Below are 57,671 nucleotides of genomic sequence, written 5' to 3' on the forward strand. Positions count from 1 at the left end.
GGAGGTGGCGGGACGGGTGGAGGCGGTGGCCGCTGTCGGCGCAGCGATCACCGTGAGCGCTGCGACGGCGAGCGACACGATCAGCGCCCAGACGCGTCCGACCGCCGTGGCCGACGCCACCGGATGGGACCTGCGGCGTGACAGCCGCGCAGAGGGGGAATGAGACATGTACACCTCTCCTACGGGGTGCATGCAAAACCAGACCGTGAACTCTTCATCAGGCAGATCTCGGCTCAGCCGTACTTCTTCAGCCGCTACTCGTTTCCGCGGCCCAGCCTGCTGCAGTACCGACCGACAGAGATCACAGGAGCTTGAGGCCCTACTTGGTCCCTTTCAGGGCTGGTTGATGGAACCGCACGTCCTCACGAATCGCATCCCGGGGCATCGACCAGACGGGGTCAACGACGGGGACTCTACGGCCGGTGGCACGGCTTGGTCATCGGATGAATGTCGGTACGATCCCAGCGCGAGCCCGACGATTGTCGAATCCTGGTCGTCTTCACGCCAGACGGCGCCGCGGCGGCAGTTGTCAACGCGCGCGTGCTGCTTCTGGGGCGTGGTGGGCGCGGACTGCGGTCAAGCGGCGAGTGGGGCCGGCCGCTTTCCGATGCGGTCGATCAGGCGGGCCCTGGTCGGCTGCCGCACCCGAGGACGCGGCGCGGGGGAGGTAAGTGTGCGGGGGGCCTGCGGCGTGTAGGGGGTGTGGAGCAGATGGAGTTCAAGGAGTTCTACCGGGCCGGGCGGGACGTCTGCCTGCGGGCTGTGCTGGTGAGTGTCGGGGATCGGCAGCTCGCCGAGGATCTGGTGGCCGAGGCGTTCACCCGGGCCTGGGCATCCTGGCCGAAGGTCAGCCGGCATCCGGCGCCGCGTGCGTGGATCGTGCGTACGGCGCTGAACACCCGGGTGTCGTGGTGGAGACGCAGACGCAAGGAGGTCGGGCTGGAGGACGGCCCGCCCGATGTGCCTGATCCGCGGGAAGCCGAGCCCGGCCTGGACCCCGCTCTGCTCGCCGTGTTGCGTCAACTGCCGCAGCGGCAGCGGGAAGTGATCGCGCTACGGGTCTTCCTCGATCTGGACACCAGGGCCACGGCCAAGGTGCTGGGGATCGCGGAGGGCACCGTGACCGCTCATCTGTCGCGAGCCGTGTCGGCGTTGCGCGCGCAGCTCGTCACCGTCGATGACGGCACCACCCACGACGGCACCCCTCACGACGGTGCCACCCACGACCAGGAGGTCCGACCATGAGCGAGCACGAGGTGCTCGACGCACTGAGGGATTCCCTCGACGACATCACCATGTCCACGCCGGTGGAGCGGATCGAAGCGGCGGGCAGGGCCCGTCGCCACCGGCGCCGCCTGGTGGGCACGGCCACCGCAGCGTCCGCCGTGGCCCTCGCGATCGCGGTGCCCACGCTGAGCAACCCCTCGACGGCACCGCCGTCGAGCGGCGACAGCACGGGCGCGGGCGCGGTGCACGTCCAGACCGCCGCCTACACCATCGACACCAAGACGGACGGCACCCTGGTCGTCACCTGGGACAAGGCCGCCTACTTCAGCGACCACGCGGGCCTGGAGCAGGCGCTGCGCAGGGCGGGATTCCCGGTCCTGATCAAGGAGGGCGTGTTCTGCAAGGGCCCGCACGACGACGGGACGCTCAGTCCCAGCGGGTCCGGCCCCGGCGTCACGAACGTCGTGAAGAGCAGGAGGGACAGCGACGGCAAGGTGACGTTCATCTTCACCCCGGCCGCTATGCCGGCCGGGAAGCAGCTGTTCATCGGCTACCTCAACGCCGCGCAGCTGGCCTCGGTCCATATGAACCCCGGCTCCGTGGAACGGATCGTACCGGCGCACGGACCGCTGACCTGCACGAGCACCCCGCCGCCTGAGCACCACTACAACTGAGCCGGCCGGAGGGCGGTGGGCTGGACTTCAGCGGTGTCACCGGCGGGTAGCCGCGCATCGTGAGGAAGGCGGTCCCCCCACGTTTTGGGTGATGGTGGGACCCGTGGTGTCGTCGCCGCTGACCAGGGGTACGGCAGCCTGACGAGGCCGTCGTAGGTCGCATCGGTGCGCCTGCCCCGAGCGTCTATCGCCCTCTTGCGGACCCTCGTTCTTGCCCAGTCACCGTGACGGCTGCCTTCCATCTCGATAACTGCCTGGGCTGACCGGTTGTGAGGGGCAATGACAACCTGTGGAGCCGCAGCGGCTTCCGTCCGAAGCAAGCAGTCCGATGCCGGGTGACCGGCCACCGAGGACGCTTCGGCGTCGAAGTCTCTTTAGTCGCTCCCGACCCCGAAGTCCCTGCTTTCATCGACTTCGTGAACCTCACAGGCAGCTCAGAGCACCCGCTCCCCAAGGACTTCCCAGCACTCGGGAGCGTCCTGGACGCCGTTGTGCTCGACCTCATGCCCTCGGGGGAGCTACGGCTGGCGGCACGCAGCAGCCGGTGACCGTCACGAATTTCCGCCACAGCCTTGATTTTCCCCACCCTGGTTGCTCAGGGGTTCGCGAGGCCTGTTCACCCCCGCTCCCCCACATGACGCTCGGCTCCAGGGCCCGTATTCAAGGGATACCGACCCGAACCCGGTGCCAAAGTTCGGCGATGACCTCGGTGACGGTAGAGCCCCTTGCCGCTCCGAGACCCGTGGCAAGGGGCTCGCCGGCTGGCCCACCCGGCGAGCCCTTTGCCGCGGATCTCTGAGCGGCCGTGTCCGGTTACCCGGGTGTGTCCTTGGAGCGGGATGCCCTCGCAGCGCACCGGGCTCGGATCATGAACTGCCCGGGGCCTCACCGAAGTCCGGGATCTCCAGCCGGGCCCCGCCTTGCAGGGTGGACTTGTGGGCGACGATCCCGGGGAGGGTGTAGCGGGCCGCGGTCCAGGCGTTGACCGGGGGAAGCGTCCGATTGTTGACGGCTGTCACGAAGTCGTCGGCCAGGAAGTGGTGGCTGCCTTCGTGACCGTTGTGGGCATGGGCGAACTCGCGCGGGAGCCGGGACGTGTCATGCACCGGCGCCGTGCCCGAGGTGAAGGCTCCTCGAAGGGCCGGAGCGACGTGGGCGAGCGCGGGGTCTTCCGAGGAGAGCGTCGGCCTCGGCAGCAGCAGGTCCGTGATCTCTTCGATCCCCTCCCTGTCCTGCCAGAAGCTGACCGTTGCCAGCTGTTCCATGCACCCCTCGGTCCCGAAGAACCGGAGCCGCGTCTCCCGACCGCTGACGTATCCGACCCTGCGGAACTCGTTGGTGCGGAACGAGCCGCCGCCGGCCACCTCGAACAGCGCGGTGGCGTTGGAGACGTCGTTATCGAACTGGCTGACCTCGCGGTCGAAGACGCCGTCACCGCGGTCGTCGCGGACACCGATCGCGCTGACACTCGTGGCGTGCGTCTGCCAGGCGCCGAGGACCCCGCCGATGGCATGAGTCGGGTAGAGGAGCGGAGGGTAGCTGGCTGTGGCCTTCCAGTTCTCGCCGCCGCTGAACTTGTAGGCGTCGTAGAAACCGTGGTCCATGTCGTGGACGTAGTCACCCTCGGCGTAGAAGAGCCGGCCGAAGGAGCCCTCTGCGATCCTCTGACGGGCGTAGACGGTGGCCGGGTGATACTGGCTGGTCTCGCCCATCATGTACGTCAGCCCCGTCTGCCGTACCGCCTCGATGATGGCCGCGATCTCCTCCTCGGTCACCCCCATCGGCACCGCCGAATAGACGTGCTTCTGCGCACGGAGTGCCTGGACGACGAGCGGGCCGTGCGTCCAGCGTTGGGTGAAGATCGCTACGGCGTCGAGGTCGGAGTCGAGCATCGCCTCGAACGACGGCAGCGTCCCTGCGAGGTCGTACTCTGCGACGAGCCTCTCGGAGCGCTCAGGCACCAGGTCGGTGACCAGGATGTCACCCACACCCGGGTGCAGCTGCCAGAGCTTGGCGAAGGAGCCGGCGAACTGCCCCGCCCCGACAATTCCCAGAGAAAACATGTAAGACTCCATTTTTCAGGTTCATAGTCACGCTCGTCGATGTGGGTCGCGGACTGCGGGCAGCCGACGCGCCGCTACCTGCGACGATATGAGTCCAGGATCACGAGGTCTTCATCGATGACTAGCGAGAACTTCCTGAATTCTCAGAAACATCCTGAGGCGATGTCGTCAAGCCTCCTCGGCTGGACGGGCCGGCCGACCTTGATGCGAGCCGCGCATCAGCACGACGACCTGGAACTCAACCTCGTCGTCGAGGGCGGGACGATGCTCTACCAGTTCGGTGGGATGCCGGTAGCGGTCGGCCAGGGAAGCGTGGCTGCCTTCTGGGCCGCCGTGCCGCACCAGCTCGTGGCGAGCTCGGCGACCCGCGTCCACTGGGTCCACGTACCCTTCTCGGAGTTCCTGCGCTGGCGGCTGCCCGATGCGGTGACGGGCCGGGTGCTGTCGGGCGTGCCCCTGCTCTCCACGCCGTCCACTGCCCTGGCGACCGACGCCGCGAACTTCGCCCAGTGGGCCGAGGATCTGGCCAGCGGTACGGCCGAGCGCCACCGCATCGCCATCCTCGAAGTCGAGGCGCGGGTGCGTCGGCTGGCCCTGACCGCCACCGGCGAACCGATACACCACTACGCCGGGGGCGACCTCGCGCTCCGCCAGGTCGTCGTCATGGCGCGCCATATCGCCGAGCGCTTCCGCGAGCCGCTCAGCGTCGCCGACATTGCTGCCGCGGCGCAACTGCACCCCAACTACGCCATGGGCCAGTTCCGCAAAGTACTGCGCACCACGGTCGGTGACTACCTGACCCGCTGCCGCTTGGCCGAGGCTCGCCGCCTGCTGATCACGACCGACCTGCCGATCGCCCGTGTGGCGTCGGCGGCCGGCTTCGGCTCCGGTAGTCGCTTCTACACCGCCTTCACCTCTGCGTGCGGCGTACCTCCGGCCAGGTTCCGGCGCGAGTACACCGAGACGGCCGGCGCGTAAGCAGGCTAACCTGCTCGTTTCACTTGCCGCGGTGTCCGGCCTGCGCCAAGGAGTACGCACAGGCGAAGATCTCCCAGCTCGCGTACGACCGGAAGACCGACTCGGTCATTCACCTGATCCAGGACTACGACAGCCCCGCCGCGCCGCCCGGCATCGGACCGATCATCAACAAGATCACCGACCCCACGGGGATCCGCGACGCGGCCGTCGATCGAGCCTGGCCCCCGGCCCACGCCCCGCCCGAGTCCGCGCCCCGGCCCCGGCCGCGGCCCGCAGGGCAGCCGCCCGCCGCTCGCCCCGCGGCTTCCCGGATGGCCCCCAGCCACAACGCCGGCAGTCAACAGGCCCACTCCCCCAACAACCCCACCCGCCCCGGTGATTGCACCCCGAGCCCGGCAGGTCACCGTCGTGTGAGCCGTCATTGCGTGCCGGTCGCCGGAATCTTCAGGATGTCGAGGAATGCGGCCGCAGCAGGCGAGGTGCTGTCGCGGCTCCAGATGATGTATTCGATGCGGGTCGGTGCGTCGGTGACCTCGATGGTGGTGAGGCCGGTGAGCTGGGGGACGTAGGTGGAGGGGAGCATGGCGATGCACAGGCCCTGCGCGATCAAGCGGGCCATGAAGTCCGAAGTGGTCACCTCGAAGGCGACGTCACGGCTGAGGCCGGCGGCCGAGAAGGCCAGGTCGGACTGGACGCGCCCGGCCGTCTTGGCCGGCAGGTCCACGAACACCTCGGAGGAGAGCCTGCGCAGGTCGACTGCCGGCTCCTCGGCGAGGGGATGGTCCGGCGGGATCACGGCGACGAGCCGGTCCCGCGCCAATTCACGGGCGTTGACGCCGTGCAGCCGCGCGGTGGTCGGCAGTCCGAGGAAGGCCACCTCGATGATCCCTTCCTTGACCTGCTCGACCAGTTCGTCGCTCGCGCCCACCCGCAGGTTGATGCGCACGTGCGGGTACTGCTGGCGGAAGTCACGCAGGACGGCGGGGATGTCGACTGCAGCGACGGTGGGGATGAGGCCCACGGCAAGCCGTCCGCGGATCTCGCCGACAGCCGCGGCGACCTCGCTGGCCGCGCGCTCGGCGGCCTCCAGGCACTGACGGGCCACCGGGACGAACGCCTCGCCGGCCGGCGTCAGCCGGACCCGCCTGCTGGTCCGGTCGAACAGCCGGGCGCCGAGCTCCCGTTCCAGGCGCGCGATCTGGTGGCTGAGTGCCGACTGGACCACCAGGCACCGTTCGGCGGCCCGGGTGAAGTTGCTCGTCTCGGCGACGGCGACCACGTAGCGCATCTGCTGAAGCTCCATCCATCCATCGTGAACCGAGATCGATGGTGTGACAACCATGTGTTGGACTCATTGATGGACATGAGCCGAGACTGAGCGATGTGCCTGCTGGCATCAGCGGCACGGAAAGTCCGGACCCGAGTAATCGGGTAACGGCCGGACCTCATCGGATCCACCGGATCCCAGCCGAGAGGGCGTCCAACCATGAGCACCAGTCCACCCGGGCAGCAGTCGACGACCGTCGCCGACATGTGGGTCGATCCGCGCTGTCCCTGGGCGTGGATCACGTCCCGCTGGCTGCTGGAGGTCGAACGGGTACGGCCCGTTCGAGCGCGGTTCCACGTGATGAGCCTGTCGGTGCTCAACGAGGGGCGGGAGGTGCCGGAGAAGTACCAGGAGGCCATGGTCGAGGGGTGGGGACCGGTGCGCGTCTGCATCGCGGCCGAGCAGCGGTTCGGCACCGATGTGCTGCTACCGCTCTACAACGCCATGGGTACTCGGATTCACCACGACAAGGCCGGGCTGGGCCGGGAGATGATGCTCGCCGCCCTCGCCGACGCCGATCTGCCGGCGGAACTCATCGAGGCGGCGGACACGGCCGACTACGACAATGCGCTCCGTGCCAGCCACCAGGCCGGTATGGAGCCGGTGGGCACCGAGGTCGGCACTCCGGTTATCCACGTTCCCGGCCCCGGTGGTGGGACCGTCGCGTTCTTCGGCCCGGTCATCTCCCCCAGCCCCCGCGGCGAAGCCGCCGGCCGCCTGTGGGACGGCGTCCTCGCGGTGGCGGGCACCGACGGCTTCTTCGAGGTCAAACGAGCCCGCACCCGCGAGCCCATCTTCGGTCAGCACACGTGAGCGGCCTGTCGCGTCCGGGTCTGTCGAACGTGAATGCACCTGAGTTGCTCGGTGTCGGCGACACCGACGACCGGCACGTCAGTGCGGACGGTGGTGCGGCATGAAGAGCGACCGGCAACTCCTCACCTCAGGTGTGACAGCGCTGGCGCCGGCGGTCTGGGGAAGCACGTACCTGGTGACCACCGAGTGGCTGCCGCCGAGCCGCCCGCTGCTGGACACCACCCTGCGGGCACTTCCGGCGGGCCTGATCCTGCTGACCTTCGCCCGCACACTGCCGACCAGGACATGGCTGTGGCGTGTCCTGGTGCTCGGAACGCTCAACATCGGCGCGTTCAATTACCTGCTGTTCGTTGCCGCCTACCGCCTTCCGGGCGGTGTCGCGGCGATGATCATGGCCGTGCAGCCGATGATCGTCCTGGTCCTGGCGGCTTTGCTCATGGGCGACCGGATCCGGCGCCCGAACGTCGTGGCCTGCCTGTTCGGCGCGGGTGGTGTCGCCCTGCTCGTGTTCAAGGGATCTGCCACCATCAACCTCGTCGGTGTGGCGGCGGCACTGGCCGCGGCGACCTGCATGGCCACCGGCATCACCTTCACCAAGTTCTGGGGACGCCCTGAGGGCGTGGGCCTGCTGCCCTTCACCGGCTGGCAGTTGACCGCGGGCGGGCTGGTGTCCGTGCCGTTCGCGCTGTTCGTCGAGGGGCTGCCGGAAAGGATCACCTGGACCAATACCCTCGGCTTCACCTATCTGATGCTCGTGGGCGCTGTTCTGAGCTATGTCGTCTGGTTCCGCGGCATCGAGCGACTGCCGGCACTGGCGGTCTCCTTTCTCGCCCTGGGCAGTCCGATCGTCGCAACCCTCCTCGGATACGTGTTCAAAGGCCAGAGGCTGTCACTTCTGCAACTGGTCGGAATCCTGGTGATCATCGCCGCCGTGATACTCGCGCAGCCCAGGCAGGCCAGGACGCGAGGGGCCCACCCCGAGGAACACCGCACCGATCCCGCTGACGGCGACGACCTCGCGGCTGCCGAGCCGGCATCGCCGGTATCGCGCCCGGAGTGACCGACGCGACCACCGAGCGCTTCAAGTGACATCCGACTCTGCCGCCGTGAGGCGCAGAGGAACAAGAGAGTTGAAATGTCCACACTCGATGAGCCCCAGCCCTCGGCCTTCCGCTCGTGGTTGGGTGTTTGTGTCATCACGGCAAGTCTGTTCACCTTCGTCACCACCGAGTTGATGCCTGTCGGTCTGCTCACACCAGTGAGCAAGAGCCTGAACATCGCGGAGGGCGTCGCCGGCCTGATGGTCACGCTGTACGGCGTCTCCGCCGGGTTGGGTGTGCCGTTCATCGTGGCATGGACCCGGCGCGTCAACCGGCGCGTACTGCTGTCGACGCTCCTGGCGATCCTGGCTGTGGGAAACCTGATCACCGGCCTCGCGCCGAACTTCCCCCTGATCCTGGGCACACGGCTCATCATGGGCTTCGCCAACGGCGTGTTCTGGGCCATCGGCATCAGCATGGCCATGCGCCTGGTCCCCGAGCGCCAGGCGAACAAGGCGGCCGCTGTCGCACTGTCCGGCATCTCGATCGCCACGGTCCTGGGCATTCCACTCGGAACGTACCTCGTCAGCCTTACCAGTTGGCGGACCACGTTCCTCATCTGGAGCTGCCTGAGCGCGGTGGTCTTCGCCGCTGTCGCCATGGTGGTGCCCTCGCTGCCGTCGGAGAACGCGGTCTCGGTCCGCGAGGTCTTCAACCTCCCGCTGAAGAACCCCCGGCTACGGTTGGTGACCTACGCGGTGGTCCTTTACGTCCTCGGCCACTTCGGGGCGTACACCTTCATCCGGCCCTACGCGGAGCACCACTCGTCCGCCTCGGCCGGCTTCATCACCGTCGTGCTGGTGGTCTACGGCATGGGAGGGATGGTCGGCAACTTCGCCGCTGGATACGCCGTCAACAGGAACCTGAGGGCCACCTTCATCGCCGCCTGCACCGGCATCCTGGCCTCGTTGCTGCTGCTCCTCACCATCGGCAATACGAAGGCCGGTCTGCTGATCACGGTGGTCCTGTGGGGACTCTCGTTCGGGGCGGCGAACCTGTGCCAGATCAACCTCATGCTGTCCGCCGCTCCCGACACCTTCGAGGCCGCCATGTCGATCAACACGCTGGGGTACAACACCTCGATCGCGCTCGGGGCGTTGCTCGGCGGACTCTTCGTCGACGGCTTCGGCTTGAAGAGCGCCGTCTGGCTCGGCGTGGCGCTGACGGCCGCCTCCCTGCTGGTCACGCTCAGCACGCGCCGCAGGACCGCGCAGCCCACCTCCGAGGAGGCGCCGGCCATCAGCGATGCCGAACCCATCACATCGTCCTGACGGCCGCGGAGGGGCCACGCACGCGTGCGGGCCTTTCTGCCGACACCCCCGCCACCGGCAGAAGGGCCCCCACGGGACTGCACAGTTCGGTTATGCCCGCGACGTGGCGGCGTTCGCGACATTGCTGTGGGTGGTTCGGTGTCAGAAGGGCTGGCGGGACGCGGTTGAGGATGATCACCTCGCCTACCTGGCTTGGCGGCGCCGGGACGACGACGGGCCGCGGGTGGCCGGATCGACCTGGAATCGTGAGGTCGCCGGGTGGTCGCCTGCTACCAGTGAGCGGGGCGAGCGGGGCACGTTCCAACCAGCGCGATCCCGCAGGTGCCGCTGCGCGCCCAGGCGGGTTCCTGGCTGGCGCGCCGGACGGGCCGACGAGCAGCGGCCGAGGACGTACGCGCGTGATACCGGCGGGGAGCGCGCAAGCCCGACCGCCTCGAAGCGTTCGGTTGGCTGCACCACTGCAACACCCGTCACCGTCAACCCTGCCTCGGGCAACGCAGCCCGATGCCCTATGTCCACCAGGGTGAGGGCCCGCCGTCCTCATCCTGCCTGCCGTCACCCGATCGGTGGCCACATTGAAAGGGTTCCGCCGAGACATCGGGCGGGTGGACGCCCCGGCACCGGCAATGAAGCCGGGCACACTACCGGGGCGGCCGTCAAACGGTCACACATCGTCCTTGGCAGGTGCCACGAGGGGCACCCCGGCGAGGAGTCCGCCGTCGACGCGCAACTCGACGCCGTTGACGTAGCTGGCCTGGTCACTGGCGAGGAAGGCGATGACCTCGGCGATCTCCTCCGGTTGGGCGACCCTGCCCGGCGGGTGCATTTCTCCCCATGCACGGACCACCTGCTCCGCCTCGGCCGGTGTGCCGGCGACCTGGGCTGCGGACGCCCGGAGCATGGGCGTGTCCACCGAAGCCGGCAGGATCGCGTTGGCCCTGATCCGGTCAGCGGCGTAGTCGATGGCCAGGCTTCGCATGAGGCCGAGCATCCCCGCCTTGCTCGCCGTGTACGCGGTCACGTTCTTCTGGGTGGCGCTCGCCTGGACCGACGACACCAGGACGATCGATCCGGACCCGCCGTCCAGCATGTGCTGGATGACCGAGTGCACGGCCAGGTAGGCGCCCTTGAGATTGACGTCGAATACTTCATCCCAGACTTGTTCGCTGGTCGTCAGCGCCGTTCCGTACCGCTGGATTCCCGCGGAGTAGACCATGATGCCCGGGTGGCCGAATCTCAGCGCCGCTTGGGCGGTGAAGTCGGCGATCTCAGTCGGGCTCCGGACGTCAACGGCAGCGCCCCACGCCTCGAAGCCCTGCTCGCCCAGTTCCCGTTCCAGGGCGTGGGCTTCTTCGGATCCCAGCCCCGCGAATGCGACCTTGGCACCGTCGCGGCACAGGCGCCGCACGGTGGCTTCTCCGATTCCTCGGGTTCCACCGTAGACGAGAGCGACCTTGCCTCGAAGCCGCCCGACTGATGGTGTGTCGGGCGTGGGCGTGCCTTGCTCGTTCAGTGATCGGGGCATGCGTCATCTCCCATAGAAAATAGTTTGAGGCTCCCTCGGGCCCCGCGACCTCCTCGGTCACAGCACTCCGTACTCGGCGAAGGCCGTGGTCGCGCTCATGCCGTTCTCGATGGCACGGCGGACAAGGTTCTCCGTGGACGCCTTCTGCAGTGCCCGCTCGATGACTTCCGCCTCGAGTTCGCGCGGGATGACGACCACGCCGTCGACGTCCCCGAAGACCAGATCACCCGGACGCACCGCAACGCCGCCGATCTCGACGGGCACACGATAGGCGGTGACCTGTGTCCGCACCGCCGCATCCTGGGCGTAGGCCCCGCGGCTGAACACCGGCCAGTTCTGGGAAAGCACCTTGGGAGTATCCCGGTGGAAACCGTCGACCACCGCTCCCACACTGCCGCGCATCCTTGCCGTCGCGGTGAGGATCTCCCCCCACGCGGAAGTGGGCAGGCTCGATCCGCGAGCGACATAGACCTCACCCGGGCGCAGGTCGTCCAGGGCCTGGGTGAGGAGTCCGAACGGTTTGTTCTGCGGGCCGAAGCAGTCGGCGATGAGGACCGGCATCGCTCGGCCGACCACCACGGTATCTGCGGTGAGGCCTCGGATTTCCGGGGGAAGGAACTGGTGGCAGCGTCCCATCTGGTCCAGGATGTCCCCGACGACCGGCGTGCTCAGGCGGGTCCGGACGGTCTGCAGCAACCAGTCGTCGGCGCCATCGGCCGACGTGCCGGCGGAAAGGCGCGCATCTTCGTCGATCGATCGGGGCTGGCTCATGGAACGGTCCTCTCAGTCTCACTGACAGTGGTCTTCACCCAGCCGGTGATCCCTTCTCCGGCTGGAACGCGCAGTTGTGTACCCGACTTCTCGGCGACCTTCGTGAGTCCCTGGCTGGGCCAGGAGGTGAAGGGCTCGACGCCGATCGCACGCGCCTTCCCGAACCAGGGTGGGCCCTGCTCGCCGCCGAGTTCCGTCCAGAGCCACACATAGGGGAAGGTGGACGACCAGCGCATGGCGACGGCCACTCCCAGACCCGGGGCGGTCACGGTGATGGGCTGCTCGACGTTCGAGAGGTACGCCAGCGAGCTGGAACCCGGGCGGGGCCGGCGTAGGTCGACCGGACCGTCCGGGCCGTCGGCGTGGGGCCACCTCGACCGCGCACCCGCGGTGAGCGGGTTGGAAGCCGCGTGGTACTCGTCATCCGCAGTGATGTCGGCGCTGGAGCAACTCAGCTCCAGATGCGGATCGTCGAGCAGGTCGCCCCCGAACCCGATGTGTTCGCCCCACATGAACTCGACCGGATCCGCGCCGGTGTTGAGCACGGTGGTGTCCGTCCGAAGCACGCCAGGGGCCGCCAGTGTCACGGTGCGGGTCAGCGACAGGGGAAGGGTCGACAGTTCCGTGGAGAGTGCGAGCCGGCGGACCCCGGCCCGCGCCCTCCAGGACTGCAGGCCGGCCTCGCCGTGGAAGCCGTGGCTGACGCCCTGGTACGTACATTCGGTACCTCCGTTGGGAAGCACCAGCTGCCAGCCGCCCGCACCCGCCCGCAGCCACAGGTCGACGCCGCTCTCCGCCTGGCTCGCAGGCAGGTTGAAGCGAGGGTTGCGCCACAACAGCTCGGCCCCGCTGGGACGATGCCTGATCGAAGTGATCGTCGCCCCGAGGGCCGGGGCGATCTCCACGCGAAGCAGTTCGTCCTCCAGCACGTGCCGCGGGGCGTGCGCTGCCTCGACGGTCATGGCTTCCCTCCACTGCCATGCTGGAGGCCGCGGATGTACCCGAGGGCGAACAACCGGCCGAGCGTGGTGTAGCCGGGTCGCTCGTCGGACTCTCCGTACATCGTCGGGACATGGTCCGGCCGCATGGGGCCGTCGAAACCGCCCTCAACGTAGATGCGCATGCACTCGGCAAGGTCGGTGGGTCCGGCGTCGTGGAACGTCTCGACGAAGTCCTCTGCCGAGCCCCGCACGTCGCGCAGGTGAACGAACGCGATGTGCGGCAGGAACTCCCTGATGGTCTGCGGCAGATCCGGGGTCATCAGCCGGAAGTTGCCCTGGCAGAAGGTGATGCAGTTCGAAGGCGACGGGTGGTCGGCCAGGATCCTGCGATAGCTGTCGAGCGACGAGACGATGCGGGGGATCCCGCGCACGGAGGGCAGCGGCGGGTCGTCGGGGTGCAGCGAGAGCTTGACACCCGCCTCTTCCGCCACGGGCAGCGTCGCTTCCAGGAAGGCGTGCAGACCGTCCCACAACTGCTCGGCCGTGACCTCGCCCGGTGCGACGAGCGGCGGCTCCTGCTCGGCATCGGCCAGCCGGAAGCCGGTGACGAGAGCCCCTCCCCTGTCGGGAACACGGACATCGGTACGAGCCCAGCCGCTGAGAGCCATCCAGTTGTAGCAGAGCACTCCCACGCCGAGTTCGCCCATCGCGCGGATCTGCTCGTGGATCCGTCGCAACTGCTCCTTGCCCTGGGGAAGGCCGAGCCGGACCCCGTCCATCGGCGGGGTGTCCTCGAAGGCGATGACACGCAGCTCGTGCTCTGCGAACTGCGCGATCACCCTCTGCAAGCCCGCTGAGCTCCACGGCTCGGGCCCGGTGGACGCCGCACGCTGCGGCCAGCTCCGCTGTTGTTCGCCGCCGTCGAGAAGCGCGACGACATCGTCGACTCCGCACTGCTTGACGAGCTTCCACAGGTCACTCGGCAGCCCGGGGTCCAACAGTTCGCTGAGGTGAATCACGGCAACTTCCCTTCCTTCGCCCCGTACGGGCTCACGATCCGTTCTGCAACGGCCCGGTTCCTGATCATGCGGTCTGCCCGGCAGGAGCGCCCGGTCACGGTCCTACCCAGACGGCCTGCCGTGTCGCTCACTTCTTCTTGGCCGAGCGCTCGCCACGCACGACGTTGATGAGGACGGCACCCAGCACCACGGCTCCCCGCACGACGTTCTGCGCGTACGGATCCACGCCGAGCAGCACCATGCCGTTCGAGAGCATGGCCACGAAGAGCACTCCGATGAAGGTCCCGACAACGGTGCCGCGTCCTCCGGAGAGGCTGGTTCCACCGATGATGGCGGCCGAGATGGCGTCGAACTCGAGCCCGACCGCGATCGTGGGAGTTCCGGACGAGAGCTGCGCCGACTGGAGCAGACCTGTCACCGCGGCGGTCAAGCCGGTCAGCGCCAGTACGATGATCCGAACGCGATGCACCTTGATTCCGGACAACTGCGCGGCCTTCGGGTTCCCACCGGCCGCGTATACGGACCGGCCGAAGACGGTGAACCGTGCGATCAGAGCGAACACGGCGAACGCCAGCAGCATGTAGAGCGCGGCGACGGGGAACTGTCCGAATATCTTCCCGGAGCCCCAGTAGAAGAACTTCCCGGAGTCGACCGGGATGGCGTACGCGTTGGTCAAACTCATGGCCAGGCCGCGCAGTGCCATGTAGAGCGCCAGAGTGACGATGAAACTGGGCACTTGAAACCGCGCCCTGATCCAGCCGGCGATTCCGCCCACCAGCACGGCTTGCAGGATGATCACGAGGCAGGCGAGCCACATCGGCCATCCGTGGTGGGCGACCAGCACGCCGAGCAGGGCGGAGGACAGCGCGGCCTGGGAGCCGACCGAGATGTCTATCTCGCCCGCCACGATCACGAGGGTCATGGCGTAGGCGATGATTCCGAAGAAGGCGGCCTGCTGGAGAACGTTCAGCAGGTTCGAGACTTCCAGGAAGTGCGGGGCGGTGAAGCTGAAGCAGAGGAACATGATGGCAGCCGCCACCAGGAGACCGAGATTGTCCCAGCTGCCGATCCGGATCCAGGACAGGGCATGCGGACCGCGGCGGGTGTCCGCCGCCGTATGGGCGACTTCAGAGCTCACTGTTTTCTCCAGATATTGCGAGGGTGAGGAGGTGGTCCGGAGTCGCGTTCTCCCCCGGCACTTCATCGACGATTCGCCCGTCACGCAGGACGAGGACCCGATCGCACACCTCGATGAGCTCCTCCAGTTCCGAGGAGACGAACACGACCGAGACATCGGTTCCGGCGAGTTCCCGGATCAACCGGTACAGCTGCTGCTTCGCGTGAAGGTCCACACCGCGCGTCGGTTCGTCCAGCAGCAGGACCTTCAAGTTCGCGGCCAGCAACCGGCCGATGACCACCTTCTGCTGGTTCCCGCCCGACAGATCGGCGATCGCCTTCCACGGAGAGGAGGTGGCCACCGCCAGTGACTCGCATAGCTCCGCGACGATGCGCCGCTCCCGTGCCGCACTCAGCCAGACCTTCGGCAGGACACGGCCGCGGGCTGACAGCAGCATGTTCTCGAACACGCTGAGCATGGGGACGATGCCGGCGCTGCGGCGGTCCTCGGAGGTCATCCCGACCCCGAGGGAGAGCATGCGGCTGGGACTGCGCCGCTTGACCTCCCGGCCGGCGACGCTCACCTGCCCCGACACGTCGTGGCGGGCCCCGAAGACGGCTTCGAGGATCTCGCTGCGCCCGGAGCCGAGCAGCCCGGCGATCCCGACGACCTCGCCGGGGTAGACGTCGAATGACACGTCGTCCAGCAGATGGGGTTTGGCGAGTCCCCGGACACTCAGCAGCGGTCGCGTCGAGCGGGACTGGGGCACGGTGGCGCGCGGTTCCCGGGCCATGTCGACGTCGCCCATGATCAGCTCGGCCACCCGGGACGGTGACGCCTCCCCGATCGGCAGGGTCGCCACCTCGGCACCGTCGCGCAGCACGGTGACCGAATCCGCGATCAGGGGGATCTCCCGCATCCGATGCGAGACATAGATGATCGACACGCCGCTGGCGGCGAGCCGCCGGACCAGGGCGAGCAATGTGTCCGCCTCACGCGCGTTCAGTGAACTGGTCGGCTCGTCAAGGATCAGGATGCGCGGCTCGTGCACGACCGCCTTGGCGATCTCGACGAGTTGCTGCTCCGCAAGGCTGAGCCGGCCGGCCTCCCGCCAGAGCGGGATCGGTTCACCCACCAGCTCGAGCGCCCGCCGAGCCATCCGCTCCACGGCTTTGGTGTCGATGAACGCGCCGGACGTACCCCGCCTCGGCCATCTGCCCAGGCAGATGTTCTCCGCCACGGACAGTCCTGGCACAAGCGACAGCTCCTGGTGCACCACGCTGATGCCGCCCGCCTGCGCGGCCGCGGGGCTGCTCCACCGGACCTGCTCGCCTCCGGTGCGGATGGTGCCGGAGTCCGGCTGCTCCGCACCCGAGATGACCTTGACCAGCGTCGACTTGCCGGCGCCGTTCTTGCCGAGCAGCGCGCGGATCTCGCCGCGTCTGAGCTGCAGGCTCACGTCGTTCAGCGCACGCACCGGCCCGTACTGCTTGACCAGCCCCGCCACATCGAGTGCCGGAGGTGCGGTGTCCCCGTCAGGCATCGGCTTGCTCCTCAGCTCGACTTCGCGAACCGGCCGCGGACGAACGGCGGACGGCATCACGAGGGATCGTCGCCACCGTCACTGGCCCAGGTATGCGTGAACCTCGCTGGGGTTGGCCCGCGAGTAGGTCACGCCAGGAATGTTCGCCGTGAAGGGGGCGTTGGGCTGGCCCGCGATGGACCGGATCGCATAGGCGTAGGCCTTCGCGGCCGTAGCGCTCGCGTCCTGGCCCGTGGTGACGTTCAGGACCTCGTCGTTGTTGAGCAGGGCCTGGGCGAGTTGGTCGCTGATGTCCGTGCCGAAGACGGGGACCTGGTGCCCCCGGCTCTTCACTGCGGCGATCTCGCCCAGGGTGCCGCCCTCGTTCGCGGACCACAGAAGGTTGATCGAGGGGTTCGCCGAGAGCATGTTCGTGGCGATCGGTGTCGCCTTGTCGGCGAGGTACCCCTCCTGGTCGGCCGCATAGGTCGCCTGCACGCCCGCCGACGCCAAGGCCTGCTTGAATCCCGCCTTGCGCAGTTTGCAGACTTCGAAGGAGTCGCAGTTGAGCATCCCGATCACGGCCTTGCCGCCCAGCTTCTCCTTGATGTACTTGGCGGCTTCCTGACCGGTCGCGGTGCCCAGCGCGGTGTTGTCCGACTGCACGACGCCCTTCACCACGCTCGGGTTCGCAGCGTCCCCCGTGCAGTTGCCGAAGCAGATCAGCGGGATCTTGGCAGCGCCGACAGACCTCATGGTCGCGATCGAACCGGCCGACGAGGTCGCCGGCTGCATGATGATGGCGTCGACGCGACGCTGGATCAGGTTCTGAACCTGGGTGGCCTCCGCACCCGCATCGTTGTTCGTGTTCACCACGACGACGGTGTTACCGTCCTTCTTGGCAGCGGCTTCGATCCCCTGCTGGATGCCCTGGAAGTACTTGTCGCCCTGCGGCAGCACGAGCCCGATCGTGGCGTGCTTCGACCCACCGGCGGCACCGTCACCACTACTCGAAGTCGTGCCGTTGCATGCTGTCACGGTTGCTGCGAGGCCAACCGCGCCAACCAGCGCAATCACTGCTCCATGTCTCATAGCCACTCCCTGTCGGTTTACCCGCTTAGCAGATAAGTGGGAAGGTAGGAGCGGCGCGTCGGGGCTGTCAATAGTGTGTTACCGCAACGTGACTGCGAGGTTTCCTGCGGCGTGCACGAGCGCGAGGGACGGCCGCTGACCACGCACGAGGCGGCAGGAGGCTGGAGCCGCCCGGGCGGTGGGAAGCTACAACTAAGCTGATATCTACATGTATGCTAGCTGCCTGATTGATTGCAGGGGCCGAGTCCCCCGCCTGAGTGGGGGAGGCCGCGTGCCCAAGCCGATCCAACGGCAGTCCCTGACCGACATGGCCGTTGACGCCCTCATCGGCCTGATCGAGGAGCGAAACCTGTCCGCGGGTGACGCCCTGCCCGCGACGGCCGACCTCGCGGCGGAACTCTCCGTCTCCCGGCCGGTGATCCGCGAGGCGATCGCCGAGCTTGCCGGCCAAGGCCTGCTGGAGCGGCGCCAGGGGCGAGAGACCGTGATCACCATGCCTGGGCCCCGCCAGCTGGAACGGCTCCTGCGGCTGCGTTTCGCGATCACCGGAACACAGCTGGAAGACATACAGGACTACCGCCAGGTCGCGGAGGTCGGCTCCGCGAAGCTCGCGGCCATCAGAGCCACGGAGTCGGACATCGAAGCCATCCGCAGGCGGCTGGAGGTTCTTCGCTCGGTCGAGAGCGAGGAGGACTTGCACGAGGCCGACCAGGCATTCCACCGGGAAGTGGCGCGCGCGGCAGGCAACCAGCTGGTGCTGCTCACCATAGATGCCATCACCCCCCTCCTGCACCAACTGCGCGTCGAGGCGTGGCGCGGCTGGAAGGAGTCAGGGATGGGAATCGAGCCGATCATCGAGGCCCACGCCGTGATTCTCGACCGGATCATCGAACGTGATCCTGATGCAGCAGCACAGGCGATGCAGGACCACCTGCTCCAGGCCGGCGAAGGTCTGGCCCACGGCCGGGGACGGCGGGAGGGCCGTTCGGCTGAGTGATCCACCCGCTGGACGCGGGGCGTGAGTATCGGTGCGGACGGTGTCGCCGTAGCCGGAGCGGCGTCGCACCAGGGTTTCGCCGTTCTCGCGCTCGCCTTTGAACGTTCACATCAGTCCGAGGGTCGCCCGTAGCCGGCTACGACCGCCTGTCCCGGGGTTGCACTCCCGGTCCACACGCACGAGGCAACCTCCCCGAACGCCACGTCTCTGACATGGCGTTCACGATTCTCGATCGCCCGGCGCCGGCGAACGCCCTCCGCCGGGTGAGCAGTTCACCTGGTGCACCGTCAGGCCGATGACCGGGGCCACGTCTGCGCTGTCTCCCTCACCCGCGCTGCGCCAGTCTTCGCAGCCCACGGCATCCGTCGCGTCAAGCAGGTCATCTCCGGCAACGCCTGGACCTACCGCGCACCTGCGGCTTCATACGCACGTGGCGTGAACTAGACGGCCGGCGGCGAGTCCGCTGGATCCCATGACAGGGGCATTGACACTCCACATGCCGCCTCCTAGCATCCACCTGGCTGCTTATCGTACAGGCAGCCTAGCGGATGCTAGCTGTAGGGGGTCGGCTTGAACAGCGGCCGCAGGGCTTGCGGTTGGCCTGAACCTCGCTCACGGGAACGGCACGTCGACGATCAACGCCCGCACCAACACCGCGGTGCCGGCGGCAGTGCGATCACGCCGTCGAGCAACGACGCCGACCAGGCTTCCCGGGCTGCCCAGATCTGATCCAGGGTCAGGTCAGCACCAACTCTTCTGGATCAGCGAATTCCTGCACGGCTGGCTCGAACCTCGACCGGCACCCAACGTCTGGGAGAAAAGTCTTGACGAACATCGACCGTCGTACATTCCTCTCGTGGTCCGCGGTGGTGGGCACTGCCGCGTTCGCCACTCCTCTGTTCGGAGCGGGGATGGCCGCTGCCGCGCCTGGTAGGGCGCCGGCGCTGGACTCGCTTGCCAGCGATTGGCTGCCGCAGCAGGAATTGCAGCATTTGCCCGCCACTAGCAATTTCTGGGGAGCCGTGGGAGTCGCCGGCAACGTACTGGCGATTCGCAATTTCACGCTTGCGCCCTATCTGGACGGGGGCGGTGACTCCTGTGCGTTGAGCGTGGACGGCGTGCCCGTCACGACCAGCGAATCGCGATGGTCGGCGTACGAGGTCACGCGTAAGGCGACGACCGGTTCCGGGGTGACGATCGAATCGTCGACCCGCCTTGCCTTCGAGCGCAACGAACTGCTGCTGCGCGTCACCGTGTCCAACCCCACGACGGCACAGATCACGGTCTCGGTCAACGCCAATCCCCGTATCGCCAAGGCGCCGGCCGGCGCCGTCTGGTCATGGGGGTCCCCGCGACCGGGTGGCAACCACACCTTCACCGCTTACCAGACCTCCGACTCCAGCCTGTTGATCTCCGACAGCGGCTCCTCGGCCGTGACGGCGTTCGCATTTGCTCCAACACCCGTGCTGAGTACGGCCTCGGCCGGCGGAACGGCTCAGTGGCCGGTCGCAGCGGAAGGATCGGCGACGATCGACATCGTCATGAGCGTGGGCCAGACCTCGACGGCGGCGCCGCTGAAGGACATCCAGGACGGCAACGGCGTCGCGGACGCCTGCAACGCCACCGCCAGGGCTTTCCGAGCGGTCTTCAACGACGCCGCCGCGAGCTGGGAGCAGCGGTGGCAGGACGCCTTCACCCCCAAGAACCGGCAGTATTCGGGCTGCCTGCCGATTCTCCGCACCGACGACGAAGCGATCGCCCGCCTGTACTACATGAGCATTCTCTCGGTGCTCGCCTGCCAGCGGACAAATCTGTCTTCCGCCTTCTCCGGCGTTCTGGGTAGGCCTACCGGATCCGGCGCCTTCAACGGATTCGACCGCGTCTACGTGACCGGCGCGCCCGAATGGGCAAACAACGTCACCTACTTCTGGGACACTTGCTACATCTCAGTCATTCTGTCTCTGCTCGATCCGGCGATGGTCAAGGCCTGGACCACCCACTGGCTCGCGAAGGACGTCCATAAGGGATACGCCGTCGACTGCGTGTCCGGCAATCTCGTCGGCCCGTGGTACAGCGCGAACGACTTCTCCGTCTTCCTCACGATCCTCAACTACGTCCACTACAGTGGCGACGTCGCCTTCCTCGACACCACGGTCCCCGGCACCGGAAAGACTGTCCGTGAGCACATGAAGGGCCTGGCCACGTACTGGCAGAGCCTGGTGCCACAGGGGCAGTCACTGGCCGACTACGGCGAAAACGGCAACCTCCTGGAAGTCCTGCCGAAATACGTTCACCAGGTGGCGTCCTTCAACGCGGCCAACGTGTGGATGATGCAGCAGGCAGCACTACTGTTCGCACGCGCGGGTGACTCCGCAACCGCCACCGACCTCACCACGAGAGCCGACGCCCTGCTCGGTGAAGTCCTCAAGCTGTACGACAGCGCCAACAACGGCGTATGGAACTGCCGCCACAATGACGGCACCACCGTCGCGGTACGCACCGTCGTCGATTTCGTGACCGCGGGGAACATGCTCGCCCCGGCGCTGACCAGCGAGCAGAAGACCGCCATGAAGAACTTCGTCACCACCGAGTTGCTGGCGGGCGACGACTGGATGCGCGCCTTGTCCCTGTCCGACTCCCAGGCGCCGGTCTCACGCACCGACCACGGAAGCGCGGGCTGCTACGACACCTGGCCCTCACTCACTGCCCAGACCTTCGCCCGATTCGGCGACTATCCGGGCTGCTTGTCGCTGCTGAGAAGGTTCTCGGGAGTGACACGCCAGGGCCCGTACGGCCAGTCCCACCAGCTCGTACCGGCCGCGGGCGTGTCGTTCACCGACCGGGCGGCGTTGAACCCCGCGAACGCCATCACGGTATCGGCGTGGATCAATCCTCAGAGCTGGCCCACACAGTACTGGCAAGGCAGCATCATCGCCAAGGACTCCTGGGGCTCCCAGGATTCCGGCTATGTCCTCCGGGGCGGCGCCGGCGGCCGGATCGACTTCACCCTCGCGCTCGGCGGTCACTTCGTCGGGGCGACGACCGCCAGCACGGTGCCGACCTCGGAATGGCACCATGTCGCCGGTGTCTACGACGGCCACCAGATCCAGGTCTTCATCGACGGCACCCTGCAGGCAACCCAGTCGGCCAGCGGGACGCTGACGGCATCCACCGGCACTCCAGTGGTGGTGGGCGACTGCCCCAAGGACCCCAGCCGTCTCTTCCGCGGCGGCATCGACGAGGCCCGCGTCTACGCCCGCGCGCTCTCCGCCGACGAGATCAAGGCCCAGTACACCGACACCACCCCCGCCACCACCGACGACTCCCTCGTGCTCCGCCTGCCCTTCGACGAAGGCAACGGCACCACCACCACCGAGTCGATCACCCACGAGACCGCACGGATCTACGCGGCAACCTGGAGTGCGAGCAGGACCGGTTTCGGCACGGCGCTCACCTTCTCCGGCATACCCGGCTACAAGGCGACCGTCATCGCCTCACCCGGCAGTGCCCAGTGCTTCAACGCGTTGGCCGGAGGCTTCTCCGACGTGATCATCAGCGACCTGTTCGGCTACACCCCCGACGGCGTCACAGCCCATCTGAAGGACGCCAAGATCCCCCGAGGGCTCACCGCCACACTCTCCGGGGTGCTCCTCAACGGCAAGCACCACAAGATCACCAGCGGCCGCAAGGGCCTGTCCATGAACTGAGGTTCAGGCCGAGTTCGAAGCCGAGTTGGTCGATCTGGCCGACGGGGTCGACAACTCCGTCGGCCAGATCACCAAAGACGTCGACCTGCCCGAGACCGCGGAGGACGGATCGACAGGATGTGGACCTGCAATCCCGCGGCCCCCGGTGGATGGATCGGCACGCCAGATTTCCCCGGCAAGCGCATGGTGAGCGGACCACCGATCCTCGCGGCGCCCCTGTTGTCCGGCCTCGGTGTGGGAAGTCGTGCGGCCAGCGCGGCCGGCGGCGACCCCGCCAGCGTTCGGCGGCACGTTCCGCGGCATCGCCGTGCACTGTGAGCACCGGAGCTTGCCCCTCACCGCCGCCAGCCGATGCACGAGCACCCATATCGGCCGCAGGCCGCGCATGAGCACCACATCAGAGATCGGTATCCCAGCAGACACATGGAGGTTCGGTGAGCATAGGAGCAAAATCATCTGTTCCCCGTCGAAGAGGAAGATTCCTAGGGAGCAGTGCACTGGGTGTTGCGCTCGCCCTGATCGGCGGGCTCTTCAGCGCGACGCAGGGTCACACCGCCGAAGCGGGAGCCGCGTCGCCGGCCGTTACTCCGGTCTTCCAGATCGGGACCCCGAACCAGTCGGCGACCGAGTTCGCGGGGTCCCCCCGTGGCTGGTCGACCTACGCGGCGAAGTTCCCGAACGACGTCACGTACACGGTCGGCAAAAGCACCCCGGCTGCAGACTGGTCCTTCATTCAGCCTGGCCCGACGGACAATTGGGCGGGTAGCAAGCCGCACACCTTCACCATCGACTACACCCTGACCGCGGACCAGGCCGCCGGGGGCAAGCTGCTGCAACTCGCCGCCACCGACACCTACACCACGCGGCCGACGCTGCGGATCACGTCCAACGGCACCGTCGTGGACACGGTGACCCTGCCCGCCGGTGGCGGTGGCGGAGCCGTCGGCCGCGGAGAACTGAACAGCGCGGACACGGCCCTGAACATGCCCAGCCAGACCGGTTTCCTGATCCCGGCGTCGGCTCTGACGGCGGGTGACAACACGCTGCAGATCACGACCACCGCGGGGGCGTGGGTGGTCTACGACGCGGTGACAATGCTACCCGCGCCCGCCACCCTCGGTCCGGTCCAGGTGCTGTCGCTCAATCCCACGGTGTTCCTGAAGAAGGACGCCCAGGGTGCGGAGGGTCATCTCGTCGACGTCGGGGTGAACAACACCTCCGGTGCCGCCGGGCAGGTGACCTTCACCGGGACTCTGGGGTCGAGCACCGAGACGACCAGCCTGTCTGTTCCGGCGGGCCGTTCCACGCAGCGGATCATGGTGCCGCCAGCACCGCCGGGTGCTCCTTCCGAGGTGGACATCACGGCTTCGCTGAACGGCCAGTCGGGTACGTATGCGCTGAACCTGCCCTACCAGCGCCGGTGGCAGGTCGACCTGCTCAACGGTACGCACCTGGACAACGGATACCATTACGACCAGTCGGTCACCCGGCAGGTTGAGGACGACCACCTCGACCAGGCGGTGGACCAGTGCAAGAAGACTGCCGATCCGGCCAACGGCTACACCGACGGTGAGAAGTACCGGTGGGTCAGCGAGGGGTCGTGGCTGGTCAACAACTATCTCCAGGACCGTTCCGCGGGGCAGGTCGCGGCGCTGGAGGCGTGTATTCGCAGCGGTCAGATCGATGTGGCCGGGGCCTACAACAACAACTACCAGGACCTCGCCAGTACCGAGCAGTTGATCCGCAGTGTCGAGAAGGGCACGCGGGACATGGCGGGGCAGTTCGGGGTTCCGATCACGACCGCCATGCAGGACGACGTCAAGGGGGTGTCGGCGCAGGACATCCAGATTCTGGCGCGGTCCGGCGTCAAGCTCCTCATGAACGGGACCAACCCCGCTCACACCGGAGCGGCCGTCAACGTGGCCTCCAACGAGGGCCAGGACGCACCGGCGCTGGTCAACTGGCAGGCCCCGGACGGCAGCAAGGTGCTGTATTTCTACGGCCAATTCGGCTATTACCACGCATACCACGCCGTCAACGGCCTGCTCTGCACGGCTGCCCTGATGGAGATGTGCGGCCGGAATTCGCCGCCGCTGCCCTTTACGCCCGCCTCGCAGCCGGCCGACCTCACCCCGATCGTCAACAGCATGACCTCCGTCCTCGGCTCACTTCTGCCGGGGCTGCAGGTCGGCCAGTACCCGCAGTCGGTGTATCCGATGGCGGCTTTCTGGGACTCGCTTGGGCCGATGAACGGGATCTCCGACGTGCTGCGGCAGTTCGACAGCCAAGGGTACGACTACCCCAAGCTGGTGATGTCGACCACGTCGCGGTTCTACGCCGACGCAACCACGCCGCAGGGCGGAACGTCGGTCTCCGGCTACACGCCGGACCCAACCTCGAAGTCGGTGAACCAGCTGCCGATCGTCACCGGTGACTACACCGGTTGGTGGGCGGACGGCGCGGGCTCGTCCCCGGTGGAGACCGGCAACAACGCAGTGGCCCAGGCTCGAACCACCGACGCCGAGACCCTCGGATCACTGGCCGCCCTGAACACCCTGGACCCGACCAACTCCTGCATGGTCGACGCGGCGTATCAACAGGAGAACATGTTCACCGAGCACACCTGGAACGCATCAAACGAGCCCTATCCGTCGGTGGTGCAATGGCCGCAGAAGAAGCTCTACTCCGACCGGGCCGTTCAGGACAGTACGAACGCAATGACCTCGGCAACGACGGAGCTGGCGCAGCAGATCGCCAACCCCAGTGCCCACCCGGCGATCAGCGTGTTCAACTCCCTGTCGTGGGCGCGTACGGCTATGGTCACGGCGACCGTTCCCAGCGGCTGGGCCGGCCAACTGCTCGACGCCACCACCGATTCGGACGTGCCCTATCAGGCGGTCGACAGCACGCACATCCAGTTCCTCGCCGCGAACGTGCCGGCGGTCGGCTATGCGGTCTACCGGCTGCTTCCCGGTAACGACGATGCCGGGGCACCGGATCCTTCGCTGAGCTGGGACCCCACAACGGGCGTGCTGCAGAACAAGTACTACACCGTGACGATCTCGCCCAGCGGGACCATCACCTCGGTGGTGAACCGTGTGACCGGCCGCGAACTCGTCGATTCCACGTCCTCGTTCAAGCTGAACCAGTACGTCTACCGGCCCAATAACGGACGCATCGGCGGGCAGATCCAGGGAGGGTCTCCGACGAGCGCGGCCAAGCAATGGTCGCCGGCCAGTGCCACCCTGTCGGTGAAGTCTTCGGGGAAGCTCGGCATCACCATCGCCGTGACCTACCCGAACACCCCGGGCGGGAAGGACACCGCCGGGAAGGCGACGGGTGTGGAGTCGGCCGGTGCCACGATCACCCTGCTCGCGAACACGCCGCGCGTGGACATCGCCGACAGCCTCGACAAGACGAAGGTGACCTCACCGGAGGAGGGCTACTTCGCCTTCCCGTTCAAGGTGGACAATCCCACCGTCACCTACGAGGGCACCGGCACTCCCGTGCAGCTGGGCAAGGGCCAGTTCCCCGGCTCGTCCATGGACTGGCAGTCCATGCACAGCTACGCCGATGCCTCGAACTCCACCGGCGGCGTGACGCTGAACTCCACCGACGCGCCCCTGGTCGAGTTCGGTGACATCAAGACGATGCGTCTCACCCAGCGTCCCGGCATGATCGACGGCCCGCCCGTCACTGACACCGACCTGAGCAGCGTACTGGCGACCAACGGCTCGATGTTCTCCTATGCGTTCAACAACCTGTGGACGACGAACTTCAACCTGGCCTACCCCGGCCCGATGTCGTTCCACTACGCGATCACCGACCACACCGGAGACTTCAACGCCGTCAACGCCACCCAGTACGGCTGGGACCTCCAGTCACCGCTGACCTCCCAGCCGCTGCCGGCCAAGCAGTTGTCCGGCACCTACAAGGAGCCCAGCCAGTCGCTGGCCTCACTGGACGACCCCAACGTCGTGCTCCAGACGATCCGCCAGGCCTCGCCGACCGACGACTCCGCGGATTTCCCGATGACCATGCGGCTTCTCGAGGTCGCCGGCAAGTCCGGCACGGTTCACCTGAACGTCCCGTTCAAGGTCGGCTCGGCGAAGCTACTCGACCTGAACGACAAGCCGGACTCCCATCCGGCACTGACGGTGACCGATTGGGGGACCGGCTCGCAGATCACCGTGCCGTACACCGGTCACCAGATCGTGTCGGTCGGCATCCAGCCCGCCGCATACAAGCGCAGCGCACCGATCGTGTGCATGTCCGAGTTCAGCCTGGCGCCCGCCGGCTACAACAACTACCAGACCGCGTTCCCCAACGACGTCAACTACACGGCCAAGCAGACAGCCTCCGGCACTCCGGACGCCACTTACCCTGCGTCCAGCACGCCGTATGTGTCGTACACCGGTACCGGCATCGCCGCACCGCAGTGGAGCTACATCCAGCCAGGGCCGAACGACACCTGGGGAGGGTCGAAGCAGCACACGTTCACACTCAACTTCGACCTGCCAAAGGCCCCTGACAAGGACCAGACCCTCACAGTGTGGCTGCTCGACACGAGCAACACCGACCCGCCAACGCTCGACGTGTCGCTCAATCACAAGACCGCACAACAGCGGCAACTGTCCGCCGGAGGCGGCGACGGCTACCGCTGGGGAGACGGCAACGACACCGACGGCACCTACAAGATCGCACCACAGAAGGTGGACTTCACCCTGCCTGCGTCCCAGCTGGTCGCCGGGCACAACACCGTGTCCCTGACCACCGTGACCGGCTCCTGGCTGGCCTACGACGGCCTGGCCGTCGGCTGACCACCTGACCAAGTGCCGGGGGCGGGACCGATCCCGCCCCCGGCACCCCTGAGCACCGTTGGATTCGGCGGCCATCGGCTCCACCGACGTGCGCCGCCCCTCCAAAAAGAGTCCACGCACATACGCCTGCGCCTTTGGCGCTGATCGGTGCGCGCAAACGCCTTGAACACCTCCGCCGTGAACGCCACCAGGTCCCTCCCGGACCTGGTCCAACTTCCCAGGCATCACGCCACCAACGCGCACAACGCCGTCCAGACGCGCCACCAGCGCGTACACCTGGCCAGGCCCTACCAGGCGCGGGCGAGTGGGACCTCTTCTCGGCCTCTGGCTGGGCGAGTGAGTGAGTTTGTGTGCCGTCCGCGCGTGATTGCGTTGTTCTGTTTGCTTGATCGATCAGATCCGAACAGTGATGATTCAGCGAGCTGCGCCCGGATCGGGGAGTGAGTCATCGTCGAATGCCGCACTGAGGACTCTTATGTCCAATAAGTCCCCGTGCTGGGCACGTCCTCGGTGCAAAGTCTTGACGCAGTGGAGGCGTGTGCCTACGCTCTGCCCGCTGAGTGAACATGATGGATTGCGTTCAGTTGAGTGAAGTTTCGTCTATCCGAGCTCATGTTGCTCCACTCACCGCCCATCATCCAAGCGGCGAGGGCGTCTGCCCTTGAGGAGGCCGGCCATGTACGCGCAAGGGGAGAGGCGATGGACACGCGGCGGGGATCGCGTTGCGTCCCTGTCCGCCGTTCTGTTCGTGATCCTGGCCGCAGTGACGGTGCTGCTACTGGCCGGCCGGGCGGGTGCGGCCAGGACAATGTCGATCACCGCTGACGGGACGTCACCCGGCCGAGTCTTCGACGGCATAGGCACGGTCAGCGGCGGCGGCGCCAACTCCCGTGCGCTGATCGACTACCCGGAGCCGCAGCGCAGCCAGATCCTGGGCAACCTCTTCCCGCCGAATTACGCGGCCAACCCTCAGATCCTGGAGGTCGCGGAGGTGGAGTCCGGCCGCGTCGCTGTCGGGCGACTTGTCGTAGCGGGTGGCGGTCGTGAAGCCGGTCGATCTGCCTGGCCCGGTTCCTCAAGGCCGACCCCTGTGAGCCCTAGTCCCGTGCGGGCAGCACCAGATTCGGCCTCACAGGGGCGGCCAGACCCGCATGGGCGACTCGGTCGGCGTTCGGACACAACTGCCCAGCCAACTGGACCGGCCTGACATTTGACGACGGCTCGTTCCACCGGTCGTCGGACAACGAATCAGAGGAGGAATCTGCGGTGACCGAAGAAGTACGTGGCATGAGACGTCGGGGTTTGATCGGAGCGGGACTGGCAGGTGCAGGCCTTGCGCTGGTGCCTGCCGTACGGGCCGGAGCCGAGCCGGCCCGGGCGGAGTCGCAGGGTCCCGACGAATACGCCGTTGGCGGGCGCCGAGTGCTCAACTTCAACACCAACTGGGCGTTCTGGCGTGACGACGTTCCAGGGGCCCAGCAGTCTGAATTCGACGACTCCGCGTGGGCCGCGGTCTCAGTGCCGCACACGATGCGGCTGGAGGCCAAACGGCCCTCGGTGTATGACGTGTTCGCGGGAATCGGCTGGTACCGGCGGTACTTCCAGGTCGATCCGCAGGACAAGGGGCGGCGGCTGACCGTGGTGTTCGACGGTGTCCAGACCGACTGCGTCGTCTATCTGAACGGGGAGAAGCTCGCCGAACACAACGGTGGCTACATGGGCTTCGTCGTGGACATCACCGACAAGGTCCGCCTTGACGGCGACAACGTCCTCGCTGTCCGCGTGTCGAACCTCGACGACCCACTCACCCCTCCCGGCAAGCCGCGGAACCAGCTGGGATTCCTCACTTACGGCGGTATCTACCGCAACGTCGCGCTCCGGGTGACGGACCCGGTCCACATCTCCGACCCGCTGCAAACGGACCTGGTCGCCGGGGGCGGCGTGTTCGTCTCCTATCCGCAGGCGACTGCGACCAGGGCAACGGCCCAGGTCAAGACGCACGTGGTGAACGAGAATGCGGCCGACGCCCAGATCAGAGTGACCACGGTCCTGTACAACGCGCTGGGCACAGCGGTCGCGCACGGCACTGACACCGCGTCGATCCCGGGCGATGGCGGCCACACGTTCACACAGACGCTCAGCGTGAAGCGGCCGAAGCTGTGGCATCCCGACTCCCCCAACCTCTACAAGCTGGTCAGCCACGTCTTCATCGGCAACCGCCTGGTCGACACGGTGACCACACCAACCGGAATACGGCGGATCGAGTACAAGCCGGACGGGTTCTACCTCAACGGCGAGCGGATCTACATCCGCGGCGCCAACTGCCACCAGAACTACGCCCACGTGGGCGATGCCGCGCCGGCGTCGATGCAGTACCGCGAGGCGCTGCGGCTGAAGCTCGGCGGGTTCAACGCCGTACGGGCGGCGCACTACCCGCATGACCCGGCCTTCCTCGACGCCTGCGACGAACTGGGCCTCCTCGTCGCGGCCTGCGAGCCCGGCTGGCAGAACTTCAACGGCGACCAGACCTTCGTCAGCCGCACCTACCGTGACATCGCCACGATGATCCGGCGGGACCGCAACCGGCCTTCGGTGATCTTGTGGGAGACCTCGCTGAACGAAACCCAGTACCCGCAGTGGTGGGCGAAGGAGGCCGACACTGTCGCTCATGCGGAGATGCCGGGCGACCAGATGTTCACCTCGGCGGACTACGGCATCTGGGGCAGTGAGTTCGACGTCAACTACAAGGTCGTCAACACCGACGGCTCGGATCCCGCGCCGTCCAAGCCGTTCCTCACCCGCGAGTGGGGCGACTGGCAGGACCCGTGCCGGAAGGACCGGGACGACGGCGAGAACGCGATGATCAGCCAGGTCGTCACCCGTCAGCGCTACCTCAGCGGCCCTGGCTACTGGGACTGGGGCGGGCTGGACGCCAACAAGCGGATCGGAGGCTACTTCCTGTGGGTCTTCGAGGACTACGCCACCAACAACACCTACCAGAAGTCCGGCGCGGTCGACATCGACCGGTACCCCAAGTACTGCTACCACTGGCTCAAGTCCATGCAGCCGTCCACCAATGCGAACCACGGCGGCCCGATGGTCTATATCGCCAGCTCCTACGCGGCTTCCTCCAGCCTGCAGGTGATGGTCTTCAGCAACACCGACAGCGTCCGGCTGTACCAGAACGACAGCCTCATCGGGGAAATGACCCGAGAGCAGAACGCCACGACCGCGCCGGCGGTGGCAGCAAAGGGCGGCAGCCCCTACTACATGTTCACCCTGCCATCATTCGCCGCCGGTGAGCTCAGAGCCGAGGGCTACCTGGGTGGCACTCTCGCCGCGACCCACAGGGTCAAGACTCCGGGCGAGGCCCACCATCTGGAGATCGTCGCCGACGACGCGGGCGTACAGGCCGTGCTGACCGACCTGCTGGCCTCCGCACTGGGCGACAACTCGGCACAAGGGAACGAGGCTGCGGCGAAGCTGCTGGACCAGATGGAGTCCGGCGGGGTGGAATCGCTCATCGAGCGGGCCGGCGAGGCGGACGGTCACGCGCTGTCCCCCGAGAAGGCCGAGGTGCTGCGCAGGTATGCCCGGCTGCTCAAGCGAATCCAACCCGTCGCCGACGGTTCGGACCTGATCCCGGTGTTCATCAAGGTCGTCGATGCCGAGGGCACGGTGGTCGCCGGCTCCTCCGCTTCCCTCACCCTGGAGGTGACTGGAGCCGGCACCCTGGTGGGCGACAACATCCCGCGGATCAGGGTGCAGACCCAGAAGGTCCAGGCCGGCATCGGCTACGCCCTGATCGCCACCAGGACCTCCAGCGGACCCGTCACCCTCACCGCGACCGCAGCCGGACTGCAGAGCGGCGAGTACACCGTGCAGACCGCGCGGTACAGCCGTTCTCACGTCACCGACGGAACCCACCCCGAATGGAAGAACATCTCCACCCTGGAGGACCAGGGCGCCCAGAACCTCGCCCAGTTCAAGACGGCGACCGCCTCCTCCTCACAGACGGGCAACTGGCCGGAGAACGCGGTGGACCTCTCGACGGACACCAAGTGGGTCTCGAACGGCTCCGCCACCCCGGCCTGGTGGCAGGTCGATCTCGGCACGTCAGCCGACATCGAGCAGTTCCAGATCGTCTGGGAAAGCGCCGATAACGTCTACAAGTACCAGATCCTGACCTCCGACGACGGCAGCACATGGACAACGACCGTCAACGCGGAAGACAACACCGCCAAGGTCGGCACCTCCAGCCACGTGGTGAAGACCGCCGCGCGTTACATACGCGTCAACATCCTCTCCGCCGGCAACTTGTGGCCCTCCATCCGTGAGTTCCGTGCGATACCGCCGGGCGCCAGCGCCCCGCCGGTCGATCCCGGCCCGAAGATCGCCCGCGAGCAGATCAAGACTGTCACTGCGTCCAGTAACGCCGTCGGCTTCGAACCCGACAAGGCCTTTGACGGGGACATCACCTTCGGAACCGGGTGGAGCGCCGCCTCCCCGTCACTACCCCAGACACTGACCGTGGAGCTGACCACCGCCCACAATCTCAACGGTGTGCTCATCAACTGGGGGAAGGACAGCAGTTGGTACACCTACGACCTGCAGACCTCCACTGACGGGACCACCTGGAACACGGTGTTCGCCGGCTTGACCCGAAGCGGCCAGTACACCCTTCCCGAGGTCTTCACCGCGAAGGACGTAAGCCAGATCCGTGTGGTCGTCACCCAGGTCAGCGGCGGAGGCGCTCAGACCATCGTCGGCATCGCCGAAGTGACCCTCTACGGAACACCGGCATAAGGGCCCTGCCCTGACCTGTCTCCCGTGACGCCGGGCCCGATGCCGTCCTCGCACCGGGCCCGGCGAAGAGCGCCGGGACGGTACCGTCACTGGGCCTGGCCCGTAGTCGGTGGTGACGCCGAGCAGTCGTCCGCTATCACGATCTTGTGATGACTCTCAACTCCCTTGTGGAGACCGTGTTTCCCGAGTCCCGTCGGCCTGCGACAGCACCAAGCGCAGCCAGCAGTGGAACTACACGGTGATCGTCCCGTAGCCGGTCCCGGAGCCAAATACCACCTCCAAGGCTCGCCCGGCCAGCCCGTGACTTCGCCGTTCGGGGGGCCTTGCGCCCGTCCCCGGGCGTGATGCACCGACGGACTCTGAACGCTCCTGGTTCTGCCGCGCCGCGACGGAATCGGGAGTGCTCAGTGCAGTGATCCAACTAAGGGAGTTTCCCATGAGATTGACAGGCGCGAGACGCCGGTTCCTGTACGGGTGTCTGGCATCGTGTACCGCCGCTGCCCTGCTCGGCGGAGTGGGGCTGGCCGGAAATGCGACGGCGGCGTCAAGTCCGCCGGCGGCGCAGACTGGGCAGACCGTGGACCAGGCGGGCACGGCGCATTCGGTGACGTTCGACGGCTACTCGTACATGATCGACGGCAAGCGCGTGTACCTGTGGTCCGGTGAGTTCCACTACTTCCGGCTGCCCAGTCAGGACCTGTGGCTGGACACCTTGCAGAAGATGAAGGCAGCCGGGTTCAACGCGGTGCAGGTGTACTTCGACTGGGGCTACCACTCGCCCGCGCCCGGGGTCTACGACTTCACCGGCGTACGGGACGTGGACAAGCTGCTGGACATGGCGAACCAGCTCGGCATCTACGTGATCGCCCGCCCCGGCCCCTACATCAACGCCGAGGTGGACGGCGGGGGATTCCCCGCCTGGCTGCACAACAAGGTCACGTCCACCCGTAACACCGACCCGACGTGGCTGAAGTACTCCGACGAGTGGCAGACGCAGATCGACCGCATCCTCTCCCGCCACCAGCTCACCAACGGCACCGGCACGGTGATCCAGTACCAGGTCGAGAACGAGTTCTACGACGGCAGCGCGGGCGCCCGGGCGTACATGAAGCACCTGGAGGACAAGGCCAGGGCGGACGGCATCAGCGTGCCGCTGGTCGGCAACAACAACGGGACGTTCAACTCCGGCAACGGCGCCTTGGACGTGGACGGGGTGGATTCCTACCCCGGGGGATTCACCGGCGGCCTCCCGAACATCAGCTACGACCACCCGGCCGGAAGGCCCGTTACCACCATGGAGTTCCAGGGCGGTTGGTTCGACAACTGGGGCGGCCCCGGCTACGACGCGTACGCGAAGCAGTACAACGACCAGTTCGCGGACGTGTACTACAAGCAGAACATCGCGGTCGGCGCGACCATGCAGAACTTTTACATGACCTACGGCGGCACCAACTGGGGCTGGCTGAGCATGATGAGCCACTACACGTCCTACGACTACGGCGCCGCGATCCGTGAGACGCGCCAGCTCACCCCGAAGTACGACCAGGAAAAGCTGATCGGCTACTTCACCCAGGCTGTCGCGCCGCTCACCAAGACCGACGCCATGCCCGCGGTCCCGACCGACAACACCAAGATCGTGGACACCGCACGGGTCAATCCCGACACCGGTACGCAGTTCCACGTGCTGCGGCACGCGGACTCGAAGTCGACCAGCACCGACAGCGCCCACCTGAAGATCAGCCTCGGGGGGCAGACCTACACCGTTCCGCAGCAGGCGGGCACGTCCCTGACACTGAGCGGCCGCGAGTCCTCGATCATCGTCGCGAACTACGACCTGGGCAGCAAGAACCTGCTGCGCTACTCCACCTCGCAGATCATGACGAACGCCACGATCGGCGGGAGGGATGTCGCGGTCCTCTACGGCGACCATGGCTCCGACGGCGAGACTGTTCTGCACTACGACACCGAGCCCACCGTCACCTCCACCGGCGGAGACGTCACCTCCGCCTGGGATCCGGCCACCGGCGACCTTCGGCTGAACTACCAGCACACCGGCCTGACCCGCGTGCAGATCAACGGCGGAGGCCACCCGCTCCTGCTACTGCTCGCCGACACCGCCACGGCCAAGACCTTCTGGCGACAGGACACCGCGGCAGGACCGGTCCTGGTCCGCGGCACCCACCTGCTGCGCGGCGCCTCGTCCCAGGACACGACCCTGGCACTCAACGGCGACACCGGCAGCGACGGCTCGGTCGAGGTCTGGTCCACGGCGAACTCCCTGACCTGGAACGGCAGGCAGGTGAACACCAGCCAGACGGATGACGGCGCTCTGACCGGCACACTGCCCACCGCCGCCCCGGTCACCCTGCCCGCGCTCACCGGCTGGAAGCACATCCAGGAGTCCCCGGAGTCGCAGCCCGGCTTCAACGACTCGTCGTGGCAGGTGGCCGACAAGACCACGTCGAAGATCACCACTCCCACCACCCTTCCGGTGCTGTCCGCCGACGACTACGGCTTCCACACCGGCTCCACCTGGTACCGCGGCCGCTTCACGGGCAGCAGCACGACATCCGGCATCACCTTGAACACCAGGAGCGGCGCCGGCGCAGCGGCGTCCTCGGTGTGGCTCAACGGCACGTTCCTCGGCAGCTCCACCACCGACGGGCAGAAGACCTACACCTTCCCGGCAGACGTCCTGAAGACCGACGGCGAGAACGTGATCTCTGTCCTCACCGTCAACATGGGACATGACGAGAACTGGGGCCGGTCCGACAGCAGCACCGTCCGCGGCCTGATAAGCGCCGCCCTGGTGGGCAGCCCTCTGAGCACCGTCACCTGGCGGCTGCAGGGCGTGCGCGGTGGTGAGACCCCCGTCGACACCGTGCGCGGCCCGCTGGCCACCGGCGGCCTCTACGGCGAGCGCGCCGGCTACATGCTGCCCGGCTACCCCACCGACACCTGGACCCCGACCACCCTGCCCGCCACCGACACCACCCCCGGCGTCTCCTGGTACACCACCGACACCGCCCTCGACCTGCCCAAGGGCCAGGACACCTCCCTCGGCCTGACCATCACCGACGACCCCGCCCGCAAGTACCGCGCCGAGATCTACGTCAACGGCTGGGACATGGGCAACTACGTCAACTACCTCGGCCCCCAGCACAGCTTCCCCGTCCCCAACGGCATCCTCAACCCCAACGGGAACAACAGGATCGCTATCGCCGTATGGAACCTCGACGGCTCCACCGGTGGGCTCGGCACGGTGGAACTCACCAACTACGGCAGCTACGCCTCCTCGCTGAAGGTCGCCCAGAACAACAGCCCCCGCTACAACAAGACGCAGTACGCCATGCCCGCCGCACCGGGCGCGACACTCGCCCTCCAGGTCCCCGGATCGGTTCAGGGCGGCGGGACCTTCACCGCCACCACGACGTTCCAGGTGCCCGAAGACGCCCCCGCAGCCTTCCAGGTGACAGCGAAACTCGCCGCACCCGACGGCTGGACCGTCACCCCGAAGCCCGTGCCCGACACCGCCCAGAAGGTCACCCCCGGCAGCTCCGTCACCTACAGTTGGGACGTCACCGCCCCCGCCACTCCCGGCAAGGTGAACCCGCTCACCACCACCGTGCAGTTCGATCAGCGCAACCAGACGCAGACCCTCACCGACGAACGGATCACCGGGTCGCACGCCGGCCCGCCGCCAGCCGGCACAAGCCAGGTCAGCGACCTGCCTTTCCTGTCCGAAAGCAATGGCTGGGGACCGGTCGAACGGGACCAGAGCGTCGGCGGACAAGCGGCCGGCGACGGCACCCCGCTCAAGCTCGGCGGTGTCGTCTACGCCAAGGGACTCGGCACCAACTCGCCCAGCGACGTGCAGATCTACCTCGGTGGTCAGTGCAGCCGGTTCACGGCCACGGTCGGGATCGACAACGGCGACCCGGGCTCGTCCACCTTCTCCGTCATCGTCGACGGGAAAGTCCTTACCACCACGGCCGTGCTCACCGGGCAGTCGGCGCCCGTCACGATCGACGTTCCCGTCACCGGCGGCCAGGTCCTGGACCTGAACGTGGGTGACGGCGGCAACGGCAACGGCAACGACCACGGCGACTGGGTCAACCCCGTCCTCACCTGCAGCTAGACGACATCCGTGAACGCGGCGGGCGGCGACGGCCGAGACGTCGCCTGCCGCGGCTCACACCTCATGCCGAGTGGGCTTTGATCGAGCCGCTGTTGCCGGTGGCGGCCACCGGGCCGTTGCCGCGGCGGGTGCGGGACCAGTTCAACGGGGTGTTGTGGCGGTTTCGCACCGGTAGTGGCTGGCGTGAACTGCCGGAGCGGTACGAGCCGTGGTCCACGATGTACGGCCTCAGGCCGTGGCCGCTCTTCCCCAGGTGTGGAGTCCCCCACGGCACTCCCCCGCCTGTGATCGTCCGCAGCCCCTCCTTGGGAGCTGCCCGGTGGACGCCCGGTCCCACTCCCAGGCCCGACAGCCGGAACCGGGAGCAACGGAGGGTGGTCGGCGAGCCCGGAGAGCCGTCCAGCCGGCGGATGCGGTTCCGCCGTGGCGTTCACGGAGCAGCCGCAGGCCGAGCACGAGCGTCACGCAGGACAGGAGCGAGACGACGGTGGTCGCGGCGCCGATCTGCTCGATGGCTCAGGCCGAAGCCATCGAGTAGCCGAAGACCCCCAGAGCTCCCAGGACGGCCACGGCACGTGGAGGGCATCGCACCGCCTCCGATGCGAGGCGCCTGCTGGTTCGGGTGGCAGCGGCGACCAACGACAACCCGACGAAGCTGATGGCCGCGCGGCCGGCCTCGACGGCGAACGGGTCGGCGTAGGTGACCAGGTCCGCGGACAGCAAGCACGCCATCGTCAGGAGACCCGCCAGCGCTCCGGCGTCAGCAGACTGGGCCCCCAGGCCAGTTCGGGACGCTATGCCGTCTGTGGCACGCGCGGCGGCGTCGGCCACAGTCGGCACGCTCCGCATCAAGTTCTCCGCTTTCAGGCTCGATGTATCTGATCTATATTGGACCTTGAGGGGTCAGTTCTGCGCAAGTTCTTGACTCACTTTGCTGTGGAACTTCATACTACTCTGAGCCAAGAGCGCCGATTTGGCCGGTCTGAAGCATTTCGGCACGGGAGGTTTGCTCCACAAGACTCGGAACTATGTGGGACCGCAAAGTCGATTGAGTCGATCAACTGGCGTCTCGTTTCAGCACGGCAACGAGGCGCCGCCGCCCCCCTTCCCGGGGATACCGGCGTCGACGCGGGCAACAGTTCCTCGCACCAGGCGTAGTCGGCGGCTGCCGGACGACAACCACTGGCGCTGCCACCGACGTTCCGAGCGAGCGGCTTTGGCTGTCCACATCACTTCGCAAGGTGGGAGCCGCTCCGGACGGATCGAGCACCTGCCCCTCCCGTGATACCGGAGCACGGAATAGTCCTGACGAAGAGAGGATCACTCGACGGTGAGCAAAAGTTACAGACCTATCGCAGGTCTCCTAGGAGTGATGATCGTGGCATCACTCCTGTTTGGTGCATCCGCAACGAAGCAGGCTTTCGCTCAGCAGGCCGCAGGGAACGCTCCGTTCATCAACTCGTGGCTGCTGTCGGGACCGTTCACCTCGCCAGTGGTCGACCAGCAATACGGATGCGAAGTCGACAACTCGCAGCCCGGCTGGTCGGCCGCCGCCGACAGTGCCGAAAGCGCGTCGGAGAACGGTGCCGCGGCCAACGCGGTCGACGGCGACCCGTCGACCTTGTGGCACACCGCGTACAGCGGCGGTGTCGCACCCATGCCACACTGGCTCGACATCTCACTGACCAGCCCACACGTGATCGACAAGCTGACCTACCTGCCACGGCAGGACGGCAACACCAACGGGATCATCGCGAACTACCAGGTGTCGGTCAGTAACGACGGCGTCTCGTGGGGCACACCGATCGCCACTGGCACGTTCAGCGCCGGGGCCGGTTTGAAGACGGTCACCTTCCCGCCGGTCACTGCGACGCACGTGCGGCTCTGGGCCCTGAGTTCGCAGAACGGGCAAGGCTACGCATCGGCCGCCGAGGTGAGCCTGTACGGCTCCGACGGAATGCCTTCCGGCACGTACCAGCCGATCGAGGGGAAGACGAAGATCACCCCGAAGATCGGCGAATCGTTGAGCTCCGGCAACGAAAGCGCAAAGTGGCAGTACTTCGACGACCGCCTCTACAACCGGAACTACGACGACTACCAGGATCTTTACGGATACTACGGCGTCAAGAAGGGTGTCGATACGCGGAACAAGTACGTGTACGCGCACACGTACGTCTACAGCCCGGTCGATCAGCAGGCATATTTCGACGTCGGGGCGAGCGGTTCGTACCGGCTGTACGCGAACGACACTTGTCTGACGAGCCCAAGCACTCCGAAGGAGGTGCAAAAGGATCTGACGAAGCAAGCTGTCCAACTGCACGCCGGCTGGAACAAGCTGATGATTCAGATCAAGCACACCTACACGGAGGACGTGAATTCAAACGGTGTGCCGATTGCCAAGGACCAGAACGTAGCCTATCTCGGGTTCTACGGACGGGTGGCGGATCAGAACGGCAACAAGATCGATGGTCTGGTCAATTCTGTGACAGGGCCGTCCGGAAGTCTGCAGATCGTGTCGCAAGGACTCTCGACCGACGACGCGATCCACTCTCCGCTTCCGAAGAACAACATGCCGATCGGCTACAAGGAGTGGCCGTACGTCTGGAACAAGTCGACGGCCAACAACAAGTACGGCCTCGCTGCTTCGGATTTCCAGTTCATGGCTGCCGGTGGCGCGCCCGGCTATACATGGAAGATCGTCGAAGGAAAGTTGCCTGACGGCCTGGAGCTGAACCCTGACGGCACCATCGCGGACGGAATGGTCGACGGGAAAGTCGATCTGAACAGCACCAAGGGCATCATCAGCGCCACCGCCAAACCAGGCGACTATCACTTCACCGTTCAGGTGACCGACAGTGATGGGAACACTGGTTCCAAAAACTTCACCATCACAGTGAAGGAACGTCCGAACAAGTGGTTCGAGGAGGGCAGGGTCAGCGCGCTGACCCATTCCACCGCAACGTACAACTACTTCGTCGATCCGAACTACTCCGTTGATCAGTGGGCGGAGAGGGCGAAGCGCGAAGGACACTCGATGGTGTCGATCGAAGCGCTGCAGCAGAACTACTTCTGGCCGTCGAAGTTCGCAGACCCGAAGAACATCAGGGCGGAGTATCTACCTAAAGACGCCGACGGTAAAGTGGTAGACGGATTGAAGCCCTACGAAGAGGCGGTAAAACGCTACGGGATGAAATTCGGCCTGTATTACGCAACCGAAGGCGGCGGCCTTCAGCATTACTCCACCGATGTGTTCGTGCAGAATGTGGAGGATCTCATTCGACGTTACGCTCCGGACTATTTCTACTTCGACGGTCCACAGGCAATGCCCAACGCCAACTTCGACGCGATGTACAGTGTGGTTCGCGACTACAGCGATGAGATCGTCGTGGACTCGAACGCCGGGGGCACGGAGTACGGCGATCCGGATTTGAGAACCGCAGAGGCGTCGGGAATCTACGCCAACGGGGCGCACAACCATCTTCTGAAGCGGACGCCCATGGAACCGTGGAAGATGATCCACACCAAGGACATGCTCTCGCCGTACTACGGTAAGCGCGACGACTTCAGGCAGGTCACCAAAGAGATGGTGATGAACGCCGGCCGGGGCTATGTCGACAACAACGACCAGTCGGTTATCGACAGTCGGGGTCCGAACTGGGACTCCCCCCAAGACATCGCCACCAGGTACCCGAAGGCCGTCCAGGAGTTCATCGACGTAAGAGAGAACCTCGCCCGCTGGTTCGCGCCAGAGAACGGGCCGGACAGGCACGAGGCCACGACGGGCACGACGCCGTACTTCCTGGCGGGCTACGGCTACACCGACGATGGTCGAGGAAACTACGAGAATTTTGCTTTCCCCAACAGCACGACTGGTCCGCAATGGGGATATGCGACCTCCAGGGACAACGACATCTATCTCCACATCATGAAGGGGCCGGACGGCAAGAAGGGCTTCGACGCGATCACCGGCAAGTCCTTGACCATCAGCCCCGTCAAGGATCGAGTGACGTCGGTGAGGTGGTTGAACAGTGACCTCCCGGTCACGTCGTTCAGCCAGCAGGGCGACAGCCTGACCATCAACCTGGCCGACGTACAGGAAGACCCGATCGACACGATCATCAAGATCGTGACCGACAATCCTGAGCGCGAGTACAAGCTGACCAACGTCGACGTGACCGGCGAGCAGCTGGCACCGAAGGTACTGAGGGTCAACGCCGAGGGCTACATGACGTATCCCGCTCTGAAGGCCAAGCTTTCGCACGTGACCTACAGCAGCGCGAATCCCGAGGTGGCGAGAGTCGTCCCCAGCGGAATCGTTCACCCCGTGTCGGACGGCACGACGAGCATCACCGTACAAGGCACTTACGAAGGCGTGACCAAGCAGGGCACGTTGAAGGTGACGGTCAAGGACGGACTCGTCTACGCCAGCGACATGATCACTGCATCGCTGTCAGTGCAGGGGAAAGAGACATACGGTGAGTTCGGCCTGAACGATGGGCTCAATTACCAGATAGAGGGCAGGTCGAACGAGGGCGGTCCCGTCGGCTTGGACGCGGCTCAGATCAAGTGGCATGGCGGAATCGTCGATCTGGCCGGCGGTACCAAGTACAAGCCGGTCGCCATCACCGAAGTCGACACGTTCGCGTTCAAGGGGAACAAGATCTTCACCCCGCAGGTCGAGGCACCCACGCGAGGAGTCGTCTGGGCAGACGTGACACTGGACGGCAAGACGTTCACGACGAACAGGGTCTTCATGGACCTGCTGCCGTACCGGAACCTCGCGAAGGGCGCCGACATCACGGCCACTCAGGGACAGGACTCGGTACCGAACCTCACCGACGGCAGGCTCATCGATGCGGAACACTTCGATCAGTCGAAGTGGTCGGTGCCGGGCAGCGATCAGGCTTCGATTCAGTTCAAGCTTCCCACGGTGTCCGATATCTCGAACATCGACATCAACTTCAACACCCTGGATCAGAAGTACATCAACACGCCCAAGACCATCAAGATCCAGACGAGTGTCGACGGCGTGACCTGGAACGATGCCAGCACCGTCAACGGCCCAACGGGCACCGCCTATTTCGGGTTCTCCAACCAGTACCCCCTCAGCGCACACGCCCAGTACGTGAGGTTGGTCTTCGACAGCGACTCGAACGGGGCAACGACCGACCTGCTCGAAGTCGCCATCAACGGAAGGTAGCTGACACGGTGACCGGTCAGCGTCGTGGTCTTCATCGGTGACGACGCTGCCCGGTTGCCAACGAAGTACAGGCGCAGAAGGCTGCGCGGATACGACCCGTCGCCCAACGGCGCGTCGTCGTATCCGCGCACCGGGCCAGGCACCCGGTGGCCTGGTGCGCGGAGGTACGCGCGCTTGTGGCGACGGTGCTTCCAGGGCTCTCAGCGCTGGTCATCGATGATGTGGCGGACGAGGGCGATGTGATCCGGGTCGCCGCTCGGACCGCCGATCTTCCCTGTCCCTGCCCGCTGTGCGGGGTCCCGACCGGCAAGGTACCGGCGCCAAACCTCTGCACCACCACAACGGTCGCGCCGAAGGCGTCAACACCCGCACAACCGTCTCGGAAGCGCGATCCCTCAGGCCCGGCCGCGGGCCTGCTGGGCGCGCCGCGTTACTGATGGAATCCCACGCTGTTCCGCTTCCGTTGACGATCGCTGCGGCCTCGCTGGTAAAGGCGGGAAGCGTGGCGCCGCCGTTGACTCGCATACCGACGGGCGCGGACAGACCGTGGAGGCGGACCACATGGCGGCGCGCGGTGGGCGCGTCGGAGTAGGTTCCCCGAGGGCGGCGGATGACGACTTTCCTCGCCTTGTCGACGTAGGTCAGTTCGGTGGTGCTCCGGTTGCCCCTCTGGTGACTCCGTCATCCTCGACGAGGGAGAACGCACCGTCGGCGCCGCAGTAGACGTCCATTTCCAGCTGCCGCTTGTTCGTGTACTTCGTGCTCTGCGCGTAGGGGTACCTGGGCAGGATCGCACCGGCCTTGACGAACAGAGGTACCTCTCCGGTGCGGGTGGCCGTGTACTGAACGTCGTCCCAAGCGCTCCCTCAAGGACACGGCCGCCGGCCGCGCAAGGACATGGTGGCCCGACGGGAACGCGAGGTCCGCCGCGGCGGTCGGCGTGATGCGCCCCGTGGCGGCCGCCCCGAGCCCTGTCCAGGAACACGGACGGATGCGACGAGACGCCGCCACGGGCGGCACCAGGCGGTGGTTTTCCCCGCTGCGCGAGCGCGCGGCCCTCGCGCGGCGGGTCCACCGGCCCTAACGGCGGGCGCCGATGGCAGCCGCGAGCACCAGGCTCGCCGCACCTCGGGCGTGTGCGCTGTCGTCCCACGGCCGGACCGTCACCTCCAACTCGGCCAGCGGCAGAACCACGCAGGCGTCGATGGCCTCGGTGAACCCGGCGGCGAGGTAGGGCCACAGGATGTTGCTCTCACCGATGACCGTCATCGCTCGCACGGCCAGGACGTTGACCACTCCGGCGACGGCGCGGCCGAGGATCGCACCGCTGGCGTGGAGCAGGGTTCGGACGCCCGAATTGCCGGCTTCGGCCAGAGCGTGCAGCTCGGCAACGGTGGGGGGACTGGTGGCAAGGCCCTGGGCGACGGCCTGGGCGGCGAGCGCGTGGTCGGCGACATACGCCTCGACGCAGCCTCGTTTGCCGCATGGGCAGGCGGGTCCGTCGAGGTCGAGGGTGACGTGGCCGAACTCGCTGGCCAGGCCGTCCGGGCCTCGGTGCACCCGTCGGTCGAGGACGATGCCCATACCGACGCCGTCGCCGATGGCCAGCGTCAGGAAGTCGTCGTGGTCACGGCCGATGCCGTAGAGCAGCTCGGCGGTGGTGCTGGCCCGGGTGTCGTTGTCCACGAGCACGGGCACGGGAAGCCGGGCGGAGAGCATCGGGCCGAGCGGCAGGTTGGTCCAGCCGAGGCGGGGGGAGAGCCGCGCGGTGCCGGTCCACGGGTCGATGATGCCGGGTAGCGCGATCCCGATCCCCCGGATGCGGTCGCCGACGGCGGGCTCGCCGAGGACGTCCGTGCATGCGGTGACGATCTGCTCCACGGGGTCGTCGTTGGGGTCGAACGGCAGGTACAACCGGCGCACCTCGCTGCCGTCGAGCCGCAGCACCACCCCGACCACGTGGGTGGGGTGGATCCGCAGCCCCAGGGTGTAGGCGGCGTCGGGTACGACCGCGAGCGGAACCCGCGGCCGGCCGCGTCCCACGACCTGCGCCGGGAGTTCCCGCACGTAGCCCAGGGCGAGCAGGCGACGGGTGTGTTCGCTGACGGTGGCGGCGCCGAGCCCGAGTTGGGCGGCGATCTCGGAGCGGTTGAGGGGTCCGTGACCGAGGAGGACGAGGATCTCGCTGCCGAGCAGGTCCTGTCGGTTCGAACGCCTGGACGGGTTGTTCAATCCATTCCCCCTCGTGGTTGACCCCACAGCAGTTCCCCCCTACTTTGTCCGCACCAGATTAAATTCGCCTCCGAATTTAATCAAGTCGCGCCCCGTGTCGGGGCGCTCGGCCTCAGGTCGGACATGAACACCCAGGATGAGGAGAAGCCAGTGGCTCGACGACGTGCGTGGACCAGACTGGCGGTCGCCTGCGCAGCGGTGATCGGCAGCACGGTGGTGAGCGCCTGCGGCTCAGGCTCGGGCACCTCGGCCGACAGGAGCGGCCAGATCTTCACCTGGGCCGCGGGCAGCCAGGCGCAGTGGGACGCGTTCGTGAAGGCCGCGCAGCCGCAGGTCCCCCACACCAAGATCACCTATCAGGGGCCGAGCTTCAGCGACTACTGGACCAAGGTCAAGACCCAGTACAGCGGTGGCGGCGGTCCCTGCCTGGTCACCACTCAGTCGGCTCGCACCCAGGAGCTCCAGCCGCTGCTGACCCCCCTGGACGATCTGCTCAAGAGCAAGAACGTCGACGTGTCGCGCTACGACGCCTCCATGATCAAGGGCATGACGATCGATGGGAAGCTCTACGCGCTGCCGTACGACTCCGAGCCGTTCGTCGTGTACTACAACAAGGACCTGTTCGCCAAGTACCATCTCCCGGCGCCCGGGCCGAACTTCACCACCGCCGAGTTCGCGGCCGACGCCAAGGCGCTCACCAAGGACGGCAACTTCGGCTTCGCGCCGTCGTCCGGGTTCGACTACTTCACCTCCTTCGCCGTCGGAAACGGCGCCACCTGGCGCGACGACGCCGGCAACCTCAAGCTCGACAACAACCCCCAGCTCGCGCAGGTGCTCCAGCAGTACTTCGACCTGGGCGCCGCCAGCCATGCCACCTCCGAGGTCGTCACCGGGGACAAGACGACCGTGGAGGACCGCTTCAGCACCGGCAAGATCGGGATGATCGTCGACGGCACCTGGCAGTACAGCTCGATCGCCGCCTACAAGAACGTCCACTTCGGGATAGCCCCGGCACCGAGCGCCACCGGCAACGGACCGACCATGACCGAGGGCTCCGGGTGGGGCATCTCCAAGGGATGCAAGGACAAGAGCAAGGCCCTGGACGTTCTGCTGGCCCTGACCAGTGCGAAGACCGAGCAGACGGTCGCTGCCCAACTGGGCATCATGCCGGCGCAGAAGTCCGCCCAGTCGGCCTGGGCGACCGGCAAGCAGCCGGCGGACGTCACGATGATCCAGAACGTGCTCCGCAGCACCGAGCCGCAGCGCACCACACCGAACTGGAACATCGTGCAGACCCTGTTCGGCCAGTACTCCCCGCTCGGCTTCACCGGGCGGCAGAGCGCCGCGCAGGTTCTCCAGCACGTCTCCGCAGCGGCGCAGTAGCAGGTCCACGCGCGAGCCGTAGGGTGCGCCGCCGCGCTATCGCCCCACCGGAAAGAAGAGAGGTTCTATGGCAGTCATCGAGAAGGTGGCCAGGTCCGCCGGCTCGCGGCCGCAACGGACAAGCCGCCGCAGCCGCGACGGCCGGATAGCCCTGATCTACCTCGCACCGGGGGTGCTCGGCCTGCTCGTCTTCGTGGTCCTGCCGCTGGTCGGGGCGTTCGTGGTCAGCTTCTACGACTGGGGCCTGACGACCGGGGTGCACTTCACGGGCCTGGCGAACTACCGGAAGCTGTTCACCAAGGACGTGAACTTCCCGGTGGTGCTGCGCAACACCCTGATATTCGTGGTGATCTACACGCCACTGAACCTGCTCTGCGCCCTGGGCATGGCGACCTGGCTCAACACCCGCGTGTACGCCAAGGGCCTGTTCCGGGTGCTGTTCTTCCTGCCGGTGATCACCCCCAGCGTCGCCAATGCGCTGGTGTGGCGGTTCATGCTGCAGCAGGACGGCCTGGTCAACCAGGTCATCAGAGTCTTCGGCGGGCACGGGTCCGACTGGTTGCAGGGCCCCACCACGGCGATGGTCTGGGTGATCGTGCTGTCGATCTGGCAGAGCTTCGGCTACAACCTCATCGTGCTGGGCGCCGGCCTCGACGCGATCGAGGACAACCTGTACGAGGCCGCGCGCATCGACGGCGCGGGTCCGCTGCGGCGGTTCTTCTCCGTGACGCTGCCGATGCTGAGCCCGGCCCTGTTCTTCACCTCGACGATGACACTCATCAGTGCCTTCCAGGTGTTCACCCAACCGCAGCTGCTCACCGGCGGAGGGCCGGGAGAGAGCACCAACACCCTGGTGCTGTACCTGTACCAGAACGGCTTCTCCTTCGACCGGCTCGGATACGCCTCCGCCATCGGCTGGGTGCTCTTCGCGATGATCATGATCGTGACCGGGGTGCAGTTCGCCGGCCAGCGCAGGTGGGTGCACTATGTCTGAGCTGCTCCCCTCCTCGGCCAGACACCGCAGGGCCACCGCCCGCAAGGCGCTCAACACCGCCGCGCTGGCCGTCGTCGCGCTGATCTTCACCGCCCCGTTCATCTGGACCGTGCTCACCGCACTCAAGCCGGAGGACGAGATCTTCAACGGCCGGCTGCGGCTGTTCGGCTCCCGCATCATGTGGTCGAACTTCTCCGATGCCTGGCAGAGCATCCCGTTCGGACGATTCGTCGTGAACAGCGTGCTCGTGGCCGGCCTCGGCACGCTGGTGAACGTGATCGTCTCCGTGCTGTCCGCGTACGCCTTCTCACGGTTCCGGTTCCGTTCCCGCGACAGGCTCTTCCTGCTCTTCCTGGCAACGATGCTGCTGCCCAGCGAGGCGCTGGTGGTTCCGCTGTTCATCCTGGTCCAGAAGCTCGGATTGGTGAACAGCTATGCCGCCCTGGTGCTCCCCGCGGCCTTCGCACCGTTCGGCGCGTTCCTGTTGCGGCAGTTCATGCTCAGCATGCCCTCCGAACTCGAGGACGCGGCCCGTATCGACGGCGCCGGACGGCTGCGGGTGCTGGTGTCCGTCATCCTTCCGCTGATCCGGCCCACGGTCGCGGTGCTGGCGGTGTTCACCTTCGTCTCGTACTGGGGCTCGTACCTGTGGCCACTGATCATCGTCAATGACCAGGGCAAGGCCACGGTCCCCCTGGGGCTGTCCATGTTCACCAGCCAGTACGGCACCCAGTGGTCACTGCTGATGGCCGGGTGCGTCATTTCGATCGTCCCGAGCCTGGTGATGCTCGTGCTTCTGCAACGCCATCTCATCAAGGGAATCGCGTCCTCCGGTTTCGGCGGACGCTGAGAGTCAGGAAAGGACACAACCGGTGGCACTACAGCCATGGTTCCAGGAAGCGAAGCTCGGAATCTTCGTCCACTGGGGCATCTACTCCGTGGAAGGAGTGAGCGAGTCCTGGTCGTTCTTCCTCGGTGACATTCCCTACGACCGGTACATGGCGCAGACCTCCGGGTTCACCGCCTCGCGGTACGACCCCGAAAGCTGGGCGGAGCTGTTCGCCTCCGCGGGCGCGCGCTATGCCGTGCTGACCGCCCGGCACCACGACGGGGTCGCCTTGTTCGACACGGCGGCGAGCGACCTGTCGGTGGTCAAGCAGACGCCGGCCGGACGCGACCTCGTCGGGCCCTACGTCGACGCGATGCGGGCGCAGGGGCTGCGGGCAGGGCTCTACTTCTCGCTCTCCGACTGGTCCCACCCGGACTACCCCACCGTGCTGCCGCAGGTGCTGGCGCACCAGCAGTACGCGAACAACCGGTTCGCCTACCCGGCACCGGGTGATCAGAACCCCGAGGCGTGGCAGCGCTACCTCGCGTTCAACCGGGCCCAGCTCAACGAGGTGTGCACCCACTACGGCCCACTGGACCTGCTCTGGTTCGACGGCGAGTGGGAACGCGACACGGAGCAGTGGCAGGCCGCAGCCGTCCGCGCCGAACTGGACCGGCTGCAGCCGACGGCGGTCCTCAACGGGCGACTGCGCGGCCACGGCGACTACTCCACCCCCGAGCAGGGCCTGCCGATGGACGCCCCAGACGGGCCGTGGGAGCTGTGCCTCACCCTCAACGACTCCTGGGGCTGGCAGCCCCAGGACGACAACCACAAGTCGGTGCGGCAACTCGTCCGGGTGTTCGCCCAGGTCATCGGCAAGGGCGGCAACCTCCTCCTCGGTGTCGGGCCACGCGAGGACGGCACCGTCAGCCCCGAGCAGGCCGAGCGGCTGCGCGGCCTCGGCGAGTGGATCCGCCGCCACGAGGAGGCGATCTACCCGACCGGGCGGGGCCTGCCCGAGGGCCACTTCTACGGCGCGTCCACCCTCTCCCCCGACCGCCGCACGCTCTACCTCTTCGCCTTCGACCGGCCGGTGGACACGATCGAACTGCGCGGAGTGCGCGGTACCCCGCAGCGGGTCTCGGTCGTCGGCTCCCACCGGGAACTGACCTTCCGCGCCACACCGAGCCTGGACGAGGTCCCGGGGCTGCTCTACATCGATGTCCCCGAGGACTGCCTGGACCCGCAGACCACCGTGTTCCGGCTCGACTACGACGAGCCGATCGGCATCTACCGGGGAGCCGGACGGGAGTGACCCGGCCCGGTCCCCGTTGTGACAGCACCCATCCGTTCGGTGAAAGGAACTGACATGTCCGACAGGAAGTCGCCAGAACCGCGGTTGCCCTTCACCATGCACCGGCGCGGTTTCCTCACGGCTGCGGGGGCGACACTGATGGCGACCGCGGCGGGCACCTGGGGCGGCCGGACGGCCGCCGCCGCGGAGCCGCAACCGCGCGGCGCCGCGCCCGCCGGCGCCGCCCCGAGCTTCCCCCCCACCCAGACGGAACTGCAGCCGGGCAGCCCCGCCGGCGTGCAGGCGCTCCTGGCCTACGACGCCGACGCCGACCCCAACGCGCCCTACATGCGCAGCCACGTGCAGCGGGCCCGCAGAATCGACCTCCCGGCATCGACTCAGGCCAACCCACGGCTGAGCCCGCGGCCCCAAGTCCTCGTCCTCAACCCCTTCTACGACCAGCTCCAGGAGGACATGCACGCCATCCAGGACACCCGCTACGGCTTCGACCGGTACCCGTACATCACCAGGTTCGCCCAGTACCAGGACTACGTGTGCGGCTGGAACGGCGCGCAGAACGTCCCCAACACGGCGTACGTCGACGCCGCCCACCGCAACGGCGCGCTGGCTCTGGGGATCGTCTTCCAGCCCTACTTCTCGCCGGCACCGGGCGCGGACACGGACTTCATCGCCAAGGACTCCAAGGGCAACTACCTGGTCGGCGACAAACTCGTCGACCTCGCCGCCTACTTCGGATACGACGGGTACTTCCTCAACATCGAGGGCATGACGATCACCCGCGGCCAGGCCGATGACCTCGCCGCGATGTTCGAGTCGATGCACGCCCGCGCGCACGCGAAGGGCATGCCCGACTTCTACCTGCAGGTCTACGACGCGCTGTGGACGGACGGTTCGGGCGAGTACGAGAACCGGTTCGACGAGCACAACGCGGGCTGGATCGTCCCCGGGCGCGAGGTCGACAGCATGTTCATCAACTACGCCTGGCCGCAGAACTTCCCGCAGCAGGGCTGGACCCATCCCGAGGAGGACTACGTCGCGCCGTCGGTGGCCCTCGCCGAGCAGCGCGGCCTGGACCCCTTCCAGACGCTGTTCTTCGGCCTGGACATCGGGGAGGAGAACGACGGGGTTCATGCCAACGCCGTCGACTACTACGCCGAGCAGGTCATCCCGCTCAACGGAGAACGGCCACCGGTGGCGAGCCTGGCCTTGTTCGTCCAGACGGACCGGACCATCCAGCGTACGCGGGCCGAACTCGGCTCGCAGGCGTCCGACCTGGCGGCGCTGCAGGAGGCGGTCCACATCGCGGACCGCAGGTTCTGGTCGGGCAAAGCGGAGAATCCGGCCGTCCCCGCCACCCCGGTCCATCCCACCGTCGAGCAGGTGCTGAGCCCGGACTGGGTTCCGCAGTACGGCATCGCCAACTTCATCACGGAGCGGTCGGTCGTCGGGACGCTGCCGTTCACCACCCGCTTCAACACCGGCCAAGGCGACCGGTTCTTCCTGCGCGGGGCCCAGGCCGGAAAGCGTGTCTGGTACAGCCTGAGCATCCAGGACGTGCTGCCGACCTGGCAGTGGTGGACCCGCGACCTGGACGGGAAGACCGGCGCGGAGGGACTGCTCCACGTCGACTACGACCAGTCGGTGGCCTACGACGGGGGCAGCTCGCTCCGCCTCAGCGGTCCGCTGAGCCAAGGCGGCGGTACCGAGGTCCGGTTGTTCAAGACCGCCATCGACGCGGACCGGCCGGTGGTGGTGTCCCTGCTCGTCCGCGACGGGTCACCCGGCTCCACCGGCCTGCTGCGCGTCGGTGTCAGCTACGCCGACGCCCCGGACCGCACGGTGTGGCTGACGGCCAGGGGCCGGCGAGCGGACGAAGGCGGGTGGCGGCGGCTCGAGTTCGAAGCCGCTCCTCGCCATGGCGGGCTGATCACCGCGGTCTCCGTGGGCGTGGTGGCACCCTCCGATTCCGGTGCGCCGCTGGGCGATTGCAGCGTCTACGTCGGCGAGCTGCGGATCGCGGCGCCCGGAGCGGCGCAGCGGCCGTCGGTGCCCACCGGTCTCCGGGTCGACGCGAGCGCCCCCAGCGCCGGTGGCAGCGGGTTGACCGTGGGGCTGCGCTGGCGGTCGGCTTCCGAGGGAGTCTGGTACTACGACCTGCGGACCGTCGGTGCGTCGCCGCAGTGGCTGGGCCGGATCTCCGGTGACGCGTATGTCCTCGACGCCATAGTCCCGGGCACCCGCGTCGCCCTCGTGGCGGTCGCCCCTGACGGGACCGAGAGTGAACCGGCCGTGGTGACGGTCCGGTAGCCGCCTGCACACCCCGTCACTCCGAGCATGCCGGCCCGGGGCGACGCTCACAGCGGCGGCAGGAGCGCCCGCGTCCCGAGCGACGCGGGCGCTCCTCGCGCCGATGACAGCACTCGCCAGCGGCCGTCCAGGCAGCCTTAACGGCGCGGGTACCGACCGTGTTGTCCCGTGCCGGGTGCGCTCGAGGAGTTGCTCGTGTTTGGCCCTGATCGCTCCGGCATCGAGTCCGCGTGCGCATTCCTCGGCGATCACCTCTTCCAAGGCTCTGCGCAGCCGGCGTTCACGACCCTGCGGCTCGTGCTTCCCCGCTCGACCAACCGGGTCTCGAGCTCGATGCGTGCTGACTGGAGGGGTTCGCCGGCTCGGAGGCGCAGGAGCGTGTCGGTGGCCAGCTGGGCCATCTCGCGTACCGGTTGGCGGACAGTGGTGAGCGCCGGACTGAGCCAGCGGGCTTCTGGAAGGTCGTCGAAGCCGGTGACACTCAGATCGTGGGGAATGCGAAGCCCACGTTCGGCGGCCGCGTCGAAGACGCCCAGCGCCATGTGGTCCGAACATGCGAAGACGGCCGTCGGGGGCTGGGGGAGGTCCAACAGCGCCGCCGCCGTCTGGGCTGCTCCCTCTCTGGTCCAGTTCCCGTGACGTACCAGGTCGGCGTTGTCCGGCAGGCAGTGTGCGACGAGAGCTGATCGGAATCCGTCGATGCGCGCCTGGCTGTACCGGTGGTGCGGGACGCCCCCGATGAGGGCTATTCGGGTGTGTCCCAACGCTATGAGGTGCTCTGCGGCCTGTCGGCCCCCGGTCCAGTTCGTCGCGCCGACCGTCGGGGTGTCGTTGGACAGCTGCTGGTGCGGGTCGAGGGCTACACGCTGGATGTCGGCTTCGTTCAGTCGGCGATGTTGTGCGGGGGTCGGAGTGACCAGGGCGAGTATCGCGTCCTTGCTTCCCCGCTGAATCAGGCGCTGCACCCAGTCCCGATCGTCGGATTCATTCTCTCGCGCGACCACGACGACGACGTCATGCCCCGTGCGCGACAACGCGTCCTGGACTCCGGTGAGCACGACGTTCGCCCAGGTGCCCTCGACACCGGGCACCACCAGGTCGACCAGACCGCTCGAAGCGGGTGCGGCTCCCGGGTCCGCCACGGTGTAACCGGCTTCCCGGAGGTGAGCGGTGATGGACTCGCGGACCGGCGGTGAGACGTCGCTCCGTCCGTTCAGCACTTTCGACACGACGGTGACTGATACCCCGGCGGCGCGGGCGATCTGGGTCAGGGTCGGCGATCCCGGCGGTCTGCGCCACGCCCGTTGGGTCATGCGCCGAGCATGACCCAACGAGCAGAAGTTGCGCAAGTATTGCCTCTGGTTCTCCGTCCCCACCGCTTATATGGTCATCTTGGCTGGCTTTTTGAGGCGAAAAGTTGCGCAACTTTGAGGAGGAAGATGCCGGACAGCCTTCGGATCGGTCTGGTCGGCCACGGATTCATGGGCCGGGCGCATTCGCTGGCCTGGCAGACCGTCTCCCGGGTCTTCGACCTCCCCCTCACCCCAGAACTGACTGCTATCGCGGGCCGGAACCAGGATGCGGTCGCACACGCCGCACGCACTTGGGGCTGGGCGTCGCACGAAGCGGACTGGCGCCGCCTCATCGAACGCGATGACATCGACGTCGTCGACATCACCGCTCCAGGAGCCCTGCACGCCGAGATCGCGCTGGTCGCGCTGGCCGCGGGCAAGCACGTCCTGTGCGAGAAGCCGCTGGCGAACACCCTGGCCGAAGCACGGGCGATGGCGTCGGCCGCGAAGGACGCCTCGGCCCGGGGCATCCTGTCCATGGTCGGGTTCAACTACCGGCGCACCCCGGCGCTGGCTCTGGCCCGTGATCTGGTGGCGGCGGGCCGGCTCGGTGAGATCCGGCATGTGCGGGCGACCTACTTGCAGGACTGGATCAACGATCCGGAGTTCCCACTGGTCTGGCGGCTCCGCAAAGAGGAAGCCGGTTCCGGAGCGCTCGGCGATCTCGGCGCCCACCTGGTGGACCTCGCCTACTTCCTGACCGGGCAGCGCATCAGCGGATTGAGCGCGCTGACGGAGACGTTCGTCAAAGAACGGCCACTGCCACAGGCCGCCGTCGGGCTGAGCGGCGTAGGCGGAACCGAACGCGGCGCGGTGACCGTGGACGACGCCGCGATATTCATCGCCCGGTGCGAGGGCGGAGCGGTCGCGACCTTCGAGGCCACTCGCTTCGCGCCCGGTCGTAAGAACGCCATGCGCATCGAGCTGAACGGCTCGAAAGGAAGCCTGTTCTTCGACTTCGAGGCGCTCAACGAGGTGCATGTCTACGACGCGACGGCCGACGGGGCGCGCTCGGGCTTCCAGCGCATCCTGGCGACCGAACCGCAGCACCCGTATCTGCGGGCGTGGTGGCCGCCCGGCCACGGCCTCGGCTATGACCACACGTTCGTCAACCAGGCATGTGACTTCGTCGAGGCCGTGGCGCTCGGCGTGCCGCCGAAGCCGTCGTTCGCCGACGGCCTGTATGTGCAGGCGGTGCTGGACGGTGTCGAGGCCAGCGCCGGCGAAGGGTCCGTCTGGAAGCCCCTGACTTGGGAAGAAGGAATCTGATGGCTCGTCCGGTCACCCTGTTCACCGGCCAGTGGGCCGACCTGCCGTTCGAGGAGGTGTGCCGGCTCGCCTCCGGCTGGGGCTACGACGGCTTGGAGATCGCCTGCTGGGGCGATCACTTCGAAGTGGACCGCGCCCTGGCCGAGCCGGACTACGTCCAGGGCCGCAAAGACCTCCTCGCGAGGTACGGTCTCGACGTCTACGCCATCTCGACCCATCTGGTCGGCCAGGCGGTGTGCGACGCCATCATCGACGACCGCCACCGGGGCATCCTGCCGACGCGAATCTGGGGCGACGGGGACGCCGAGGAGGTCAGGACGCGCGCCGCCGCAGAACTCGCCGACACCGCGCGAGCGGCGGCGGAACTCGGCGTCCGGACCGTCATCGGTTTCACCGGATCGCCGATCTGGCACTACCTGGCGATGTTCCCGCCGGTGTCGGCGGACGTCATCGACCGCGGATACGTCGAGTTCGCCGAGCGGTTCACCCCGATTCTCGACGTGTTCGACTCCGTCGGCGTGCGCTTCGCCCACGAGGTCCATCCCGGTGAGATCGCGTACGACTACTGGTCGACCGAGCGCGCACTGGAGGCGGTCGACCGTCGCCCGGCCTTCGGGCTGAACTTCGATCCCAGCCACTTCATGTGGCAGGACCTTGATCCCGTCGCCTTCCTGTACGACTTTCAGGACCGCGTCTATCACGTGGACTGCAAGGAGTCGGTCAAGCGCCTCGACGGCCGCAACGGCCGCCTGGGCTCGCACCTGCCGTGGGGCGACCCGCGGCGGGGCTGGGACTTCGTGTCGACAGGACACGGCGACGTGCCGTGGGAGCCGATCTTCCGGATGCTCAACTCGATCGGATACGACGGCCCGATCAGCGTCGAATGGGAGGACGCCGGGATGGACCGCCTGACCGGCGCTCCGGAAGCGCTGGCCTTCATCCGGCGGCTCACCATGATCGAGCCGCCCAAGGCGTCATTCGACGCCGCCTTCAGCCAGCACACGGAACGTTGAAAGGAACGGACCATGACGCACACCCCCGGGCAGGCGCTTGTCGTCCGCGGCGGCTGGGCCGGTCACGCGCCGGTTGAGGCCACCGAGTTGTTCATCCCGTTCCTCAAGGAGCAAGGGTATGAGGTCGTCATCTCCGACAGCCTCGACGCCTATACGGACGCGACACTCCTGGCGGACACCGATCTGATTCTCCAGTGCTGGACGATGGGCTCACTCAGCGGCGAGCAGGTGAAGGGCCTGCGAGACGCGGTCGAATCCGGCGTCGGCCTGGCCGGATGGCACGGGGGCATCGTGGACTCCTTCCGCGCCACGCCGGAGTATCTCCAACTGGTCGGCGGGCAGTTCGTGGCTCATCCAAGCGGGATCCACAAGCACACCATCGAGGTGGCGCCCGACCGCACCGAGCACGACATCGTCAAGGATCTGCCGACGACGATGGTCGTCGAGGACGAGCAGTACTGGGTACTGTCCGACCCGTACAACGACGTGCTGGCCACGACGACCCTGCCGGTCCGCGACGGCGACCCGTGGACGACACCGATCACCGTCCCTGCGATGTGGACCCGGACGTGGGGCCTGGGCCGCGTCTTCGTCTGCACTCCCGGCCACCACCTGCCCACGCTGGAAGTACCCGAGATCCGCACCGTCATCGAAAGGGGACTGCTGTGGGCGAGCCGATGAGAGTGGGGGTGGTCGGTGCCGGGAACATCAGTCACCAGTACTTCCGCACCCTGAGCACCCTGTCCTCGACGGAAGTCGTCGCGGTGAGCGACCGCGACCTGTCACGCGCCGTGGCCGCGGTGGAAACGGTGCCGGGCGCGAGAGCGATTCCGCTGGACGAACTGCTGGCCGCCGACGACATCGACCTCGTGCTGAACCTGACGACACCCGAAGCGCATGCGGACGTCGCCCTGGCGGCGCTCGCTTCGGGTAAACACGTCTACGGGGAGAAGCCGCTCGCCGCACGCCCAGCCGAGGGGGCGGCGGTGGTCGAGGCTGCGGAGAAGGCCGGGTTGCGCGTGGGGTGCGCGCCGGACACGGTACTCGGCACCGGCATCCAGACCGCCCGCAAGATCGTCGAGGACGGGATGATCGGCGCGCCGACGTCGGCGACCGCGGTGATGGCGTGCTTCGGCCACGAGCGGTGGCACCCGGACCCCGAGTTCTACTACCGGCCCGGCGGCGGACCCCTGCTTGATATGGGGCCGTACTATCTGTCGGCGCTCGTTCACTTGCTGGGACCGGTGAAGTCGGTCACGGGCGTCGGAAGCCGCCCCCGGCCGACCCGGACCATAGCGAACGGCCCGCGCGCCGGCACCACGTTCCAGACCGACGTCGACACACACATCACCGGCCTCCTCGAACACGAGAACGGCGCACTCACCAGCTTGATCATGAGCTTCGACATGGCGGCCACGCGGTCGTCGAACATCGAGGTCCATGGCACCGCGGGATCGCTGATCGTCCCGGACCCCAACAAGTTCGACGGCGAGTGCACCCTGCGGCGTCCCGGGGAGGCTGACTGGTCGGCTGTGCCGCCATCCGCCGGCTTCGCCGAGGCAGGGCGAGGGAGCGGTCTGGCGGAGATGGCCCAGGCCATCGCCGAAGGACGACCGCATCGAGCGTCCGCGGACCTGGCGTACCACGTTCTCGACTGCGCGTACACACTGCTGGAGTCGGCAGCCCAGCGGACGACGCTCGACGTCAAAAGCCGGTGCGAGGTGCCGCCGCTGGTGTGAAGTTGCCGTTCGTCGTCGTGGCGGGCTGCGCCGGTTCGTGGCGGCCCGCTGGACGATGCCTGGTCAGGGTTGATGGCGACTGGCGAGGTGTCAGGTTGTGTCCGTGGAAGTGGTCCAGCGGGTAGGACCTGTTCCCGGGGGTTTTGCTCCGGCGTTCGGGTTGGCGCTGGTGAGCTCCTGGCAGCGGGCAAGCAGTTGCCCGGCCAGGCGGGCGACGATCTCTGTCCGACCGTCGAGGAATGCCGCCGCAGGCGCGGCGGATCCGCGAGGCCACGAAGCGGGAGTACATCCGTCTGCGCCCGGTCCGCCGTACGCCGGTGTCACCGGCACGGCCTGGCCGGGCTGTGCGGTCATCAGTGCCGGTGTGCTGCCGCGACACGCACGCGGACGCCCGGCCGTCCTTGAGGAATCCGGTGTCGTCGGAGATCAATGCCATCGGATGGATTGTCCGTCAGCAGCCCTCGGAGGTAGATCCTGCCCCCGCCGGCGCTGGTCAGTGCGGCGAACGACTCGAACCCCTCCAACTCATCCCGCACTGACGTGAGTTCCTCCAGGGTCACACTCCCTCAACGCGACACCGAACCCCCTAGGGACGCGCACCACCACGACCAACCCGCCAAGCACTCCTACGGCATTGATCGGATCTTTGCGTGTCCGAACTCTGGTGTCTCCAGTGATGCGCGGATAAGGTTCTGACGCTCACAACTGGTCTAAACCACCTGTCGGAGTCATCCCATGCGCGCAAGACGTGTACGGCATCTGGTGTCGGTACTTGCTGCCGCCGCCTGTCTGGTCATCGGAATTGCGGCCCCGGCCGACGCTACCGCCGCCCCGCAGGAAGGGCCGGATGCCGCACCGGCCGTGGTCCCACCACTGCAGCACTGGTCTGCCGGAGACGGCAGTTTCGTCCTCGCCAAGAACTCTCGCATCGTCGTGGACAGTCGCCAGTCGCCGGCCCTGCTGGCCGACGCCCGTACGTTCGCCGACGACCTGGAATCCGCCGGAGCCGCGCCCCTCCGGATCGTCACCGGTGGGGCCCCTGGCCCGGGCGACGTCTTCCTCACGGCGGACGGTGACGGCACGGGTGAAGGCTTCCGGCTCGAGGCCACCACGCAGTCGATCATCATCGCCGGAACCGGACCGGCCGGGACGTTCTACGGCGAGCAGGCCCTCGAGCAGATCCTGAAGGCAGCCCCCGACCACGCCTCGGTCCCGGCTGGCAGCACCGAGGACGCACCGGCCCAGCGGGAGCGGGGGCTGATGATCGACACGGCGCGCTCCTACTGGTCCGTCGCCTCCATCAAGCAGTTGATCCGGCAGCTCGGGTGGATGCGCCTCAACACGCTGCACTGGCACATCACCGACTCGGAGTTCTTCCGGCTCGATCTGCCCGGCTACCCGGGGCTCGCCGCGGACAAGTCGTACTCGCCGGCCGACGTACGCGCGGTCCAGGACTTCGCTGCCCGCTACCACGTCACGGTGGTGCCGGAGTTCGATATTCCCGGCCATGCCACGGCGTTGACGGCCTATCGGCCGGGCCTGCGCTGGGACTGCGCGTCGATGAACTCGATCATCAGCCCCGGGCGGATCGACCCCGGGTTCACCGTCGACATCACCAAGCCCGCGAACGTCGCCTGGCTCGACGGCCTGGTTGAGCAGGTTACGGCGCTGTTCGACTCACCGGTCATCCACCTCGGGGGCGACGAGACACCGAACGCCGACTTGCAGCAGCAATGTCCGCAGCTGGTCGACTACGCCGCCGCGCACGGGTACAGCAAGACCGAGGACGTCTTCCTCGCCTACGAGAACCACCTTGACGACCTGCTCGCCCGGCACGGCAAGCGCATGCAGATCTGGGGCTGGTGGCCGCAGGCGGGCGGCAGTGGGTCCGTGACGGTCAACAAGGACATCCGCGTCCAAGCCTGGCTCGGGGACGAGGCCACCTTCCTCGCCCAGGGTTACGACGTGGTGGTCAGCAACGAGCACTCCCGCCTGTACGTCGTCCCCAAGTACGCCCCGGGCACGGCCAACGGCAACTACATCCCCGACGACAACGCCCTCTACAGCACCTACCAGGTGCCCGCGTCGGACCACGTCCTCGGCCTGGAGATGGCCGAATGGGGCGACAAC

At 67.1% G+C, this 57,671-nt stretch carries 35 protein-coding genes and 1 pseudogene (1 of these 36 running past the window's edge); 24 read left to right on the plus strand and 12 right to left on the minus strand.

Translation table 11 applies throughout. The features are described from left to right. The first annotated feature begins 711 nt into the window (after positions 1-711). A complete protein-coding gene (locus ACH4TG_RS08535) occupies positions 712-1,245 on the plus strand; it encodes a SigE family RNA polymerase sigma factor (RefSeq protein ID WP_398241415.1) in 534 nt (177 codons plus the stop codon). Further along, entirely contained in the window at positions 1,242-1,901 is a 660-nt protein-coding gene (locus tag ACH4TG_RS08540) for a hypothetical protein (protein WP_398241416.1), read from the plus strand. Before ACH4TG_RS08535 ends, ACH4TG_RS08540 begins: the two co-directional genes overlap by 4 nt. Positions 1,902-2,767: 866 nt before the next feature. Here ACH4TG_RS08540 and ACH4TG_RS08545 read toward each other — a convergent pair. Then, entirely contained in the window at positions 2,768-3,964 is a 1,197-nt protein-coding gene (locus tag ACH4TG_RS08545) for a Gfo/Idh/MocA family protein (RefSeq protein WP_398241417.1), read from the minus strand. Between the two features lie 162 nt (positions 3,965-4,126). Between ACH4TG_RS08545 and ACH4TG_RS08550 the strand changes: the two genes are divergently transcribed. After that, positions 4,127-4,942 (plus strand): helix-turn-helix domain-containing protein, encoded by an 816-nt coding sequence (locus ACH4TG_RS08550; protein WP_398241418.1) that lies wholly within the window; start codon positions 4,127-4,129, stop codon positions 4,940-4,942. Between the two features lie 418 nt (positions 4,943-5,360). Here the strand turns inward: ACH4TG_RS08550 and ACH4TG_RS08555 are convergent, their stop codons facing one another. After that, the gene (locus ACH4TG_RS08555) at positions 5,361-6,245 is read right to left on the minus strand and encodes a LysR family transcriptional regulator (RefSeq protein ID WP_398241419.1); all 885 of its coding nucleotides are present in this window, start codon (positions 6,243-6,245) and stop codon (positions 5,361-5,363) included. Positions 6,246-6,428: 183 nt separating this feature from the next. On the opposite strand from ACH4TG_RS08555, the gene ACH4TG_RS08560 reads away from it, so the two are divergent. From ACH4TG_RS08560 to ACH4TG_RS08570, 3 genes are all read left to right on the plus strand, one after another. Continuing rightward, the gene (locus ACH4TG_RS08560) at positions 6,429-7,082 is read left to right on the plus strand and encodes a disulfide bond formation protein DsbA (protein WP_398241420.1); all 654 of its coding nucleotides are present in this window, start codon (positions 6,429-6,431) and stop codon (positions 7,080-7,082) included. Between the two features lie 100 nt (positions 7,083-7,182). Beyond that, a complete protein-coding gene (locus ACH4TG_RS08565; RefSeq protein WP_398241421.1) occupies positions 7,183-8,142 on the plus strand; it encodes an EamA family transporter in 960 nt (319 codons plus the stop codon). Positions 8,143-8,217: 75 nt separating this feature from the next. Then, positions 8,218-9,453, plus strand: a complete 1,236-nt coding sequence (locus ACH4TG_RS08570) for an MFS transporter (protein WP_398241422.1) — start codon at positions 8,218-8,220, stop codon at positions 9,451-9,453. A gap of 664 nt (positions 9,454-10,117) precedes the next feature. Here the strand turns inward: ACH4TG_RS08570 and ACH4TG_RS08575 are convergent. From ACH4TG_RS08575 to ACH4TG_RS08605, 7 genes are all read right to left on the minus strand, one after another. Next, complete coding sequence (locus ACH4TG_RS08575) at positions 10,118-10,966, minus strand: SDR family NAD(P)-dependent oxidoreductase (RefSeq protein WP_398241683.1); 849 nt, start codon at positions 10,964-10,966, stop codon at positions 10,118-10,120. Positions 10,967-11,035: 69 nt separating this feature from the next. Further along, positions 11,036-11,749: an RraA family protein gene (locus ACH4TG_RS08580; protein WP_398241423.1), complete on the minus strand. Its 714-nt coding sequence runs from the start codon at positions 11,747-11,749 to the stop codon at positions 11,036-11,038. Then, complete coding sequence (locus ACH4TG_RS08585; RefSeq protein ID WP_398241424.1) at positions 11,746-12,711, minus strand: hypothetical protein; 966 nt, start codon at positions 12,709-12,711, stop codon at positions 11,746-11,748. The genes ACH4TG_RS08580 and ACH4TG_RS08585 overlap by 4 nt, the downstream gene beginning before the upstream one ends. After that, on the minus strand, positions 12,708-13,709 hold the full coding sequence (locus ACH4TG_RS08590; protein WP_398241425.1) for a mannonate dehydratase: 1,002 nt from the start codon (positions 13,707-13,709) through the stop codon (positions 12,708-12,710). The genes ACH4TG_RS08585 and ACH4TG_RS08590 overlap by 4 nt, the downstream gene beginning before the upstream one ends. A gap of 127 nt (positions 13,710-13,836) precedes the next feature. Further along, positions 13,837-14,847 (minus strand): ABC transporter permease, encoded by a 1,011-nt coding sequence (locus ACH4TG_RS08595; RefSeq protein WP_398241426.1) that lies wholly within the window; start codon positions 14,845-14,847, stop codon positions 13,837-13,839. Continuing rightward, on the minus strand, positions 14,837-16,369 hold the full coding sequence (locus ACH4TG_RS08600; protein WP_398241427.1) for a sugar ABC transporter ATP-binding protein: 1,533 nt from the start codon (positions 16,367-16,369) through the stop codon (positions 14,837-14,839). Before ACH4TG_RS08600 ends, ACH4TG_RS08595 begins: the two co-directional genes overlap by 11 nt. A gap of 78 nt (positions 16,370-16,447) precedes the next feature. Further along, positions 16,448-17,425 (minus strand): substrate-binding domain-containing protein, encoded by a 978-nt coding sequence (locus ACH4TG_RS08605; RefSeq protein WP_398241428.1) that lies wholly within the window; start codon positions 17,423-17,425, stop codon positions 16,448-16,450. A gap of 286 nt (positions 17,426-17,711) precedes the next feature. On the opposite strand from ACH4TG_RS08605, the gene ACH4TG_RS08610 reads away from it, so the two are divergent. The 7 genes and pseudogenes from ACH4TG_RS08610 to ACH4TG_RS08640 form a co-directional block, all read left to right on the plus strand. Beyond that, positions 17,712-18,437, plus strand: a complete 726-nt coding sequence (locus ACH4TG_RS08610; RefSeq protein ID WP_398241429.1) for a FadR/GntR family transcriptional regulator — start codon at positions 17,712-17,714, stop codon at positions 18,435-18,437. 824 nt (positions 18,438-19,261) lie between these two features. Next, positions 19,262-22,144, plus strand: a complete 2,883-nt coding sequence (locus tag ACH4TG_RS08615; protein ID WP_398241430.1) for a LamG domain-containing protein — start codon at positions 19,262-19,264, stop codon at positions 22,142-22,144. Between the two features lie 434 nt (positions 22,145-22,578). After that, positions 22,579-26,964, plus strand: a complete 4,386-nt coding sequence (locus ACH4TG_RS08620) for a polysaccharide lyase family protein (RefSeq protein ID WP_398241431.1) — start codon at positions 22,579-22,581, stop codon at positions 26,962-26,964. Between the two features lie 808 nt (positions 26,965-27,772). Next, positions 27,773-28,171, plus strand: coding sequence for a hypothetical protein (locus tag ACH4TG_RS08625; RefSeq protein ID WP_398241684.1), 399 nt, complete (start codon positions 27,773-27,775; stop codon positions 28,169-28,171). A gap of 134 nt (positions 28,172-28,305) precedes the next feature. Next, positions 28,306-31,770 (plus strand): discoidin domain-containing protein, encoded by a 3,465-nt coding sequence (locus tag ACH4TG_RS08630; RefSeq protein WP_398241432.1) that lies wholly within the window; start codon positions 28,306-28,308, stop codon positions 31,768-31,770. 577 nt (positions 31,771-32,347) lie between these two features. Beyond that, the gene (locus tag ACH4TG_RS08635) at positions 32,348-35,908 is read left to right on the plus strand and encodes a beta-galactosidase (protein WP_398241433.1); all 3,561 of its coding nucleotides are present in this window, start codon (positions 32,348-32,350) and stop codon (positions 35,906-35,908) included. A gap of 98 nt (positions 35,909-36,006) precedes the next feature. After that, a pseudogene (locus tag ACH4TG_RS08640) lies at positions 36,007-36,075 on the plus strand (hypothetical protein); the annotation flags it as partial. A gap of 349 nt (positions 36,076-36,424) precedes the next feature. Here the strand turns inward: ACH4TG_RS08640 and ACH4TG_RS08645 are convergent. Further along, on the minus strand, positions 36,425-36,631 hold the full coding sequence (locus ACH4TG_RS08645; RefSeq protein ID WP_398241698.1) for a hypothetical protein: 207 nt from the start codon (positions 36,629-36,631) through the stop codon (positions 36,425-36,427). Between the two features lie 655 nt (positions 36,632-37,286). Between ACH4TG_RS08645 and ACH4TG_RS08650 the strand changes: the two genes are divergently transcribed. After that, positions 37,287-41,108: a discoidin domain-containing protein gene (locus tag ACH4TG_RS08650; RefSeq protein ID WP_398241434.1), complete on the plus strand. Its 3,822-nt coding sequence runs from the start codon at positions 37,287-37,289 to the stop codon at positions 41,106-41,108. A gap of 1,080 nt (positions 41,109-42,188) precedes the next feature. Here the strand turns inward: ACH4TG_RS08650 and ACH4TG_RS08655 are convergent. Continuing rightward, positions 42,189-43,340 carry an ROK family protein gene (locus ACH4TG_RS08655; RefSeq protein ID WP_398241435.1) on the minus strand — a complete coding sequence of 384 codons (1,152 nt, stop codon included), beginning with the start codon at positions 43,338-43,340 and terminating at the stop codon, positions 42,189-42,191. Between the two features lie 150 nt (positions 43,341-43,490). On the opposite strand from ACH4TG_RS08655, the gene ACH4TG_RS08660 reads away from it, so the two are divergent. The 5 genes from ACH4TG_RS08660 to ACH4TG_RS08680 all read left to right on the plus strand — a co-directional run bounded on the left by ACH4TG_RS08660 (position 43,491) and on the right by ACH4TG_RS08680 (position 50,168). Then, positions 43,491-44,723, plus strand: a complete 1,233-nt coding sequence (locus ACH4TG_RS08660; protein ID WP_398241436.1) for an ABC transporter substrate-binding protein — start codon at positions 43,491-43,493, stop codon at positions 44,721-44,723. A gap of 67 nt (positions 44,724-44,790) precedes the next feature. Further along, positions 44,791-45,717 carry a carbohydrate ABC transporter permease gene (locus ACH4TG_RS08665; protein WP_398241437.1) on the plus strand — a complete coding sequence of 309 codons (927 nt, stop codon included), beginning with the start codon at positions 44,791-44,793 and terminating at the stop codon, positions 45,715-45,717. Next, on the plus strand, positions 45,710-46,567 hold the full coding sequence (locus tag ACH4TG_RS08670) for a carbohydrate ABC transporter permease (RefSeq protein ID WP_398241438.1): 858 nt from the start codon (positions 45,710-45,712) through the stop codon (positions 46,565-46,567). Before ACH4TG_RS08665 ends, ACH4TG_RS08670 begins: the two co-directional genes overlap by 8 nt. Beyond that, positions 46,524-47,861 carry an alpha-L-fucosidase gene (locus ACH4TG_RS08675; RefSeq protein ID WP_398241685.1) on the plus strand — a complete coding sequence of 446 codons (1,338 nt, stop codon included), beginning with the start codon at positions 46,524-46,526 and terminating at the stop codon, positions 47,859-47,861. The genes ACH4TG_RS08670 and ACH4TG_RS08675 overlap by 44 nt, the downstream gene beginning before the upstream one ends. Positions 47,862-47,915: 54 nt before the next feature. Beyond that, positions 47,916-50,168, plus strand: coding sequence for a hypothetical protein (locus ACH4TG_RS08680; RefSeq protein WP_398241439.1), 2,253 nt, complete (start codon positions 47,916-47,918; stop codon positions 50,166-50,168). Positions 50,169-50,416: 248 nt separating this feature from the next. On the opposite strand, the gene ACH4TG_RS08685 is transcribed toward ACH4TG_RS08680, so the two are convergent. Beyond that, entirely contained in the window at positions 50,417-51,481 is a 1,065-nt protein-coding gene (locus ACH4TG_RS08685) for a LacI family DNA-binding transcriptional regulator (RefSeq protein WP_398241440.1), read from the minus strand. Between the two features lie 126 nt (positions 51,482-51,607). On the opposite strand from ACH4TG_RS08685, the gene ACH4TG_RS08690 reads away from it, so the two are divergent. The 5 genes from ACH4TG_RS08690 to ACH4TG_RS08710 form a co-directional block, all read left to right on the plus strand. Continuing rightward, positions 51,608-52,789 carry a Gfo/Idh/MocA family protein gene (locus tag ACH4TG_RS08690; protein ID WP_398241441.1) on the plus strand — a complete coding sequence of 394 codons (1,182 nt, stop codon included), beginning with the start codon at positions 51,608-51,610 and terminating at the stop codon, positions 52,787-52,789. After that, complete coding sequence (locus ACH4TG_RS08695; RefSeq protein ID WP_398241442.1) at positions 52,789-53,802, plus strand: sugar phosphate isomerase/epimerase family protein; 1,014 nt, start codon at positions 52,789-52,791, stop codon at positions 53,800-53,802. The genes ACH4TG_RS08690 and ACH4TG_RS08695 overlap by 1 nt, the downstream gene beginning before the upstream one ends. Before the next feature lie 12 nt (positions 53,803-53,814). Next, positions 53,815-54,483 carry a ThuA domain-containing protein gene (locus tag ACH4TG_RS08700; RefSeq protein ID WP_398241443.1) on the plus strand — a complete coding sequence of 223 codons (669 nt, stop codon included), beginning with the start codon at positions 53,815-53,817 and terminating at the stop codon, positions 54,481-54,483. After that, entirely contained in the window at positions 54,468-55,541 is a 1,074-nt protein-coding gene (locus ACH4TG_RS08705; RefSeq protein WP_398241444.1) for a Gfo/Idh/MocA family protein, read from the plus strand. Before ACH4TG_RS08700 ends, ACH4TG_RS08705 begins: the two co-directional genes overlap by 16 nt. A gap of 735 nt (positions 55,542-56,276) precedes the next feature. Next, positions 56,277-57,671, plus strand: the 5' portion of a protein-coding gene (locus ACH4TG_RS08710; RefSeq protein WP_398241445.1) for a family 20 glycosylhydrolase. It continues 1,494 nt past the right edge of the window; 1,395 of the gene's 2,889 nt are visible here — the first part of the coding sequence; its start codon is at positions 56,277-56,279; its stop codon lies beyond the right edge, outside the window.

Source organism: Streptomyces sp. NPDC020917, from assembly GCF_044333795.1.
Taxonomy (GTDB): Bacteria; Actinomycetota; Actinomycetes; order Streptomycetales; family Streptomycetaceae; genus Actinacidiphila.

Bases quoted from the DNA above. Each gene is read 5' to 3' on its own strand.
- ACH4TG_RS08690 (WP_398241441.1), top strand. From the start codon at position 51,608: ATGCCGGACAGCCTTCGGATCGGTCTGGTCGGCCACGGATTCATGGGC.
- ACH4TG_RS08550 (WP_398241418.1), top strand. From the start codon at position 4,127: ATGTCGTCAAGCCTCCTCGGCTGGACGGGCCGGCCGACCTTGATGCGA.
- ACH4TG_RS08585 (WP_398241424.1), bottom strand. From the start codon at position 12,711: ATGACCGTCGAGGCAGCGCACGCCCCGCGGCACGTGCTGGAGGACGAA.
- ACH4TG_RS08535 (WP_398241415.1), top strand. From the start codon at position 712: ATGGAGTTCAAGGAGTTCTACCGGGCCGGGCGGGACGTCTGCCTGCGG.
- ACH4TG_RS08555 (WP_398241419.1), bottom strand. From the start codon at position 6,245: ATGGAGCTTCAGCAGATGCGCTACGTGGTCGCCGTCGCCGAGACGAGC.
- ACH4TG_RS08685 (WP_398241440.1), bottom strand. From the start codon at position 51,481: ATGACCCAACGGGCGTGGCGCAGACCGCCGGGATCGCCGACCCTGACC.
- ACH4TG_RS08560 (WP_398241420.1), top strand. From the start codon at position 6,429: ATGAGCACCAGTCCACCCGGGCAGCAGTCGACGACCGTCGCCGACATG.
- ACH4TG_RS08680 (WP_398241439.1), top strand. From the start codon at position 47,916: ATGTCCGACAGGAAGTCGCCAGAACCGCGGTTGCCCTTCACCATGCAC.
- ACH4TG_RS08545 (WP_398241417.1), bottom strand. From the start codon at position 3,964: ATGTTTTCTCTGGGAATTGTCGGGGCGGGGCAGTTCGCCGGCTCCTTC.
- ACH4TG_RS08570 (WP_398241422.1), top strand. From the start codon at position 8,218: ATGTCCACACTCGATGAGCCCCAGCCCTCGGCCTTCCGCTCGTGGTTG.
- ACH4TG_RS08565 (WP_398241421.1), top strand. From the start codon at position 7,183: ATGAAGAGCGACCGGCAACTCCTCACCTCAGGTGTGACAGCGCTGGCG.
- ACH4TG_RS08665 (WP_398241437.1), top strand. From the start codon at position 44,791: ATGGCAGTCATCGAGAAGGTGGCCAGGTCCGCCGGCTCGCGGCCGCAA.
- ACH4TG_RS08695 (WP_398241442.1), top strand. From the start codon at position 52,789: ATGGCTCGTCCGGTCACCCTGTTCACCGGCCAGTGGGCCGACCTGCCG.
- ACH4TG_RS08600 (WP_398241427.1), bottom strand. From the start codon at position 16,369: ATGCCTGACGGGGACACCGCACCTCCGGCACTCGATGTGGCGGGGCTG.
- ACH4TG_RS08625 (WP_398241684.1), top strand. From the start codon at position 27,773: ATGTCGATCACCGCTGACGGGACGTCACCCGGCCGAGTCTTCGACGGC.
- ACH4TG_RS08580 (WP_398241423.1), bottom strand. From the start codon at position 11,749: ATGAGCCAGCCCCGATCGATCGACGAAGATGCGCGCCTTTCCGCCGGC.
- ACH4TG_RS08540 (WP_398241416.1), top strand. From the start codon at position 1,242: ATGAGCGAGCACGAGGTGCTCGACGCACTGAGGGATTCCCTCGACGAC.
- ACH4TG_RS08670 (WP_398241438.1), top strand. From the start codon at position 45,710: ATGTCTGAGCTGCTCCCCTCCTCGGCCAGACACCGCAGGGCCACCGCC.
- ACH4TG_RS08700 (WP_398241443.1), top strand. From the start codon at position 53,815: ATGACGCACACCCCCGGGCAGGCGCTTGTCGTCCGCGGCGGCTGGGCC.